Origin of the sequence: Vagococcus sp. WN89Y, from assembly GCF_052220145.1 — a bacterium.
Classification (GTDB): Bacteria; Pseudomonadota; Gammaproteobacteria; order Enterobacterales; family Enterobacteriaceae; genus Kosakonia.
Genome location: NZ_JBQPOM010000026.1, coordinates 1 through 43,946, shown reverse-complemented (window position 1 = coordinate 43,946; position 43,946 = coordinate 1). Strand labels below are relative to the sequence as shown.

Below are 43,946 nucleotides of genomic sequence, written 5' to 3'. Positions count from 1 at the left end.
CTGAACGAATATAATTGTGAGCGCCCACACGAATCCCTGAACCATCTGACACCGGAAGAGTACCGGATAGTAAATACTGATGCCGGAACCTCAAAAAGTGCATGGAATTAAAACGGGTGTCTTTACAGCACTACAAGCGGCTTTAGTCGATAAGCCTGATTTGTCCACGTTCGTAGAACGTCTGCAGGCTGTAGGCATTGAGCCGGCCTTTAACGTTGCAAGCTCTGGCAACGTCGCCGGAGTGTCGTTTTGTATCAAAAATAATGAAAAAAATATTTATTTCAAAGGCTCACAGTTGGGGAAAAATTTAGCTGGAACACTATTAAAACGAAGGTGAAATATGACAAAAATAGAGATGATGAACTCGTTAGAAGATTCGCAGCAAGAAAAACAGATGACGAAAATAGTATTGGACGATCACTTATTGAATCAGATTTCGATGACAGTAGAACCTCTGACGGAATCAATGATGATATTATCGGAGTCGGTCAGTACGGCATTAAACCAGACACAACAGACACTAACCAGAGTGAACAACTCATTAGAGGCAACAACAACCGCTTTAAACTCAGCGAAAAATATAATAGACCAACAGGCCCAAAAGTTAGAAGAACAACACAAAAAGCTGCACAAGTACTCAACAGAATTAAAAAACAATACAATAAAGAACCAATCAAGCCTTATAATCAAGGTAGCTTCAATAGTGGGAGTTCTAAATTTAGCAGCGGTTCTATTGGTAGGATACTTGATCATGCAGAAACAGCCAACGCAGCCACAAATAAATTTAGACTCAAGAGCGGTAGCCGTTTCAATAGTAGAGCAACTAAGATCGAAGAAATAAGAGAACGTTTGGGTATTAAAAAACCAGTTATTCAGCCAAAGAATAAAGAAAAAATAGTTAAAGAAGAAATAAAGAAAAAGCCATCTCATTTAGCTGAAAATGAAAATAGATTTAAATCAAAATTCAAAGCAAGAGTGAAAAGTGAAATATTAAAATCAATACAACAAGATGATGATCAAAATTTGAAACATAGAACGTTAAAGATAAAATAAAAGAGGCGTGAGGCCTCTTTTATATATTATCATCTCTAAGCTATATAATCTCTAAGGGTAGTTGATGCGTACTATCATTTTCTTGATGGTTTGTTTTTTTCGATAGTTTGCTTTTGACTACTTCAGCAACGATTTGAGCTAATTTACAAGGTACCGCATTGCCTATTTGGCTGAATACTTTTGATTGAGGACCAACGAAAATATAATCATCTGGGAATGTTTGTAGTATGATTGCTTCATCAATCGTTAATCTTCTTAATCTTTTGGGAGCATCTCCATATTCCGCTTTTTTTGTACCTTCCATTAAAGCCTTGTGATGTTCTTCAACCCAGCTTGGCATATCGTCATATAAATGCCCTTCATCAATTATGGGCGTTCTGTTTCCACCCATACTTGCAGGCAGTGTGCTTGACCATGCATCAGGATTAAGAGGTCTGCCCTGACCATTAAAAAGCATACCAGCATATGGAGACTTTCTCAGCACAGGTTTTTCGGCAAGAGTAATTTTCGCCTTGGTAATTCTTGAGTTTTTTTCACTGCCTGCGGGGCCAAGATGTATTATAGCTTCACGTAAAGATATGGCTTTCTCTTTTTTGTGTTCGAAGTCAGTGTATGTTATTTGTTTATTTTTACCAAATATACCTATAATAAAAACACGTTCTCTGGATTGAGGGACACCAAAATCTTTTGCGTTAAGGATTACCATTGAAAGTGTATATCCTAATGCTGACATTCTTCTAAATATCTCTTCTCTAATCCCCTTGAATTTTTCTAATGCTCCTAAAGCTTTGACATTTTCCATTATAAAAGCTTTAGGCATGACTCGTTCAATAACGTCACAATATGAGAACACCAGTTTTGAGCGTGGATCATTCGGATCCATTCTACCAGCAACTGAAAAACCTTGGCACGGTGGCCCTCCGATTACTAAATCGATACCTTTATGTGTGCCTATCGCATCAAGATTTTTTTCTATATCTCCTTCATATAGAATGGTTTCTTTATGATTTTCTCTATAAGTTTTGCAAGCGTAGGGGTCTAGTTCATTAGCCGCAACAATTTCAAAACCTGCGTTTTGGACGCCAACATCCATACCACCCGCACCACAAAAGAGAGATACTGCCTTCATAAAACCTCTTCAAAATATGTGAATTTCGAATATTTTATCCTTTATAGCATAATTTATTGATTATGAATACTAAAAAATCTATCCACAGCCCGGTTTATAGCGAGTTAATAGACAGACTTGCTGAAGAACGTAAGCGCCTCGGTCTATCTCAATTGGAGGTAGCGACCGCGCTTAATCTTACTCAAGCTGATATATCCAAAGTAGAGCATAAAGAGCGCCGCTTAGACGTTTTAGAATTAAAGAAAATGTTGGAAGTTTATAGAATATCTGAAAATAAAAAACTCCGTGAAACAATAATCAAATTTTTCGTTATGGATAAAAAATGAATGTTCAAACAAGAAATGATAAAGCTAAGCAGTTCATTTTAGATCAACTATCAACTGTAGCTCAACTAAACGAAAGTGATTTTGAAGATTTACCTGATTTCCAAAGGCTTAAATCTATCACTCAAGATTTAATTTATGTTAAGGCTATGGGGTTCAGAGGAATTGTTGCCACGGCTTTAACGGGCAAGTTTCTTGATGATAGCTATGATTATTTGAATGATTTCTACAAATGTAATCCGCGATCTATCTTTGAAAATGGAATATTTTACGCATTTCAGGAAATGAAAATACCCTGTGGAAAATCAGATCCATTAAATGTAGCAAAAAATAATAATGTTTTAGACGAAAATTGGGCTAAAGGGAGAAGGCCTCAGAAAACTGCTATCGCTGCAGTTTATTTATTAAGAATCATTAGCAGCGAAGGTGATGATACTATTCGGCAAAAAATTGTAAATTATTTCTTTTTCCGGTTGTTATCTTATTCACAGGAATGTGGTTCAGTAGTTATTCACACTCTTAATGAAACTTTCCTTTCAAATCAGATCGTTGCTTCAAAGTTAATTAGCTTCACCCTTAATTATCCTGAGTCTGGAACAATACCGCAGTTTGTTATTTCAAAAATATTGTCTTCTCTATATAGCCAATCATCAATTGATGTTATCGGCGGAGATGAAAGTGTTTTTGGAACTAATACTACCTCGAAAAAACCTGCTGATGTATGGCTCGAAAATGAAGGTGTAATATTAAATCTCTATGAAATAACTGTTAAAAAAATCGATTACAAAAGATTGGACGACAGTATTCAGTCCCTTGCTGATACCGACTCTCTGGAAAAAACAATTATATTCATATGTCGACTGCCGGATGATATAAATACTTTGAACGGGTATCAAGACGGTGTTCTAACGTATAAAAATAAATCATTTAATTTTGTGGATATATCAGAGTTTATTAAAAACACTATAGCTTTATTATCTCCCCATCAAATTGAACTTCTTCTGTCCGAAATAGAGGAGTTTGTCGGTTCATATTTAAGGCCCGTTAAGACTAAAAATGGATGGAATGAAATATTCGCCATTTGATAACAATCATAAAGAGCAGAAACTCTGCTCTTATTTAATTTAGCCCGTTATTATTAAGAAATCATAGAGTTATGCTTTTGGGCTTGAATATAGCTTCCCCACCACTGCATCAGCTCTGTTCTTTCAGCAAGATACTCAGCACGATTGTAAGCGGCTATGATTTCATTGTTCTTAGTATGAGCTAAGGCTGATTCAAGCACCTCGGTCCTGAATTTACCACTTTCTTCAGCGGCCGTTCTTGCTATAGAGCGCATTCCGTGAGCAACCAGTTCACCACCGAATCCCATACGGATAATTGCAGCATTGGCTGTTTGTTCATGCATGTGGTTAAGGGGGGCCTTAATACTTGGGAAAACCCACTCTCTATGACCACTGATCGGTTTAATTGACTCAAGGATGCGCATAGCTTCTTTGCTCAGCGGAATCTTGTGAGGGCGCTTCATCTTCATAAACTCACCGGGGATATTCCAGAACCGATTTTCTTCGTCTATATCACTCCAACGAGCACAGACAGCTTCTCCCGGACGAACCCACGTAAGGAGCTGCCACTCAATTAGAAGACGTGTTTCGAGCCGTATGGAAGCGTTAGATATGGCGAGCATGAACCGGGGGAGTTCATTCGGTGGTAAAGCAGGCATATTTTGCTTCTTGGGCTTACTGAATCGCTGACCGAGGTTATCAGCAGGATTAAACTCAATAAGTTCTTCTGTCGCAGCCCAACGGAAAATTTCATTTAAACGTGAAATGATACGGCGTAGGGTTTCCAATACGCCTCGTTGTTCTATGGGGTCAAGGTGTTGTTTTAAGAGCTTGGGACGGATCTCTTTGATAGGAACGTTGCCTAAACCGGGGAAAATATTTCGTTCAAGGCTTCGCCAGATGTCTTCTGCGTGGTCTGGAGAGATACCAGAGGTCTTAACCTTTTCATCTAACCATTTCCTAGCAACCGCTTGTAGCGTGTGCTCAGTGGCATCCTTAAGGGCATTGGCTTTATCGTTGTTGTGAATCTGCGGATCGATACCATTTGCAAGCAACGATAAGTATTCATCACGTAAAGCCCGAGCTTTGGCAAGTGTGAGATGAGGGTAGGTTCCTAAGCTCATCTTTGTTCGCTTCTTACTTACTGGCACTGCATACCTGAAATACCAATTTTTCTTACCACCCTTTGATAGGGGAGCGATTCGTAGCATCAGGCCGTCACCATCAAAAAGGTTGATCTCCTTTTCTGCTGGCTTGGTATTTTTGATTTCAGTGTCAGTGAGTTTCTTAGCGATCTTTGCCATTTTTAGGACCCTCGATTTTGGGACCCTTTGCGTTGGGTCCCAAAAAGGGTGCCATAAGGAGTGGCTTCTAGCAAATTTCAGTAGACTTCTGTAGACGTAAAAAAGCCCGCAAGGCTGGCTCCATGCGGGCTTAGTAGACTTCAGTATACTTCAAACAACTAAAAAGTGGTGGAGCTGGCGGGAGTTGAACCCGCGTCCGAAATTCCTACATCCTCGGTACTACATGCTTAGTCCGGTCTTTACATTCGCTTGCCAGCTGCGGACGGACACGCCACTAACAAACTAGCCTGATTAGTTTTAACGCTTCAACCCCAGGCAGGGCATCCACGCGATCTCTTTTAGGTTTGACCTCTCTTGATCCCCGTCCTAAGAGCGGAGGCTAGGGAGAGAGGGCTCTGAGCAGGTTATTAAGCTGCTAAAGCGTAGTTTTCGTCGTTTGCGACTATTTTTTTGCGGTTTGTTAACGAGGCCTACCGCACCTCGGCATGCACCTTGGGTTTCGCGAATCCCGTCGAATCCAGAATCAGCCCCAAAAGTGTTGAAAAGAGTATAACAGATTTATGACGCAGCGCGCTAGTCCATATCGCTACCGCATTTGCTACAGGTCCGGTGATGGAAAAATACGCAGCTATTACCGGGGTGAGATAATTACGCGCAGGAATATTTTAATTTTATAACCATGCTTATTTAATGGTTATTAATTTGCATTAAATATATCATACAGTCGACAATAAAAAGAGATAATTGTTGAAGGTGAGATTAGCTGCGCATATATAATCTTAAGCATTGCTTAATCAGCGAGGAGTATTTATTCAATATATTCTGTATCGCTATGTTTAATAAAAAATTGTGAGGTGGGTATTTGCCTAAATACAGAACGTTGTATATATATCATGATAACCCTGCGCTTTTATTTAATTATTAAAATTATGAAAACCAACTAAAACAACACTTTATATAATTTATTGTTCGCTTATAGCACAGCTATCAAATATCGCCAGTTTTTTTACTGGCTGGTTTTTTCTGCGCGTAAATAAATGCTGGTACGGCGTTTAAAACTATACTAGTTTCCGAGGTAAAATATGGCCCCGCAAAATCATCTTCCTGGATCAGTTAACGTAATAAATCAAAAAACAGGTGACGTCGTTATCGAATACGCAAAGAGCGCTGACCGCGTCGTTAATCTTACTGAAACCAGCATTGTACGTATTAACGCTTCCCCGGATTCTGTTAATTTTTATGAGCGCGAAGGTAATGATCTTATTGTCCATATGAAAGATGGAACAACGGTGCGTTACCAAAGCTTTTTTACCCTTGATAGCGACGGGCTGCACAGTGAGCTTATCTTTGAAGATCAGCTTGGAACGCATCATGCGGTCTTCCCTTACGCTACTGAAGCCGGGCCAGCCGCCGCTGAAACCATTGTTCCTGCATATAGTGATGCGGCCCTGGGTACTCTGGTGGGCACGGGTGGAATCTCTGCCTTAGGTGTGCTGGGTGGCATCGCGGCTGTGGCTGGCATTGCCGGTGTGGCAGCAGCAGCGGGCGGTGGCGGTGGGGGCGGGCATCATAATGATGGCGGCAATAACGGCGGCAGCGACAATGGCGGTGGAAACAATGGTGGAGGAAACAACGGGGGTGGTGATAACGGCGGGCAAACGCCTGATACACCGGCACTCAACATTGCTTCCTTCGCGACCGATAACATCGTCAACCTAGCCGAAAGCGACACCGCCCAACTTCTGAGCGGTACGACGCAGGCTGAATTTGCGGGCAGTACCATCACCATCACACATAATGGTGAAACCTGGACCACTACGGTAAATAGCGACGGAAGTTGGGGCATGTGGCTTCAACCCAACACGCTGCAAAGCTTCTCTCAGGGCCTGCACGTGATGCGTTTTGCGATCACCACTAACCAGGGCGTCACGGTCAGTAAAGACTACGGCATCACCTTCAAAACGATTCCGCCTGAGCTTGAACTTACCGAATTTGCGCCAGGCAATATTGTTGATAAAGAACAGCACGATGCCGATAAAATTGTCCGTGGTTATGTGCAAAAAGAGGAAGCGGGCAGCACGATATTCGTCACCCTCAATGACAAAACCTATACTGCGCTGGCGAATGAGAACGGCTACTGGCAGCTCATCATTCCGGCTGCGGATATGGCCCTGTTGCAGGACGGGCAAACGTACACCATTACTTACCGCGCGGTTGACCCTGCCGGTAACATCACCGAAGAACAGAGAACCTTCAGCACTAACTTCTCGCAAACCGATATCAATATCGATCCGGTCGCCAGCGACAACGTTATTAACAGCGCCGAAGTGCTGGTGAACCAGACCCTTTCCGGGCAGACCTACAACGTTGCGGCGGGCCAGCTTGTCACCATTACGCTAAACGGAAAGACCTATCACGCCGAAGTGCTGGGCGATGGCACGTGGAAAGTCGTGCTTCCGGCTGGTGATTTGCAGTCGCTGGGCCAGGGAGCAAACACGTTAACGGTTTCTGTCGTTGGTAGCGATGGTCAAACCGTGGTGAAAAATGTGGATATTGATGTCGATACCACGCAGCCAGGCATCGCCATCGCGATTCTCTCCACCGATGATTACATCAACGCCAACGAAGCGCAGAGCTCGCTGGAAGTCCGTGGTGTCACTACCGTCACCGGCGAAGGCGTGCAAGTTATCGTCACGGTGAATGGTAAAAATTACGTCGCGACGGTAGATGCGGGCGGTCGCTGGAGCGCGCTTATTCCTTCCGAAGATTTACTGGCGCTGGCCGATGGGCCGAACGTCATCACCGCAACCGTCACCGATGGCAACCAAACGGCGCAGGATGAGCACACGGTGAACGTGCAGGTTCATCATCTGCCGGAGCCGGTTATCAACCCGCCGTTTGGCGACGGTTATCTGAATGCGGCGGAAAAAAGCCAGGACCAGGTGCTGAGCGGTAACACAGGCCTTACCAGCATCGGGCAAAAAGTGACGGTGCAGGTTGGCGGTAAAACTTACCAGACGACCGTGGATAACGACGGTACCTGGAGCGTGACTATCCCGGCCGGTGATTTGCAAAATATCCCGGATGGTTTGTTGAGCGTGACGGTAAACGCCAGCGATGCCTCCGGAAACAGCGGCTCGGTGACGCAAAGTGTCACCGTTGATACCGTGCCGCCAGCGCTGACTGTGCTGCCGCTGACCAGCGACGGCAAACTCAATGCGGCAGAGCTGGGCCAGGACCAGACGCTGGTTGGCATCAGCACCGTCAGCGAACAAGGGCAGACCGTCACCCTGACGCTAAACGGTAAAACTTACACCACCACCGTTGGCAGCGACGGCAACTGGCAGCTTGCTCTGCCCGCAGGCGATCTTGCATTGCTGCAAACCGGTAATTATCCGCTCACCGTGACCCTCACGGACGCCGCGGGCAACAGCCAACAAGTCACCCAAACGATCAGCGTAAAAACCACACCGCTGGAGATTGGTGTGCAGGCGCTTACCGATGGCAACACGCTGGATGCGGCAGAAGTCAAAGTCGATCAAATCCTGCACGGTACCTCGAACGCAGAAGCGGGCAGTATCGTGCTGGTTACGCTTGGCAATACTACGTATAAAGGCGTGACGGATGTACAGGGCAACTGGCAGATCACGCTGCCCGCCGTAGATTTGCAAAAACTGGGCGACGGTAGCCAGAGCCTGACGGTCAGCATTACCGATGCGTACGGGCAGACGCAAACTATTGAGTCCGGGTTTGCGGTGGATAAAACCGCCGATGCGGTGGCGATAAGCATTGTGTCGGGTGATGATTACCTTAACTATGACGAATCGCAAAATGTATTAACCGTTCAGGGTAACAGTGCGGGGCTGCCGGAAGGCACGGTAGTGACCATTTCGTTAAATGGCAAAACCTACACCGCCACTATTCAGGCGGGCGGCAGCTGGCAGACGACGATTTCTCCTGCCGATTTGGGCGCGTTGAATGACGGCACGCACACCATTACGGCGACGGCAACTAGCGGTGGCAACACCGTGGTGGATAGCCACAACTTTACTTCCGCCATCCAGACCCTGCCGAACGTAACGGTCAATCCTGCCTTTGGCGACGGCATCGTCAGCGAAGCGGAATCCACCCAAAGCCAGACCATCACCGGCAGCACCGGTGTGCAAGGGGCCGGACAGACCGTGGTTGCCACCCTTGATGGCCAGCAGTACACCGGCACGGTCGATAGCAACGGCAACTGGTCGGTCACGCTACCGCAGGGCGCAATGGAAGGGCTTAACAACGGTGGCAATACCATCAGCGTAGTTGTCAAAGACGTCGCCGGAAACAGCGCCACCAACGATATCAATTTTAGCGTCGATAAAACGCCGCCGGAACTCTCCGTCACGCCGATTAACGGCAACGATGTACTGAACGGCAACAATGTCAGCACGGGCGTAACGTTGAGCGGCACGACTTCAGCCGACACCACCACGGTCGTTGTCACCATCAACGGGCAAAATTACAACGCGACCGTATCGAACGGGAGCTGGAGCGTTGCCCTGGGCGCTGGCGTACTGGGCGCGCTGCCAAACGGAGCAAGCTCTTACACCGTTACAGCGTCAGATGACGCAGGCAACACCACCACGACTATCCGTACCGTAACGCTCGATACCAGCGCGCCGAATGTGATGATGAACCCGGTCACCGCCGACAATATCGTTGACGTTGCTGAACTCAACGCAGGCTTTAGCCTGAGCGGTAAAACCGTGCCCGCAGAACCAGGCGCGGCAGTCTCGGTGGTAATTAATGGCACCACTTTAACGGGTGAGGTAGGCGCAGACGGCAGCTGGAGCGTGCCGGTCGAGCCGGGCGTTCTTGCCGGACTGGCCAATGGGACGTATTCGGTAACAGTGACCGTGACCGACAGCGCAGGCAATGTGTCAGCGCCGGTAAGCAACAGCTTTACGGTCGATACGACCGCCAGCGCGATAGCCATTAACCCGATAGAGTCCGATGACAAAATCAGCGCGGCGGACATCGCCGACGGCCTGATCATCAACGGTACCTCGGCGCGTATCCCGGAAGGCAGCCAGATAACAATCACCCTTAACGGCGTGCAATACACCACCACGGTTAACGCGGGCGGTTTCTGGCAACTGACGCTGACCCGCGAGGATGCGGCAAACATCGCTGATGGCACCGCAACACTTACCGTCTCGGCAATTGATGTCGATGGTAAGCCGGTCACCGGCGAGCACGATTTTACCATCATCACCCACACGCTACCGGCGCCAACGCTTAACGCACCTTTTAGCGATGGTGTGATTAACGCCGCGGAAGCGGCGGCAGGCGGTAACCTGAGCGGTAATACCGGCGTGCAGGGAGCGGGGCAGAGCGTTACCGTGAGGCTGGACAACGGCGCAACCCTGACCGCAACCGTGGATGCTAACGGCAACTGGACATTACCGCTGACGCCTGCGCAACTTGGCGCGCTCGGTGAAGGCAGTCATACGGTCAACGTAACGGCGAGCGATGCGGCGGGCAACCAGAGCACCACTTCCGCGCCGTTGACCGTCGATACCACCGCGCCGACCTTCACCATCGATTCGGTCACCGCAGATAACATTATCAATACGGCAGAAGTATCAACGGCGCTGACGATTTCCGGGACCGGTACTTATGATGCGAATTCGCCGCAGACCATCACTGTGCTGGTGAATGGGCAGAACTATGACGCCCTGATCCAGCCCGACGGTAGCTGGAGCATTACGATGCCATCCGGTGCGCTGGCGGGCGTGCCGGATGGCCCGGTTGCGGTAAAAGTGACCGTTACCGACGCGGCAGGTAACAGCACCACCCAGACCACCAGCTTTACGCTTGATGCATCTGCGGCCAATGCCCCGCAAATTCAGGTGGACAAGATTTCCGGCGATGATTTTGTCAACGCCCAGGAAGCGAATGCCCCGCTGACGGTGAGCGGCACAACCACCAACGTTGAGAGCGGGCAGCAGGTCACCGTGACCTTAAACGGTAAAAATTACACCGCGACCGTTGGTGCGGGTGGCAGCTGGAGCGTTGATATTCCTGCGACCGAACTTGCCGCAGTGCCGGATGGTTCGCAGACGATTTCAGTCAGTGTAAGCGATGTGGCCGGAAACCCGGCAACCGGTTTGCATAACGTCACCTTTGTTGCCCAGCAGGGTTCTCAGCCAACGCTCAACATCAACACTATCGCGCAGGATGATGTTATCAATGCGATAGAGCATAACCAGGCGCTGGAAATTAGCGGTTCATCGCTGCGTCTTGCCTCGGGCGTGGTAGTGACGGTGCTGTTTAATAACAAGACCTACACAGCCAGCGTTGATTCGAGCGGTAACTGGAAAATTACCGTTCCTCGCGAAGACGTACAGGCTCTGGCGGATTCGCCAGCAAACGCCCCGTATGAAGTCACCGCAACCGCCAGCGATGCGGCGCAAAACCCGGCCAGCGCCACGCATAATGTGACGGTGGACACCAGCGCCCCGACGCTTGTCGTCGATCTTGCCGATTCGTTCCTTAACGACTCGCGGGTCAACATCGGCGAAGCGGCAGTCGATCAACAGCTCAGCGGTACGGCGCAGGCCGGCGCCACCATCGTGCTGGAGATTAACGGCAACACGATAACGGCGGTGGCTGATGAGAATGGCGAATGGACGATGACCATTCCGTCTGCCGATTTGCAAGACTTGCCGCAAGGTAGCTCGCAAATCACGCTCAGTACGACCGATGCGCAAGGTAACAGCAACGAACAGACGCTGGATATTAATGTAAAAACCAGCAACGGCCCGACGCTTACGCTTAACCCAATGTTTGGCGACAATATCGTTAGCAGCGCAGAAGCCGCAGCGGGCACGACGCTCACCGGTACCGCCAACGGGCTGGCCAATGGCTCAGTGGTCACTGTGGACATCAACGGTGACAAATATACCGGCACCGTGAGCGGCAACAGCTGGTCGGTTGATATCCCTCCTGGCGCGCTGACCACCAGCGGGCAGTTTAACGTAACCGTGACCGCACAGGATGCGTGGGGGAACCCGGCTGATGCGAACGGCGGGCTGGATCTGGTGCTCACGCCGCCGGTCGCAGCGCTGACCGAACCGCTGTTTGGTACGGATAACACCTTAAACCAGGCCGAGGCGAATGCCGGGGCGCAGTTGACCGGTTCCACCGGCCAGGCAGGACCGGGGCAAACGGTCAAAATCACGCTGGATAATTCTCAGGAATTTACCGGTGTCGTTGATGTGAACGGTAACTGGACGGTCTCCTTAACCCCTGGGCAGCTCAACGCTATCACCGACGGTTCGCACACGGTTAGCGTCTCTGTAACTGACCGCGCGGGTAACACCACGGTCTCCGGGGATACCACCATCACGGTCAGCACCGATCCGCTGCCGGTACCGCAGCTCTCGACGCCGTTTGGCGACGGTATTCTGAGCGTGGACGAAGCCGCCAGCACACAAACCATCGGCGGGCAGACCGGCTTGCCAGCCGGGCAGATTGGTTCCGTCGTGGTCAGTCTTAATAACGGTACGGCTGTCGCCGCAACGGTGAACCCGGACGGTAGCTGGTCGTTAGCGCTCGACAGCGCCACCTTGCAGGCGCTGCCGGACGGCGTGTTGCCAGTTAAAGTGACGGTTACCGATACCGCCGGAAACCAGGTCACCGGCACCAGCAGCGTTGAAGTCATCACCCACACGCTTCCACAGGCGAATGTGAATACGCCGTTTGGCGACGGAGTGATTAACTTTACCGAAACTCAAAGCGATCAGTTGCTAACCGGTAACACCGGGGTACGCGGCAGCGGGCAGACGGTCACGGTGACGCTGGGTACGCAGACCTATACCGGCACGGTGGCGGAAAACGGCGACTGGACGGTCACTGTGCCAAAAGGGGATTTGGCTGCGCTGGCGGATAACTCCACCGTTGACTTTAGCGTGACGGTGACTGACCGTGCGGGCAATACCGCCACTTCCGACCCGGCGACCACGCCGGATATCGACGTGCACACCAGCCTGCCAACACCGACGGTAACGAACCCGTTTGGCGATGGTATCGTCAGCAGTATCGAGGCCGCCAACGAAGTCACGCTCAGCGGGACGACCGGGGTAACAGGGGCGAGCCAGTATGTGACGGTGAAAATTGATATCGACGGTACCACCTACACGGCGAACGTTGATGCTGGCGGTAACTGGTCGGTAACGCTTCCGGCCGGAACATTGCAATCTCTCACGCCAGGTAAGCATGAAATCACCATTTATGCCGAAGATCAGTACGGTAACAGCGAGACCAGCACGCAAGAGTATGTGGTGGCGCTCACGCCGCCTGCGGTGACCATTACCTCGCCGGTGTTTGGCGATGGCGTCGTGGGCATCAGTGAAGCGGCAAACGGCACCGAGCTAAGAGGCACCTTCTCGTCGGGTTATGTCGATGGCGCAACCGTGAAAGTTACCATTGGTGATAAAACGTTTGATGCCACGGTGAACGGTACGCAGTGGACGCTTGCGATGAGCGACAGCGACTGGGCAAGCATCAGCGCGCGCGGGCAGCAAAGCATTGTGGTGACGGTGCAGGACGGTGCGGGGAACATCAATACCGCGAGCACGCCGGTCACGCTATTGCTGGATGCGCCGACCGTCAGCGTGACCATACCGTTTGCCAACGATAACACCCTGAGCTACGCAGAAAGTCTCACCAACCAGACCATTTCCGGGACGTCGACGAATTTGCAGGCTGGCGATACCATTCGCGTCAGTTTTAATGGCGGCACGCCGTATACCACCACGGTGCAGGCAGACGGTTCCTGGTCTTTGCAACTAACGCCGGGTCAGCTGGCATCACTGCAAAGCGGGCCGATTACTGTGACCGGCGAAGATCGGGCGGGCAACACCGGTACCGCCAGCAATGCCGGCAGTTTGACCGTTGATCTGACGCCGGCGCCGCAATCGGTGAACATGGATCTCGTCGCCACAGATAACTACGTCAACAGCGGCGAGTTTACCGATGGCAACCTGCGCCTGACCGGTCATGCTTATAACCTCAACGGTTCCACGCTCACCATTCTTAATGGCAGCACGGTCATCGGCACGGCGACCGTCAACGCAGATGGCAGCTGGTCTGTTGATATTCCGCTTGCTGCTCTGCCGGATGGTCAATACACCTTTACCGTCGAGGCAGCGCCTGGCGTCAGCGCCTCGCAAACGGTGGTGGTGGACACCACCGCGCCGAGCCTGACCCTTAATCAATTTACCAACGACAATCTGGTAAACGGTGCGGAAAAAGGCACCGCGCAGACTATCAGCGGCACCTCGGATGCCATCGGCAGCCAGGTGAGCGTCGAACTGAACGGTAAAACCTACTACGCGCTGGTACAGGCGGGCGGGGCCTGGTCGGTCACGGTGCCGCAAACGGATATGGCGGCGCTCGGTAACAGTAACTACACCATCACCGCCACCATCCGCGATGCGGCGGGTAATCAGAGCAATGCGTCAGAAAATATTACCGTTGATGCTTCCGATCCGCTGTTGCAGGTCGATACCCTGAGCCTGCCCGCTGTGCTGACTACCGTCAGCGCGGTGGATGGCTTACTGGTGCAAGGGCAAGGGGAGCCAGGCAACACGTTTACCATCAACATTGGGCCGCTCTCCTGGACCGGTACCGTGGATGCCAATGGCCGGTGGAGCTACAAATTCCCGCAGTTGGATCTGTCAACGCTGGTTGATGGCCCGCAGGTTATCAGTATCTCCTCGACGGACGCCGCCGGTAACGTCTCGACCAACAGCGTGTCGCTCAATGTAGCGCTGAATAAAGGACTTGGGGTCGTTATCGATCAGGTCTTTAACGATGGCATCCTCAACGTGGCGGAGTCGCTGGTCACGCAGGTGCTCACCGGGCATGTCAGCGGTGATTACCGTGGCGCGAAAGTCTCGCTCACCGTTATCGGCGCAAACTTCACCATTAACGATCTGGCGATTGGCGCAGACGGGTCTTACTCCTTCTCGCTGCCGCCTTCTATCTGGGCCGGGCTGGTCACCAATACCCTGCAACTGCGCGTTGACGTGGTGGATGCCAACGGTAACACCACCTATAAAACGATAGATGTCGGGGTTGCGCTCAGTAACCTGCCGGTCATCGGTGATGTGCTGGTCGCCGGGGATAACGTCGTCAACCTGGTCGAAAGTACGCTCAACCAGACTATTTCCGGGACGGTCAGCAACGCCGCCGATGTAACGTCGGTGATTGTGAACTTTGGCGGGCAGGCAATCCGGGCGACGGTGGATGCATTAGGTAACTGGACGGCCAGCTTGCCGGGTGCCGTACTCGGTACTCTGCCGGATGGTTCAGTAAACGTTGGCATTGCAGTAACGGATAAATACGGCAACGTCGTAAACTCGAACGCCAGTTTTAACGTCGTCAGCCATAACCTGCCGCTTATCTCGCTCGATCCGCTGTTTGGCGATGGCGTACTGAGCATCCCGGAACTGGCGAACGCACTGCTGAGCGGCACGGCAACTAACCTTGCCGGGCGCACGCTGACTATTCAGATTGGTAATGCGACGGCCTTTACCACGAACGTGGACAATACCGGGCGTTGGTCGGTCAATCTGCCGGATGCGGTAAAAGCCCTGCTGCAAGGCCTGGGCAGCGGCAGTGAATCGGTGACGATCACCGCAACCGATCAGTACGGTAACGTGGCGACGCAGACCGGTTCGATCAAAGTCGATTTGCTGGCGCCTGTCGTCAGTAATGTGGTGGCCTTTGGCGATGGCTTACTGAACCTTGCGGAGTCGCTGGTCAGCCAGACCATCACCGGCGTGACGACGAATGCGCCGCTGGGCTCGACGGTGCAGGTGTCGCTCGGCGGCAAAGTGTTCAACGGCGTGGTGGCAGCAGATGGCACCTTTACTATCGGCCTGACGCCTGCGCTGCTGGCGACGCTTGTCGACGGTACCTTTACGCCGCAAGTTACCATCACCACCCCGGACGGTAACACCAGCACCAGCGCGGGGGCAGCGGTTACTATCGGCCTGAAAAACCTGCCGACCGTGGCGATCACCTCGCTGTTCGGTAACGATGGTTATCTCAACCACGCCGAAGCGCTGGCGGCACAAACCATCACCGGCACCGTCACCGGCCTGACTTCCGGTAAGGTTTCGGTAACCATTGGTACGCAAACCTACCAGGCGGATATCGTCAACGGTAGCTGGTCGCTGCCGCTCTCAGCGGGAACGCTGGGGCAGATTGCGGATGGCGCGCTGAGCGTGACGGCATCGGTCACGGATGCGGTGGGCAACGTGGTCAGCGGCAACAAAGTGGTGAACGCGATTGTGCAGGCGGTGCCGTCCATTGGCTTTAACACCCTGTTTGGCAACGGCATCCTCGATCTTAATGATCTGTTAACTAATCCAATTCTCTCCGGTACCAGCAGCAATCTGGCGGTCGGTACGCAAATTGTGGTCAAAGTCGGGGCGCTCTCTTTCAACACCACGGTCGGCGCGAACGGAGCGTGGCAGATTGCCATCCCGGCGCTTTCTCTGCAAGGTTTGCAGGATGGCACTAACATCCTGCAAGTTTCGGCGAGCGCGACGGATGTTGCGGGTAACGTCGCCAATATTTCGCAAAACGCCAGCGTGGCGATCCAGGCGGCGCCGTCAGTGCTTATCACTTCACTATTTGGTGATGGCGGCTTAAACCTGGCGGATATTGCCAGCGTGCAAACCATCTCCGGCACCAGCCAGAACGCTGCCGGTTCGTTGCTGACGGTTTCGCTTGGCGGGAAAAATTACACCACCACCATTGGCGCTAACGGCGGCTGGAGCCTGGCGTTACAACCGGCGGATCTCGCGGCGCTGGCGGACGGTACGCAGGCCATCACCGTGGCGGTGAAAAACGCCGCCGGTAACGTGGCCAACATCACCAGCTCCGTCCCGGTGATTACCCATAACCTGCCGACGGTTTCCCTGACTTCGCTGTTTGGTAACGATGGTTATCTGAACATTAGCGAAGCGCTTAACGGGCAGATTATTGGCGGCAAAATCGGTGGCGTGATCAGCGGTGCGAAAGTCGTTGTAACCGTCGGCGGCACGCAGATTAACGCGACGGTCGATGCCAACGGTAACTGGACGGCAGCACTGGATAAAAATCTGTTGCAGGGTCTGACCACCGGTTCGACAAAAATTGGCGTCTCCGTCACCGACCAGGTGGGTAACACCACCGCCACCTCCACCGATGTGCTGGTGAAATTCGCGCAGCCAACGCTCAGCACCACGCCTATCACTAACTTGCTGAGCATTATCGGCGGCGTGCTGACCGGGCTGCTGGGCTCGGCAAAACTGACCATCAGTGGTTCCTCGACCAACCTTGAACAGGGTTCTATCGTCCACCTTAACTTGCTGAACCTGGCCGGAGCGACGGCGATTGTCGGCGCGGACGGCAAATGGTCGGCGGATCTCACGGTTGGTCTTGATTTGGCGAAGATCCTCTCTCTGAGCACGGTGATTAACCTCTATGCCGCCGACACGGCAGGCAACCTTGCCTACCTGAACGTGGGGCTGAACGGCAGCAACCCGAACACGAACCCACCAGCAACGGCGACAATGATGTCGGCAGAAGCGGAGAGCTTCTCGGTGCTGGCAGCCAGTGCGTCGGAAGGTTCAGACAGCTCAGACACCACACATACGGCGGCAGCGACGAACGGGAACACCACGCAAAGCACAGAAACCACCGATGCGGCTTACACCATCGGCGGGCTGAGTATCAACCTTGCAGATGGTACGCAGCAAAGCGGGGAGAGTGTGCAGGGCAGCGCGGGCAACGACACAGTCCATCTGTCAACGCTCGGCTTTACCAACATTGATGGCGGGGCAGGTACCGATACGCTGGTGCTTGATGGCGTGAACCTGGTGCTGAACCTGATAGATAAAGCAAGCCAGGTACACAACATCGAGATTATCGATCTGGGGCAGTCGGGCACCAACAGCGTCACGCTGGATGTGAAAAGTGCGCTCTCCATCACCGACCGGCCAGAAGATGACCTGCTTATCAAAGGGGGCAGCGGCGATCAGGTCAACCTCAAGCAAGGCAGCACCGACATCTGGTCTGTCACCGGTCAGCGCGAAGTGAATGGCGTGCAGTTTGACGTCTACCACAACAGCGGGCAGAACGACACGCTGGCCGATGTGCTTATCCAGCACGGCCTGCACGTCAACCTTGTTTAATAAGGAGCACGCCTCAGGGAGGAGGCAGACGGGCAATCCAAAGGTGGACACATGAAAAAAGTGGTATGTGCGTTGTTATTGGTGATGCCCGTTACATACGCAGTGGCTGCCGCCAGCGAGAAAGCAGAGTATCGCTGGCAGGCAGCGCCCAGCGAACAGCTACAGGCACAGCTGACGATTAAAGAAGCGATATTGCGCGCCTTTGCCCGCAACCCAAAAATCGCCCAGGCAGCGGCGCAAATTCGCGTCGGCAAAGCCAACCTTGACGAAGCGCAGAGCGCCTGGTTTCCGCAGGTTTCTCTGCAAGGGAACCTCGGGCGTTCGCACCGTACTGATTCCGCCGGATCGTTAAACAATAACGGCTCCGGCGGCGTCACGTTAAAGCAGTTGCTTTATGACTTTGGCAAAACCGGCGGCAGCATTGACGAGCAGCACAATCTTTCCGATGCCTGGCGCTATGAGCTTTACACCGCGCTGAACGATGTCGGGATGCAAACGCTGCAGGCCTATTTACAGGTTAAACGTTACCAGACGCTGGCTCAGGCTGCGCGCGCTAATATCAACTCGCTAAATAGCGTCTCGGAGATGGCGGACCTGCGCGCCGATGCCGGACTTAGCTCCCAGTCGGATGGCCTGCAGGCGCAGTCGCGTATAGCCGGGATGAATGCTTCGCTTGCCCAGTTCGAAGCGCAGATGCACTCCGCCCAGGCCGCGCTCAGCGTGCTGACTGGCGTGGTGTCAGACACGCTACCGGATCTGCCGGAAGATTTGATGAGACAGAAAATCACGCTGGATGCGCTGCCTTACGAAAGCAATAACCTGGTGCGCAGCGCGCAGGCAAAGCAGCTGGCGGCAGAGCAACGCATCCGTCAGGCGCAGGCGCAGCACTGGCCAACGCTCTCAGTGCAGGCGGGGCGGACACGCTACGAAAACGATCAGAGCAGCTACTGGGATGATCAGGTGCAGCTGGTGGTGGATGCGCCGCTCTATCAGGGCGGGGCGGTCAGTGCGCGTGTTGATGCAGCCGAAGGCGACAGAGCCAGCGCACAGGCGCAGGTTGAAGCCAACAAGCTGGATATCAATCAACGTGCGGCCACGGCATGGGCCGATTTGACGGGTGCGCAGCAGCGCCAGCGGGCAGGTGAAGCGCAGGCGGTCAGCGCCGGGCGCGCCAGAGGAGTCTATCGTGACGAATACCGGCTGGGTAAACGCAGCCTTAACGATCTTCTTAGCATCGAACAGGATGTTTTCCAGGCAGACAGCGCATCGATAACCGCCCGTTACGATGCCTGGGATGCGGCCGTACGCTATGCCGCGGCGGCAGACAACTTGCTGGATATGCTGGGTATTGAACGCAGTCGTACCGTGGGCGATGACTTGCCCACGCTGTAGGCGTAAACGATGCAGGAGTAGTAATGCAACAGGCTGATACCGAAAGCTGGATTAATGTAATGGTGCGCGCGGCGGGGCGTTTTGGCCTGCCAGCGGATGCGCCTGCCGTGCGCCAACAAATGCGCTGGTTTGAGTCGCTGGCGCAGAGCGCAAAACTGGAGCGACTCAGCGGTTTAATGGGTCTACAGGTGCGCAGTGTGCCACTGGCCAACATGCGCTGGAGCGCGCAAAACCTGCCGGCCATTGTGCAGCTTGAGAGCGGCGAACTGATACTGCTGGAATCACTGGATGCCGACGGCACCGTCACCTACTGGCTCGATAACGGTGGTGATTTGGTGCGCGAAGAGGCGCTGGAAACGCTGCTCACGCGCGTGCAGCCAGAGGTGGTGATGCTCGGCATTGCGGCCCGTGGCCGTGATTCACGCATTGATGATTTTACCCGCCCCTGGGAAGCGCACTGGTTCTGGAAGCATTTTCGCCATAGCGGTCGCAAGCTGACCGAAATAGCGATGGCGTCCGTGGTCGGTAACGTGCTGGCGCTGGCGGGCATTCTTTTCTCTATGCAGGTGTATGACCGGGTCATTCCGGCACAATCTTTCCCCACATTGTGGGTGCTGTTTTTCGGCGTACTGCTGGCGGCAGGGCTGGAGTACTTTATCCGCCTGGCGCGTACCCATGTGTCGGACATTATGGGTAAGCATATCGATCTGAAAGTCTCCTCGCTCTTTTTCGCCCGCGCGATGGCGATTAAAAACGATGCGCGCCCCAAATCCACCGGATCGTTTATCTCCCAGTTGCGTGAAATCGATCAGGTGCGTGAACTGTTAACCTCCACGACCGTCGGCGCCGCGATGGATATTCCTTTCGTGTTGCTGTTTCTCGGCATCATGGCGCTGGTCGGCGGCCCGCTGGTGATTATCCCGTTGATTGCCATTCCGCTTATCGTGATCCCGGGTTTGCTGGTGCAGTGGCCGATGGCGCGACTGGCGAAAGAGGGCATGCGTGAAAGCGCGATTCGCAACGCGGTGCTGGTGGAGTCCATCGAAGGGGTGGAAGACATCAAGGCGCTGCAAGCGGAGCCCTATTTTCAGCGCCAGTGGGAGCACACGCACGCGGTCGGCGCGAACATTGGTATGAAGCAGCGTGTCTGGGGCGCGCGTCTCAGCGGCTGGGCATCGACAGTGCAGCAGGTCACCTACGCCGGGATGCTGGTGTTTGGCACCTTCCTGGTGCTGGACAGCGCCATCACCACCGGTACGCTGGTGGCCTGTAGCTTGCTCTCCTCGCGCACCATCGCGCCGTTGATGCAGCTGACGATGGTCTTTTCCCGCTGGCAGCATGCGAAATCCGCCATGACTGGGCTTAATGAACTGCTGAAAAAGCCGCTTGATAAAGAAGCCGACAAAAAGATGGCCCATTGCCCGGTACTGGCAGGGCACTTTCAGGCGCAGCAAGTGCAGTACAGCTACGATCCGGAAAAAGGCGATCAGGCGTTGAATATCAGCGAACTGGAAATAAAACCCGGTGAACGTGTCGCTATCCTGGGCAAAACCGGCGCGGGGAAATCCACGCTGCTGAAGCTGCTCTCCGGCCAGGCGCAGGCCAGTAAAGGCAAAATTATTATTGATGGTGTTGATATGTCACATATCGATCCTGACGATGTGCGGCGGCAAATCGGCTATTTGTCTCAGGATTCACGCCTCTTTTTCGGCACCCTGCGCCAGAACCTGATGCTCGGTCATCCGCACGCAACCGAGGCGGAGCTGATTCAGGCGCTGCGTATCAGCGGGGCGATTAACCTCGTGCAACAAGATGCTGCCAGTCTGGATCGCCTGATAAACGAAGGCGGGCGCGGGCTGTCCGGTGGGCAGCGGCAGATGGTGTTGCTAAGCCGCCTGATTGTGCGTAATCCACAAATTGTGCTGCTGGATGAGCCTACCGCCTCGATGGACGAGCAGCTCGAAGCCTGGGTTATTCGCCAGCTTTCTCAATGGCTGACCGGGCGCACGTTAGTGCTGGTGACGCACCGCCCGGCATTGCTCAATCTGGTGGACAGAATTGTGGTGATGGAAAACGGCAAAATCGTCGCCGATGGTCCGCGCGATACGCTGCTTACTCAGGCGGCGCGTAACAGTAATGTGGCGTCTGTCGCCTGAGGATGTGAAATGAGTCAACTCTCAATGCAGGATGATTTAGCGCGCCAGGGGCGCTTTTACTCCTCGGTCATCTGGCTGACGCTGCTTGGCCTGGTGGTGTTTGTGCTCTGGTCGGCCTGGGCGATACTCGATGAAGTCACGGTCGGCACCGGCAAAATCACGCCTTCGACCCATGCGCAGGTGATTGAAAGTCTTGATGGCGGGATAGTCAGCGCGCTGATGGTCAAAGAGGGGGATATTGTTGAGCGTGGGCAGATGCTGGCGCGCCTGGACCCGAAACGTTTTCAGTCGAATTACGGCGAAGCGGCTGCCCGGGTGCGTGCGCTGCGCGCTTCCAGTGAGCGCTTACGTTCTGAGCTGACCGGCGAGCCGTTGCAGTTTAGCGCGGAATCTCTGCGCGAACCGGACCTGGTCGCGCGCGAGCGCCAGCTCTATGAGTCGCGGCGTCGCAACCTGAATGAAACCGTGGCGAACCTGCAAAAATCCTACCGTCTGGTGATGTCTGAGCTTCGTATGACGCAGCCGCTGGTGGCGAAAGGCGCAGCGAGTGATGTCGAAGTGATCCGTTTGCAGCGCCAGGCGGCGGAGCTGCAAGGTAAAATCGACGAGGCGCGAAACCAGTTTGCGGTGCGCGCCCGCGAAGAGCAGGTGAAAAATAATGCCGATCTTGATGCGCAGTTGCAGGTGATGGCCGGGAAAGAGGATCAGCTCGATCGCGCGACGCTCTATTCGCCGGTGCGCGGTATCGTGAAAGATATCCAGGTCACCACCGTCGGCGGGGTATTACAACCTGGCGGCAAGCTGATGGAGATTGTGCCGCTTGAGGATCAGTTGCTGGTGGAAACCCGCATCAACCCGCGCGACATTGCCTATATTCGCCCTGGATTGCCCGCTACTGTGAAACTGACCGCTTATGATTCGTCGATTTACGGCGATTTAAAAGGCGAGGTAGAAGTGGTGTCACCGGATACCTTGCAGGATGAGGTACGCCGCGACCAGTTCTATTACCGGGTGTATGTGCGCACGCAGAGTGCTGAACTGAAAAACCGTAACGGTCAATCGTTCCCCATAATGCCAGGGATGATTGCCAACGTTGAGATCAAAACCGGGCAGAAGTCGGTGATGGATTATCTGATAAAACCGCTGAATAAACTCAATGAGGCGCTGCGGGAAAGGTAACGGGAAGCTTATGCCCTCTCCCGGTGTGAGAGGGCGGCGCGAACCTTAACGGCCTGCGTTTTTCATAATGCGGGCTTTATCGAGCTGCCATTCGCGCTCTTTCAGATCCGAACGTTTGTCGTGCTGTTTCTTCCCTTTCGCCACGCCAATTTTTACTTTGCACCAGGCGTTTTTCCAGTACAGGGAGAGCGCGACGACGGTGTAACCTTCGCGGTTGACGCGGCCATACAGTGAATCCAGCTCGCGCTGGTTAAGCAGCAGTTTGCGGGTACGCGTCGGATCGCAGACATAATGGCTGGAGGCAACTGACAGGGGCGTGAAATTCGCGCCGAACAGATAAGCTTCGCCCTCTTTAAGGATCACATAGCTGTCGCCAATATTTGCTTTGCCCGCGCGCAGGGATTTCACTTCCCAGCCCTGCAGTGCCAGCCCGGCCTCAAACTCTTCTTCGATAAAGTATTCGTGGCGCGCGCGCTTATTCAGCGCAATGGTGGCTGAACCTGGTTTATGTGCTTTTTTCTTCGTCATAAGTGTCGTGAAGCCATCCGGTAATCTGTTATCTGAAACTTACCTCATTGCATCCTGTGAGGTTTAACGCGTTATCTTAGCATGAGTTCAGGCTTTGCGTTTTCCTTTCCGCCAGGGGAGATGGTATTATTTGGTGAATGTGTGAACATGGAAAACCCTAATGCCTCAGATTAGCCGTACTGCGCTGGTGCCTTATAGCGCAGAACAGATGTATCAGTTAGTGAACGATGTAAAATCCTATCCGCAGTTTCTGCCTGGCTGTACCGGTAGCCGGGTTCTGGAGTCCGGGCCGACGCAGATGACCGCAGCGGTGGATGTTTCCAAAGCCGGGATCAGCAAAACGTTTACCACCCGTAACACCCTGACGTCTAACCAAAGCATTATGATGCACCTGGTCGATGGCCCGTTTAAGTCGCTTATCGGCGGATGGAAATTCACGCCGCTCAGTAGCGATGCGTGCCGTATTGAGTTCCAGCTTGATTTTGAATTTACCAATAAGCTGATTGAGCTTGCCTTTGGCCGCATTTTTAAAGAGTTGGCCTCCAATATGGTGCAGGCTTTTACCCTTCGTGCGAAAGAGGTTTATCGTGTCGGGTAAGATTGCAGTGCAAGTTGCCTATGCGCTACCAGAAAAACAGTATTTGCTTACGGTAATGCTGAATGAGGGGGCGACGCTCGAAGAGGCGATTCGCGCCTCTGGCCTGCTTGAATTACGCGATGATATCGATCTCAAGGTTAACAAAGTAGGGATTTATAGCCGCCCGGCGAAACTGCATGATGTGCTGCGCGATGGCGACAGAGTTGAGATTTACCGGCCGCTGATTGCTGACCCGAAAGAGTTGCGCCGCCAGCGTGCGGAGAAGTCGGCAAACGCGAAGAAGTAGCGTTTTGCTTATCATGCTGGCTGAGTGTGGTTTTGCTGCGAAGTCAGAGAATGTGATAACTGATAAAACAGATTAGTTGCCACACCGCTGTGCAGGGCGCGAAAGCGAAGAAGCTGTTTCGCACAAAAAAGCGCTGTTGTGCCGTTGATAGTCTGTACGCGTGAAAACGTCGCGTTGATAACACAGTCTATTCAGACGTAAAAAAGGTGCCGAAGAGCACCTTTTTTGTTGTCAGTCTTAAGCCACTTTTACCGGCGGTAGCGGCTTAATGAACGGATTATTTGTTCAGCGCAGGCTTGTTATCAATATTGGTCAGCACACCGCTGCTGTTGAAGGTCAGCGTCAGCGTTTGCTGCGTAGGGTTTTCATGGCCTGGCTGCTGACGGAACACGTAGAACCAGGTATTGCTGCCAAACGGGTCGGTCATCATCGGCGTACCGAGTGCATAAGCAACCTGCTGTTGCGTCATACCCACGCGGATTTTAGAAACATCGGTTGGCGTCAGGTAGTTCCCCTGATTGATATCAGGACGGTAAACCACGCGTTCCACGGTAGAGCAACCAGCGGTCAACATCAGAAGAACCGCTGCGGCAGCAGTCAGCATTTTACAGCGCATAGTGATTTGATTCCTTTTCGGGCCTGAACAGTACGTGGCTCATATGTAATATGCCGATAATAATAGACCTTTCGCCAGTTTAAAACCTTTGCGGCCTGGTCTGTTTACGTTTTTGTCGGGAATTCAGACCCTGTGATTGCCAAAAAGTTTACGCTGCCAGCAGCTCTTTAGCATTCGCCAGCGCATTACGCGTCACTTCGCTGCCGCCGAGAAGACGCGCCAGTTCCTGCAAACGCGCCTTTTTATCCAGCGGTTGCATATGGGTTTCGGTCATCGCGCCGTCAGTTTCTTTGCTGACAAAGAAGTGATGATGCCCACAGCCTGCCACTTGCGGTAAATGGGTGACGCACATTACCTGCGTAGATTCACCCAGCTGGCGCAGCAGTTTGCCAACCACAGCGGCCGTCGGCCCGCTGATGCCGACGTCTACTTCGTCGAAAATCAGTGCCGGGGTTTCCATTTTACGTGCGGTGATCACCTGGATTGCCAGCGCAATACGCGACAGTTCGCCGCCGGAAGCGACTTTAGCAATGGCTTGAAGCGGCTGGCCTGGGTTTGTGGTCACGCGAAATTCGATGCGATCTGCGCCATCAGCGGTTAAAGAGTGCGCGTCAAAAGCGACGTCAATATGGAATACACCGTGCGGCATAGAGAGCGCATGCATACTTTCGGTGATTAGCTGGCTAAGCTCCTGCGCATATTTTGCGCGCTGAGCATGCAGCTTCTGTGCGCTTTCCAGCGCCTGTTGATGATGCTTTTCAACGGCCAGCGCCAGCGTTTCCTGGGAGTCCGCCTGGTCGTCGAGCAGCTGTTGTTCGTCAAGCAGGGACTGGTGGAACTGCGGAAGCTCTTCCGGGCTGATATGGTGTTTACGTGCCAGCGATATCTGGCGGGAAATACGCTGTTCCAGCTCAAACAATCGATTTGGGTCCAGATCCAGGCGGTCACAGTAGTGGCGCAGCTCGTCGCTGGCTTCGCTTATCTGGATAGCGGCTTCTTCCAGCATATCAAGTACGCCGGAAAGGCGCGGATCCATCCCTGCCAGTTCGCCCAGCATCTGGCGCGCGGTATACAGCTGGCTTTGCAGATTCACCTCTTCGCCATCAGCCAGGACATTCAGCGCCTGCTGACTGGTTGAGAGCAGCTGCCCGCTGTTAGCCAGGCGCTTATACTCTTCATCGATTTGTTCGAATTCGCCCGGCTGCGGATTAAATTCGTTCAGCTCTTTTAACTGATAGTGCAGCAGCTCCGCGCGGGCAGCGCGCTCCTGGCTTTGTTGCTGATGCTGCGCCAGCGCGCGGCAGCTCTGGTGCCAGGTACGATAGTGTTCAGCCATTTGCTGAGTAAGTGCGTACTCACCCGCATAGCCATCCAGAAGCGTTTTTTGATGTTCGGGTTTTGTCAGCAATTGATGCGCATGCTGGCCGTGGATCTGAATGAGCAACTGACCCAGTTCACGCAGTTGGGAAAGCGGCACCGCTGTACCATTGATAAACCCACGGGAACGCCCGTCGCTGCTAATCACCCGGCGAAGTAAACACTCACGCCCGTCTTCCAGCTGGTTCTCTTCCAGCCAGCGCAGGGCCGCAGGGGTATCTTTTAAGGAGAAGCGGGCGCACAGATCGGCGCGAGGCGCACCGGCACGCACCATGTCAGCTTCAGCCCGACCGCCCAGGCACAGCCCGAGCGCGTCAATGGCAATGGATTTACCCGCCCCGGTTTCGCCGGTAATAGCCGTCATCCCGCTGTGAAAATCAATCTCAAGCTCACGAACGATAGCGAAATTACTGATGGTCAGTTGTGCCAGCATGGTTGCTTTCCTGTATGAAAACGCTGTCCGACATGCTTCAGGTGTGCGCTTTATTAACGCGAGTACTGCCTGAAGGATGAATGGTTTATTACTGTGTTTTCGTACAGTATAAACTGGTTTTATATACAGTAAAGCCCTGTATGTTGATTTTTAGAACAATTTTTTCGACCAGCCGAGCTTCGAGCTTAACGTATTGAAATAGCTGTAATCTTTTGGATGGATAAGAATGAGATGATAGTCGCAGCGGCGGATAAGCACATCTTCACCTTCCTGAATCGGTAGCGCGATTTGGCTGTCGCAGCTCACTTCCAGATCGCTACGGCGATGGGAGAAACGCAGGCGGATGGTGCTGCTGCTGTTAATCACCAGCGGGCGCGCCGAGAGCGTGTGCGGGAACATCGGCACCAGCGTGATGGCATCCAGCGAGGGGGTTAAAATCGGCCCACCGGCGGAGAGCGAATAGGCGGTCGAGCCGGTCGGGGTAGAGATAATCAGCCCGTCTGAGCGCTGCGAGAAAGCAAAAATTTCATCGATATAGACTTCGAATTCAATCATATGCGCCACTTTGCCAGGATGCAGCACCACCTCGTTAATCGCTGTGCTTATCCGTTTCTGGCAGTTCTGCTGGCACACCTGCACTTCCAGTAAAAAGCGTTTTTCAGCAATAAAGTGACCTTCCAGCACGTCGGCCAGCTGCTGCTGCGCATTATCCGGGTCAAGGTCGGTAAGAAAGCCGAGATTGCCGCGGTTGATGCCAATAACGTTGATGTCATAGCGCGCCAGCGTACGTGCCGCTCCGAGCATATTGCCGTCGCCGCCGACGACCACCGCAAGATCGGCATACTGACCGATTTCCGCGAGTGTGCCCGTCTTCACATTTTTGAGTTGTAATTCCTGGGCAATCTGTTGCTCAACAATGACCTCATAACCTTTGGCGCACAGCCAGCGATAGAGCATTTCATGTGTGGTCAGCGCGGTGGGGTGCCGTGGATGCCCGACAATACCAATACACTTGAAATGATGAGTCATTTTCTGGTGGTCCTTGTGCGAATGAATGGTGACAATCTGTCTCGCTCCCTTGAATCCACGAAACTGATCCCCATAATAATGCAGGTTAGCGAGATGAATGCAAAAAAACGCGGAGAAATTCATGAGTAGTAAAGAACAGAAAACGCCTGACGGGCAAGTCCCGGAAGAAAATATCACGGAACAGCATGACGAAGTTGAGGCCGTTGTTGAGTCTGACGATTCTGCTGAGCAGGTGGATCCGCGCGATGAGAAAATTGCGAATCTTGAAACGCAGTTAGCCGAAGCGCAAAATCGCGAGCGCGAAACCGTTTTACGCATTAAAGCGGAAATGGAAAATCTGCGCCGCCGTACTGAGCAGGATATTGAAAAGGCGCATAAATTTGCGCTGGAAAAATTTGTCAACGAACTGCTGCCGGTGATCGATAGCCTCGATCGCGCGCTGGAAGTCGCTGATAAAGAGAACGCTGATATGGCCGCAATGCTTGAAGGCATCGAACTGACGCTGAAATCCATGCTGGATGTGGTGAAAAAATTCGGCGTCGAAGTGATTGCGCAAACCAACGTGCCGCTGGATCCAAACGTACATCAGGCTATTGCGATGGTCGAGTCTGAAGACGTTGAAGCCGGCAAGGTGCTGGGCGTGATGCAAAAAGGTTACACCCTCAACGGCCGCACCATTCGCGCAGCGATGGTGACGGTAGCGAAAGCGAAGGCGTAATCTTCAGCCGAAACCCTCTCCACCCGAGAGGGTTTCTTTATTCTGCCACGCTCTCGCGCAGCGTTTTGACCGGTATCACTCTGACTTGCTTAATCATATTCTCCTGCACGTCGAGAATATCGATATCGTAATGCCCGATACGCACGCGCGTGCCGGTTGCCGGGATCTCCTCCAGTGCTTCCAGCAGCATACCGTTGACCGTGCGCGCTTCGTCTTCCGGAAGCCGCCAGTTGAACGCTTTATTCAGTTCCCGCACGCTGGCGCTGCCGTCAATAATGACCGAACCATCATTCTGCGGCGTTGCTTCATCTGCCAGCGCCGGAGACATTGAGGTGGTGAAATCCCCGACGATCTCCTCAAGAATATCCTCAACGGTGACCAGCCCCTGGATATCGCCGTATTCATCCACAACCAGACCGACTTTCTTTTTATTACGCTGAAATTTCACCAGCTGCACGCTCAGCGGCGTGCCTTCCGGGATATAGTAAATTTCGTCCGCCGCGCGCAGCATCACCTCTTTGGTGAACTCATTTTTCTCCGTCATCAGGCGGTAGGCTTCCCGCACGCGCAGCATGCTGATGGCGTCATCCAGCGAGTCGCGATAGAGCACGATTCGCCCGTGCGGAGAGTGGGTGAGCTGGCGAACGATCGCCTTCCAGTCATCATTGATATCAATACCGACGATATCGTTGCGCGGCACCATAATGTCGTCAACGCTGACCTTTTCAAGATCCAGCACGGAAAGCAGCATGTCCTGATTGCGCCGGGATATTTGCGAGCGTGATTCATGAACAATGGTACGCAGCTCATCTTTGCTCAGCGCGCTGCTAATCACTACATCCGCTTTGATCCCCATCATGCGCATTAGCAGGCGCGTCACACTATTGAGCAGCCACACCAGCGGCATCATGGCAATCTGCAGGGGCGCTAACAGAAAACTGCTCGGGAAGGCGACTTTTTCCGGATAGAGGGCGGCGACGGTTTTGGGCAGCACTTCGGCAAACACCAGCACCACGAAGGTCAGCACGCCGGTGGCGATGGCCACGCCCGCATTGCCATACAGGCGCATCCCGACGATCGTCGCAATCGATGATGCGAGGATATTGACAAGGTTGTTGCCAATCAGCACCAGGCTTATCAGGCGGTCAGGTTTTCGCAGCAGCTTTTCGACGCGCCGTGCGGCCCGGTTGCCCTGCTTCGCCAGATGGCGAAGACGATAGCGGTTGAGCGTCATCATCCCGGTTTCGGAACCGGAAAAATACGCCGAAACCACCACCATGATGATCAGGGTGACGATCAGCGTTGTGGTGGAGATGTGTTCCAGAAGGGACTCCTTTGTTTTAGCTCACAAACTGTTGCAGAACGCGGCTGCCAAAATAGGCCAGCGTTAAGATTCCCGCGCCTGCGACGTTAAACCAGACGACCCGGCGCCCGCGCCAGCCTTCATGGTAGTGGCCCCACAGCAGGACGATATAAACAAACCATGCAAGGATGGAAAGCACCGCCTTGTCGATATTCTCCATACTGAACAGGTTCTTCATATAGAAGAGGCCAGTACAGAGCGTCAGCGTCAGCAGCACCACGCCCACCTGAGTAATGTGGAACATTTTGCGCTCGATAACCATCAGCGGCGGCATTTCGCTACTGAATGCCAGGCGTTTGTTTTTGAGCTGATAATCGATCCAGGCCAGCTGCAGGGCATACATCGCTGCAATAATCAGTGTGGCATAAGAGAAGAGCGACAGCCCAATATGCACCATCATGCCGGGCGTGGCTTCCAGATGCGTGATGTACTCATTGGGCACGAAAATGGCAAAGGCGAGATTGATAAGCGCGAACGTATAAACGATGGGGAGCAGCAGCCAGCCGCGATTCTTCGAGGCGACGATAGTCATTACCGTGCAGATCATCAGGCTAACCAGCGATCCGACATTCAGCAGGCTGAGATTTTGCCCGCCATCATCAGGGAAAATCCGCTCTTTTAAGCCGAAGCCATGGAAAATCAGCGCAATCACCGCTGAAAGAATGGCCATCCTGCGCCAGCCGCTATTTTTTTGCAGCAAGCCAGGGACGATCAGCGCAATGCTGATTGAATAGGCAACAAGAGCGATCAGTGCGAAAACAGGCATATAGATTGTCGGCAGTTGACGGAGGAAGAAAGAAAGGCAGTATAACGTTACGTGACCCTGCCTCCAACCGTTGCATCACATACAGGAGCAATGTCTTCATGTTATACTGCAGAAAATTTCTTTTTGCGCCGCCCAGGTGGCCAAACGTATTACCTCAGGCGAGAGACAATGTTTGATAATTTAACCGACCGTTTGTCGCGGACGCTGCGCAATATCAGCGGCCGTGGACGCCTCACTGAAGACAATATTAAAGAGACCCTGCGCGAAGTGCGTATGGCGCTGCTGGAGGCTGATGTTGCGCTGCCGGTGGTGCGTGATTTTATCAACCGCGTAAAAGAAAAAGCGGTGGGTCATGAAGTCAATAAGAGCCTGACGCCGGGTCAGGAGTTCGTCAAAATCGTGCGTAACGAGCTGGTTGCGGCGATGGGCGAAGAAAACCAGAGTCTGAATCTGGCTGCGCAGCCGCCCGCCGTTGTGCTGATGGCTGGCCTGCAAGGTGCGGGTAAAACCACCAGCGTCGGTAAGCTGGGTAAGTTCCTGCGCGAAAAGCACAAGAAAAAAGTGATGGTGGTTTCCGCTGACGTGTATCGCCCGGCGGCGATCAAACAGCTGGAGACGCTGGCGCAGCAGGTTGAAGTGGATTTCTTCCCGTCAGATGTGGCGCAAAAACCGGTCGATATCGTGAATGCGGCGCTGAAAGAGGCGAAGCTGAAGTTCTATGACGTGCTGCTGGTGGATACCGCCGGTCGTCTGCACGTTGATGAAGCGATGATGGACGAGATAAAGCAGGTTCACGCCGCGATTAATCCGGTGGAAACGCTGTTTGTGGTTGACGCGATGACCGGTCAGGATGCGGCAAATACTGCGAAGGCATTCAATGAAGCGCTGCCGCTGACCGGCGTGGTGCTGACCAAAGTCGATGGCGACGCCCGTGGCGGTGCGGCGCTCTCCATTCGCCATATTACCGGCAAACCGATTAAATTCCTCGGCGTTGGCGAGAAGACAGAAGCGCTGGAGCCTTTCCATCCGGATCGTATTGCATCACGTATTCTTGGTATGGGCGATGTGCTGTCGCTTATCGAAGATATCGAAAGCAAAGTTGACCGCGCGCAGGCTGAAAAGCTGGCGACCAAACTGAAAAAGGGTGATGGCTTCGATCTGACCGACTTCCTTGAGCAGCTGCGCCAGATGAAAAATATGGGCGGTATGGCGAGCCTGATGGGGAAATTGCCCGGTATGGGGCAGATCCCGGATAACGTCAAATCCCAGATGGACGACAAGGTGTTGGTGCGGATGGAAGCGATTATTAACTCCATGACGCTGAAAGAGCGCGCCAAACCGGAAATTATCAAAGGTTCCCGTAAGCGCCGTATCGCTGCAGGATGCGGGTTGCAGGTGCAGGATGTTAACCGTTTGCTGAAGCAGTTCGACGACATGCAGCGCATGATGAAGAAGATGAAGAAGGGCGGTATGGCGAAGATGATGCGCGGGATGAAGGGAATGATGCCGCCAGGTTTCCCCGGCAGATAATATCGGGCCGTCTTATTTGCCTTTTTGACGCCGGAGCATAAGCTCCGGTGTTTTCGCACCCGCCAATGGCCTCACTTCTCACAGTTGCGTAACTGTCGATTGCTTTTTAGCAGAAAATGAGTAAAATTTTCGGGCTTTTAATATGACACCGGGCTCCGTTCCTCGATGGGGCCCGGTTGTTTTATTCACACAAGAGGATGTTATGGTAACTATTCGTTTAGCACGTCACGGCGCTAAAAAGCGTCCGTTCTACCAGGTTGTTGTTACTGACAGCCGTAATGCACGCAACGGTCGTTTCATTGAGCGCGTTGGTTTCTTCAACCCGCTGGCTTCCGAGAAAGAAGAAGGCACTCGCCTGGATCTGGATCGCATCGAGCACTGGGTTGGCCAGGGCGCTACCGTTTCCGATCGCGTTTCCGCGCTGATCAAAGAAGCAAAAAAAGCAGCTTAATCTGTCACGGTGGTCATGATGAGCAAGCAACAAGCCGCACAGATCCCTGTTGAGCCAATAGTTGTCGGCAAGCTGGGTTCTTCCTACGGTATCCGTGGTTGGCTCAGAGTGTTTTCCTCCACCGAAGACGCCGAAAGCATTTTTGACTATCAGCCCTGGTTTATCCAGAAGGCGGGTCAGTGGCAGAGCATCGAGCTGGAAAGCTGGCGCTACCACAATCAGGATATCGTCATCAAACTGAAAGGTGTTGACGATCGCGATGCCGCGAATCTACTGACAAATTGCGAAATTATCGTAGATTCGGCGCAGTTGCCGGAACTGGAAGAGGGTGACTATTACTGGAAAGACCTTATTGGTTGCCAGGTAGTGACCACTGAAGGTTATAACCTTGGTAAAGTCACCGATATGATGGAAACCGGGTCGAATGACGTTCTCGTCATTAAGGCAAACCTGAAAGATGCATTTGGTATCAAGGAGCGGTTGGTTCCGTTCCTCGATGGGCAGGTTATCAAGAAAGTCGATCTCACTACTCAAACTATTGAAGTAGATTGGGATCCTGGTTTTTAAACCTCCGGATATACGGTAAAAGACGGCGCTATGTGGATTGGCATAATTAGCCTGTTTCCTGAAATGTTCCGCGCGATTACCGACTACGGGGTAACTGGCCGGGCAGTAAAGAATGGCCTGCTGAGCATCCAGAGCTGGAGTCCTCGTGACTTCGCGCATGACCGGCACCGTACCGTGGACGATCGTCCTTACGGCGGCGGACCGGGGATGTTAATGATGGTGCAACCCTTGCGGGATGCGATTCATACAGCAAAAGCCGCGGCGGGTGAAGGCGCTAAAGTGATTTATCTGTCGCCTCAGGGGCGCAAGCTTGATCAAGCGGGCGTAAGCGAGCTGGCTACTAATCAGAAACTGATTCTGGTGTGTGGCCGCTACGAAGGGATAGATGAGCGCGTGATTCAGACCGAGATTGACGAAGAATGGTCTATCGGCGATTACGTTCTCAGTGGTGGTGAGTTACCGGCAATGGCGCTGATTGACTCCGTTTCCCGGTTTATTCCGGGGGTTCTGGGACATGAAGCTTCGGCAACAGAAGATTCTTTTGCCGATGGATTGCTGGACTGTCCGCACTATACCCGACCTGAAGTGTTAGAAGGGATGGAAGTACCGCCGGTATTACTGTCGGGGAACCATGCCGAGATACGTCGCTGGCGTTTGAAGCAGTCGCTGGGCCGCACCTGGCTTAGAAGACCTGAACTTCTGGAAAACCTGGCTCTGACTGAAGAGCAAGCAAGGTTGCTGGCGGAGTTCAAAAGTGAACACGCGCAACAGCAACATATACATGATGGGATGGCTTAAACGCTGTCCAAATATCAGTTTACCCAGGATAAGAGATTAAATTATGAGCAACATTATTAAGCAACTTGAACAAGAGCAGATGAAGCAGGACGTACCTTCCTTCCGTCCGGGCGATACCGTGGAAGTGAAAGTATGGGTTGTTGAAGGTTCCAAAAAACGTCTGCAGGCATTCGAGGGCGTGGTTATCGCTATTCGTAACCGCGGTCTGCACTCTGCATTCACTGTTCGTAAGATTTCCAACGGCGAAGGCGTTGAGCGTGTCTTCCAGACTCACTCTCCGGTAGTTGACAGTATTTCTGTTAAACGTCGTGGTGCTGTTCGTAAAGCTAAACTGTACTACCTGCGTGAACGTACCGGTAAGTCTGCTCGTATTAAAGAGCGTCTTAACTAAGGATCGCGTGGGCGACATCCGAAAAATTAGTGTAAAACAAGGGGTTGGCGATTTGCCAGCCCCTTTTTTATTGTCGGTGGCGGCGGTTTGGCGACAGAGGATCGCACGCATCGGGGATAAAAAAGTTTTATCGCACTTTGGTGCAGCAAAAAAAAGCCTGCTTGCGCAGGCTTCAGATTTAATAATGCTGGTTAGCTGGTTAGCTGGTTAGCTGGTTAGCTGGTTAGCTGGTTAGCTGGTTAGCTGGGCCTGGTTTATAAACCAGGTTTATCGGTTCCGGCGTTACAGGCCGGGTATTTGCACCAGCACCACTCCCCGGCGGGTCATTTCCGGGTTCTGCGCCCGGTTTATCACTCCCGGAGCTATACGCCCCGATTATCTGTTACCGGAGTCACGCCCCGGTTATCTGTTCCCGAAGTGAATGCTTCGGGTATTTATCGCCGGATTCTGCGTCCCGGTCATCATGCTTCGCTGTTCTGGCCTGGATTAGCGCGCGGTTTGCGTCGCGGCGGTTTCCGGGGCGGGCGGGCGAACAATGTAGCGTGCCAGCGACTCATGCGTGACAAATGTGCAGCCACAATTAATATTCTGGCACTGGTGATAGCGCTCTTTGGTTTCGGTACTCAGGTAGCGGCTGGAGCGCGCGTGGGCTGCTTCCTGGCATACTGGGCAGTGCATCATGGTCGTTTCTCCCTGCTGATATTCATAGCAATAATAGACGCAAAACTTGCAAATGCAAACTTTAAAATGTATTTGCTAACTTTGTTGCACATCATATTGCCCTTCATAGATTTTGATCTCCATATCCAGCTTGCTGACAAAACCGCTGTTATTAATCGTGTGCGTCACCTTCGTCAGCACCCATGGCGTCTGACTGATCTCCGTTTTGAAACCTGACACGAAGATTGGCGTTTCCGGCGTGATGTCCGTGCGCCCCTGCGCCAGAGTGAGGCTAAACGTCGCCGCCCTGGCCTGAATATCTTTCCACACCCCCTCCGCCGCGTTCTTCGCCTCCTCAAGGCCTGGAAAAATAGTCGAGATCACGTAGACATTCTCCTTATTACCTTCGACATACGCGGGCGCGTTGGACTTCGCCGGCTCGCCGTTCGCTTGCTGCGCAGGTTTTCGCTGCAACTGCACCTGCTGCGTCTGCTTTTTCGGCTGCTTCGTATCCTGCCAGCGGGCAACCACGCCGGTGTAACTGATGCGATCGGCAATATTGAAACTGTGTTTGTCGCCATCGCGGCGCGCAATTATCACCACCGAGAGCGGCTGACCATCGATGCCTGTGCCGCTCCCCGGCCTCATAAACCACAAAATGCCTCGCTTAATCGCCAGCCCGCCGCCGTTTTGCACCGCCAGACGGTGCAGGAAACTGGCATCGGACTCCAGCGTCTGGTCGATATGCGCAATCTTTATCTGCGCCAGCGACTCATCGATGTGGGTTTTGAGTTTATTACGCGCCGCAATAGTCCGAACGATATTGCCAAGCGTCGTATCATGCCAGGAAACCTCCTGCTCAACGTTGAGCGTCCCGCTGAAATCCGCGCTACGCCCGACAACCGTCACCGTATCCGGCGCGCCCTGATGGCTGATCTGGTCGATATTGAACTCGCCAAGATCAGTCAGCGCTTGCCCCGCGTAGCCGAGATAAACGTGGATAGTGGCATTGCGATGCGGCAACTTGATAAGCCCGTCGCTATCGTCCAGCGTCAGCGTCAGGTCATCCGCCTCCAGGCCGCGCTTGTCCGTCACCGTCATGCTAATCAGGCGCGACGCGATAGTGCCGGTGATATCTTTGTCAGCAATTTTCAGCATATACGCCGGGGCCAGAGGCGAGTCTGGCGGCGCCAGCTGATTAACCAGTGTGTCGATCATGCGCTTATCCCCAGCATATTCTGCGCTTTTTCCAGCAAATCGCGGCCCTTGTTGATTGCTTTGTTATAGGCCGAGGATTGCAACAGGTCCATCTGCGTCAGTTTCAGCGTGAAGCTGATTTTGCGCGGCGCGCCGTTGCTGTAGAACTGGGCACCGTTTTCAGTCACGCTGTTGATGATATACATACCGTAAATTTTCCCGGTGCCGTCAATCAGCGGCCACGGGATACCGCGATCGGCCATCGCACGGACCACTTCCAGCGATATCTGGCCGCCGGTCAGCTCCGGGTATAATTCACCCGCGATATCAATCGTGCTGTCGCCGGGGCCGAGATATTGATACGCCGCGCGTTTTCCCACGCGGTTATTCGACTGCCAGTTAAACCCGGTGGTGCGATTCAGGGTCTGATACGGCAGCGTGCGTTGCTGAAAAATAAAAAATCCCAGCGCCAGCATCATGATGCAAAACCTCCGACTGAGTTGAATTGGGAGAGCGCGTTATTACGCCGTTGGGTCTCGTGCTGCTCCAGCAGCGCCTGGAGATGGCGGCTGTTGTCGCTGCCCGGCGTGACATCGCCTTGCAGCGTAATGTTGATGTCCGTTTTGCTCTGGTCAACGTACGAGCCGCCGGACGCCGGTTTCACCGCCTGGTAGTTCTGGATATTGCCCGGTGAAATCGCGCCAAACATCGCGCCGCCTGCGCCCGGTTCCACCTGCGGTTTTGGCAAATCGATAGCGGATTGCTTATTAATGATGCCAAGTTTTTCCAGCACCCAACTGACGCCATCGCGCAGCAGTTGCAGGCCTTTAAGCGGCGCCATCAGTGCGGTCGCCAATACCTGGCCGAAAAATTTCCCGGCTTCCCCGCAGGTTGCCAGCGTTTCCTGGGTATAAGTGATAGGGCCAATCAGCCCGATGAAGAACTCTTTTACCCGGCTTAACGCCTGCCCGATGCTGTCAAAAACCGGCTGGAAAGGCGCGAAAAGTTCCGCAATCGGTGCAAAAGCGATGTTTATCCCTTCCACAACGCCTGCGAAAAACGCTTTTATCGGCTCCCACAGGGCGTAAATAGCCACTGCCGCCGCCGCAAAACCCGCGACCGCCGCGACAATCGGCAGGGTTAATCCGCCTATTACTCCCACGATCGCGCCGCCAACGGTGGTAAACACGCCGCCAAATGTTGTGACCAGGGTGATAAGCGTGCTGATGCCGGTGAAGACGGGCGCAATGACGCCAGCAACGGTGCCAATCGCGCCAGCCACAACGGTGACGACCGTGGCGATAAGCCCGAAGGTTTGCACCAGGCCCTGGTTGTTTTGCACCCATTGCTGCACTTTGCCGAGATATTCTGTGGCGATTTGCACAAGTTTGCGCAGGGATGACTCCTGCTGGCTGAAGAGGTCGACGCTGAGCGACTGGTAAGCCGCTTGCAGCGCGGCCAGGTCGCTGCCGAGGTTCCCGGCCTGCGCGCTGACGCCGCTGGTCGAAACGCTGGCAACAGCGGTGGAGGCGCTCCCCGCGGGTGCTGCGCTGACCGGCGCGTCGTTTTTCAGCGACTGCTCATAGCCGGGGCCGAGCAGTTTTTTGCCTAAATCGACGCCGCTTCTGGCAATCGACATGCTGAAATTGCCGACCGCAGAGACTTTTTCGCCCAGCGCCACGACCGATTCTTTCGTTTGCTGGATTTTCGCGACTCGTGCCTGGCGGTTTTCCAGGCGTAACGCCTCGCGCTGCCCGGTGAGCTGCGCGCTGCTCTCGCTGATACGGCTTTGCAGGCGGTTTCTCGCCGTGGCCGGGGCGCGCGTGCTGATGCCCGCCTGGCTGAGGCTCTGGCGCTGGTTTTTCACCGACTGGCGCAGGGCGTCGTGCTGCTGCGTCAGTTTGCTCACGCTTTCACGCGCGCGCGCCAGCGCGTTTGCCTGTGCCCGCGTTGGCGCGTCGGCGTTGCGCATCTCATTTGCCAGCGAGCGGGTGTGCGTTTTCGCCGCTTTAAGCTGCTCGCTGACATCGCTCAGGGCGTGCTGTGCTTTGGTAAAGCTGTCGATTTGCGCGACCTGGCTGTAGAGGCCGCGCAGGGTTTTTTCCGTCTCTTTGATCCCGTCAGACAGCGAAACATTCGCCGCCTGAAGGGTTCGAAACGGTCGCGTCGCCTGATCAACAGCTGTGAGCAATTCATCAATATTTACGCTGTTACTCATAAGTGTTTCCGCTTCGCTGTAGCGCTTTTTCGCGCCAGGTGATGAGTTCGCTCAGACTCAGGGGGTAAAGTTCAGACGGCGGCCAGTGGAAAATCACCGCGACATCCGCCATCAGGTCATCAACCGACAGGCTGGCCGGGAAGCTTACTGCGCCGAAGTCGGCGACAAAAAACCAACCACCTTGCCTGCCAGCGCGATCATATCCGGCAGTTCCAGCGCGGCGACTTCCTGCTCCGTCAGCGACGGGGAGGTGATGCGCGGCAGCACTTTAATTAGCGCGTCCACTTCGGCATTTGCCACCGCCGCCAGGCTCACGCCGCGCAGCGTTCCGGCGTTGGGTTTCATCAGGCTCAGGGTGCTAATCACCTGCTCGCCGCGTTTGATGGGGCTTTCCAGGGTGATGACGTTGTCAGTTGCAATCATGTGTTACTCCGGGTTCTGAGAAGGCCCGGCCAGGTGAGTGGCCGGGTTGGGCGTTACAGGCCGATGTTGCGGCGGTGTTGTTCGAGGCGGTCGGTACCATTGATTTTTTCAATCATATTGACGGTATCGATTTCCACCAGTTCCTTGCCGTCCATCGTCAGTTTGAAGTAGGTACAAACGACGGAGATTTTGGCTTCGGTGTCTTCGCCCGGTTTGTTTTCGCCGGTGTCGATCTCTTTCTGGCGGCCACGCATGACCACTTCGACGGCGACGATTTCGCCGGTGTCATCGCGCTGGTAAGAGCCAGCAAAGCGGATGGGGACAGCGTCAGCGCTGGTTGCGCCGTACAGTTCCCAGATGGCGGCATCCGGGAAGCCGCCCAGCGACCACTCCATCGCCAGCGCGTCGTCGTCAAGGCCCATATCGATGGGCGCGACGCCGTTCATGNCAGTTTCGGCAGCGTGATGGATTTGGCGATCCCCTGATAGCTGTAGCCATTGAGGAACACATTCATATATTTAAGTTTTCGTGGCATTGCCATTTATCAGGCTCCTTAATTGCTGTTGACCGAGGAGACCAGATTCGCCAGATACTTGTCGGTGATGCGCTGGCGTAAGGTCAGGTTTTCCAGTGGCGGCACCGGCGTATAGTCGTAGTCGATATACAGTTTCCCGGCTTTCAGGGTTGCGGCGTCGTTGGCTTCCTCGTCGAACCAGCAGGTTGCATCCACGATGTAACCGTTGGTTTTCAGCTCGCGGAACTTCGCATTGATGCCATCAATAATGTCGCGGATAAGCGTCGCGGTGATCGGTTTGTCGACCGCCCACATATGCGCGTCGGCCATGGTATCGGCGATAACCTGCGCGGTGCGGGTGTAGTTTTCAAACAGGAACAGCGGGTCATCAGCACAGGTACGGTTGCCCCAGAAGCGGAAGCCATCTTTGCGAATCAGCGTCGTGATGCCTGCTTCGTTGAGCAGATCGGCGTCGGTGCCGGATTCCTGTAAGTCCCAGAAAACCGGGGTGGTGATGCCGGTGACGCCGTTGACGCCAACGTTAGACAGGGTTTTATGCCAGCCTTGTTCCTGGTCGATTTTGGCACGCAGGCCCAGCGCGCGAGCGGTGGCGTGTGCGGTTTGCGACGCGTTGGCGACGGTGTCCCAGGCGAGGAAATCAGGCCAGATGACCATCAGTTCGCGCTGGCTGAAGTTTTCGCGGTATTTGATAGCGTCAGAGATTGTTTTGCATCCCCAGGCGCTGACGTAGCCGAAGGCGCGCAGTTTCTGGCAAACAGGCGCCAGAGCGGTGGCGACCTCGAGGCTGTCGAGGCCCGGTACGCCGAGAATACGCGGTTTGACGCCGGTGACGGCTTCTGCGGTCAGCAGCGCTTTCAGGCCGGTGTATTTCCCGTTTTCATCAGTGGTACCGATAATATTCGAAATAGTTTGTGCCTGAGCATCCTCGCCAGTGCCTTCGGCAACACGCACGACAACAATAACCGGTTTTGCCTGGTCCGCGATGGCTTGCAGGGACGCAGCAAGCGTGCCTTGTTTGCCCGCTTTACCGATGGCGGTTTGAACACTGGTGATCAACACCGGTTCGTTTAAGGGGAACATCTCAGCGTCTGCATCGCTGGCGGTACATACCATGCCGACAATGGCCGTTGAGACAGTTGAAATGACGCGCGTGCCGTCGTTGATTTCGACGACCTGGACGCCGTGATGATAGTCACTCATCCGTTTAACTCCGTGGTTTTGGGGTGAGGGCTATTCTCCAGGGCGCACCGGCAGCGCGCTATACATCGGAGTTGGGCGGGATCTGGTACAACAGCGTTGCGAATAAAAATCGTTGTTTATAGAAAGGCTGTGAATGACGTGGCGGTTTTTAGAGATGTGATAGTTATGGATATGTATTTTATAGAAAGGAGGGGAATGTCTGGCCCGGTTTTATATCATCAGCAGCGATGAATATGTGTTTTATAGTGAGAGTTTTTATAAAATCAGCGGTGATAAAAGCGTGTTTTATAGATATGAAGTGAATGGCGCGCGTCTGCTTAATAAACGCGGTGGTAATGAAGACGCGCGCTGGCAATTTCAACCAGCCCGGCAACTTTATCGCTTAATAATGCCTGCTTAAACGGCAGGCGTTCATTTTCAGCAATATATTCAAGTGTGCGATGAAGCGCTTCGGACGGTGTGATGCCGATTTTCTCCAGCGCAGCGAAAGAGCGGGCTTTCAGTTCGTCGTCAATGCGCAAGTTAATACTCCCCATTTTGCACATCTTTTGTCATTACAAATATCAATACACCTGCTGACTCATGAGCGGAGAAGGAAGGCCAGGGACGCAGGGAAAATAACAAAAAACGGGCCGCAGCCCGTTGATGGCGGAGCGTTATTGCGCTGGTTGCGCGGGCCAGGCAAGGTCTGGCGCGTTGGCCGGGTCGATGGCCTGCAACGCCTGAATATAATTCATCCAGTCAATCAGCGACTTTTTATCGCTATCGCTGAGCATACCGAGCTGCAACTGCGTCTGCCACAGGTTGATGTGCTCTTTCGCTTCACGCAGGCGCTGTGCTTTCTCGTTTTCTGCCGCCGCGTGCTGCGCGCTTTTTTGCGCGAGGTCATCCAGCACCCACCCGCTGCCGTCCCAGGTATCAAACTCGCTTGCAGGCTTCTCCCGCGTGGTGTTTGGCGGGTAATCGCCCGGTGCCGTAATGTGCATCGGCAGGCCGCTTGCCGTGTCGTAAACCGTTTCATTGCGGTGATCGGCAACCGGCTGCCAGCCGCTATTATCGCTGTTGCGACACATCACAAAACCTGCTTTTTCCGCCGGTGGCGCGTCGGTGCAGGCGTTCGCCGGAATGCCGACGCCTGCGGCGAGGTACTCAACCGTGCGCGAGAGGAATTCGCGGGTGCTGGCCGCAAAATTATACACCACGATGTCGCCCGCTTCGGTGGCCAGCAGGTTTGTGTTCAGTATTGCCTTCGTCATTATGCAGCCCTCACGATGTAGTTAAATGCTACGTTGCGCGGGCGCGTACTGCCATAGCCGCCGCCGAAGCCGTTCGCATCCATATCAATGGCTGCATTGGGTGTGACAAAATTAGCGTTCAGAACATTGGCATAATCGCTTTTTACGACACCATCCAGGCCGAAATCTGCTTTGGCTGTGGTTAAGTCATTAGTTGCGTGAATGGGACTGGCGACATTGACGGAACCGAATGAAGGGTCGTTGGTGTTAATGGTGCCCTTTTGCCAGCTCAAGACTGCACGCGCCGGATCAATTCCCCGCGCATCATCCCAGCCGCGAATAAATTCACCGCGTAAATCAGGCAATACGCCGGAAGGGTAAGCGGCGGCCAGCATCGGGTAGGCGGTTTTATCGAAAGCGGCACCGTTCACTTTCAGCCAGCCTGCCGGCGGCGTGGCGGAAGGCCAGGGAACCGGTACGCCAACAGGGATGACGCTGCCCGCGTTCAGCACGGTGTTATTGACCAGGTCACGAACAAATTTTGTATTAGCGATTTGCTGGCCATAGTTGCCGGTATGGGTGTCCGGCACGGAAGGCGTGCCGGTAAACGTCGGGCTGGCGAGCAGGGCATATTGCGTGTGCGGGTTCACCGCCGCCATATGTTTTTTTAATAAATCATCAGCGTATGCTTTCACCTCTATCGCTTTGTCATCAACGTATTTGCGCGTTGCCAGCACCACAGACGGGTCGATTTTCAGCGTCACGGCGGCAGTATTAGAAACAATCAGCACCATTCGAATGGTCTGGGTGCGTCCGCTGCCCTCCTGCATCTGTGGTTTATAGGTTTCCGGGCAGTTCGCCACGGCCATCAGCACTCCGTTTTCATCAAACAAGCCAATCTCACGGATCCAGAAACCGCCTTCCGTTTCAGGGATAACCTGCTCGGCAATAATCTGGCTGGTATTGTTCGGGTCAATAGAAAGCATATTCAGTGGAGCAATACGTTTCTGATTAATCAGCTTCGTCTGCGTCGGATCGGGAGCAGGCAGCGTGCCATTGGCATCGCCCACCGCCATATGGGTCAAATTCAGCGTCGTTCCGAGCGCAGTTGCGTTCGCCAGACTCGCCGCACCCTGATTCGTCAGAATGGCATAATATTTTGCGGTCATGCGTTAACTCTCAGTTAAGTGGATGAAGTGAAAACCCGTGAGGGTCTGACTTTATTTTCCGTTCAGCCACTAACAAACGCTATCAGCGGACGTTTGTTACATGATGAAACAACGTGATGGGGGTCTGTAGCGTTTTATGTAAGAGAATAAGGGTTTTTATATAATATTATAATATATAAATTTAATTATTGAGGTTGATATGTAAATGCTTTCGGGTTCAAGCAGTATTCCCGGTCGACTGGATCTGGTCAGGACGCCGACGGAAGTTTTCCTGGAAAGGGATTGCTTTTGTTTTATGCAGCGTAATATTAACGGCGTAATTAACACCACCGGAAAAATAAAATCAAAAAATCATTCCCCGGATGTGCCTGACGGCTGTATGAAAAAAAATACGGCGTCAGCGAAAACGACAGGCACGGGTTTTATTAAGCCAGAACATCGCCATGTGCATGAAGACTCGCCAGGCATATTCACGAATTTTAAAAATCAAAGCAAAATATGTTTTTATAAATGCACCGAAACCGTGGTAAAGCAGCCGGAAAAAATGATAGATCAAGATGATGCAAAATTATATGCGTCATCGCAGGAGTTCACGCCGCACGAAATAGTTGATGATAAAGACGACGTTGAACCTGTTGAGGACTCTGAAGATGCAGTAGAGGAGATGGGGGAGGGCTCCGACGATGGGTCGGGCTTTTTTCTCGGTTATCAAAATCGCGTCTGCAATGAAAAAGATGAGAGGGTCGGTCAAAAAACGCAGCGGCATGATCCGCCACGGCAAGGTGGCAAAGTTGCAGTTCCGGCAGAATGCCGTAGCGAACTGGCTGCGCCAGCAGTGGGAAGCGCTGAAAATAAACCCCAATATCAAGAAAAGTTAAAATTTAAAGCCCTGTATTTGGACTGCACCCCAAAAGTTGGACACCCAACTGACTGAGGTGCAGTTTTTTATGAGTAGTCGTAAATTTTCACTTGAGCTACGGCTTGCTGCCGTACAACATTATCTTTCCGGTAAAGATGGTTTTC

At 53.4% G+C, this 43,946-nt stretch carries 36 protein-coding genes, 1 other RNA gene and 1 pseudogene; 18 read left to right on the top strand and 20 right to left on the bottom strand.

The annotated features are described in order from the left end of the window. Nucleotides 1-79: 79 nt before the first annotated feature. Together ACTU3N_RS08550 and ACTU3N_RS08545 are read left to right on the top strand one after the other, a co-directional pair. Complete coding sequence (locus tag ACTU3N_RS08550) at nt 80-337, top strand: hypothetical protein (protein ID WP_443085700.1); 258 nt, start codon at nt 80-82, stop codon at nt 335-337. After that, the gene (locus tag ACTU3N_RS08545; protein ID WP_443085699.1) at nt 334-1,053 is read left to right on the top strand and encodes a hypothetical protein; all 720 of its coding nucleotides are present in this window, start codon (nt 334-336) and stop codon (nt 1,051-1,053) included. Before ACTU3N_RS08550 ends, ACTU3N_RS08545 begins: the two co-directional genes overlap by 4 nt. A gap of 40 nt (nt 1,054-1,093) precedes the next feature. Here ACTU3N_RS08545 and ACTU3N_RS08540 read toward each other — a convergent pair whose 3' ends face one another. Beyond that, entirely contained in the window at nt 1,094-2,182 is a 1,089-nt protein-coding gene (locus ACTU3N_RS08540) for a DNA cytosine methyltransferase (protein ID WP_443085698.1), read from the bottom strand. Nucleotides 2,183-2,244: 62 nt separating this feature from the next. On the opposite strand from ACTU3N_RS08540, the gene ACTU3N_RS08535 reads away from it, so the two are divergent. Continuing rightward, nucleotides 2,245-2,508, top strand: coding sequence for a helix-turn-helix domain-containing protein (locus tag ACTU3N_RS08535; protein ID WP_032432191.1), 264 nt, complete (start codon nt 2,245-2,247; stop codon nt 2,506-2,508). Beyond that, entirely contained in the window at nt 2,505-3,590 is a 1,086-nt protein-coding gene (locus ACTU3N_RS08530) for a hypothetical protein (RefSeq protein ID WP_032432189.1), read from the top strand. Before ACTU3N_RS08535 ends, ACTU3N_RS08530 begins: the two co-directional genes overlap by 4 nt. Before the next feature lie 53 nt (nt 3,591-3,643). Here the strand turns inward: ACTU3N_RS08530 and ACTU3N_RS08525 are convergent, their stop codons facing one another. Further along, the gene (locus tag ACTU3N_RS08525; protein ID WP_443085697.1) at nt 3,644-4,873 is read right to left on the bottom strand and encodes an integrase domain-containing protein; all 1,230 of its coding nucleotides are present in this window, start codon (nt 4,871-4,873) and stop codon (nt 3,644-3,646) included. 166 nt (nt 4,874-5,039) lie between these two features. Next, nucleotides 5,040-5,404: a transfer-messenger RNA gene (gene ssrA, locus ACTU3N_RS08520) on the bottom strand. 551 nt (nt 5,405-5,955) lie between these two features. Between ssrA and ACTU3N_RS08515 the strand changes: the two genes are divergently transcribed. Genes ACTU3N_RS08515 through ACTU3N_RS08500 form a run of 4 tightly spaced genes read left to right on the top strand, consistent with a single transcriptional unit; the run spans nt 5,956 to nt 22,835 of the window. Beyond that, a complete protein-coding gene (locus ACTU3N_RS08515; protein ID WP_443085696.1) occupies nt 5,956-18,108 on the top strand; it encodes an Ig-like domain-containing protein in 12,153 nt (4,050 codons plus the stop codon). 51 nt (nt 18,109-18,159) lie between these two features. Then, complete coding sequence (locus ACTU3N_RS08510; protein ID WP_443085695.1) at nt 18,160-19,500, top strand: TolC family outer membrane protein; 1,341 nt, start codon at nt 18,160-18,162, stop codon at nt 19,498-19,500. 23 nt (nt 19,501-19,523) lie between these two features. Beyond that, nucleotides 19,524-21,656 carry a type I secretion system permease/ATPase gene (locus tag ACTU3N_RS08505; protein ID WP_443085694.1) on the top strand — a complete coding sequence of 711 codons (2,133 nt, stop codon included), beginning with the start codon at nt 19,524-19,526 and terminating at the stop codon, nt 21,654-21,656. Nucleotides 21,657-21,665: 9 nt separating this feature from the next. Beyond that, nucleotides 21,666-22,835 carry an HlyD family efflux transporter periplasmic adaptor subunit gene (locus tag ACTU3N_RS08500; RefSeq protein WP_443085693.1) on the top strand — a complete coding sequence of 390 codons (1,170 nt, stop codon included), beginning with the start codon at nt 21,666-21,668 and terminating at the stop codon, nt 22,833-22,835. A 45-nt stretch (nt 22,836-22,880) separates the two neighbouring features. Here ACTU3N_RS08500 and smpB read toward each other — a convergent pair whose 3' ends face one another. Then, the gene (smpB, locus tag ACTU3N_RS08495) at nt 22,881-23,363 is read right to left on the bottom strand and encodes an SsrA-binding protein SmpB (RefSeq protein WP_443085692.1); all 483 of its coding nucleotides are present in this window, start codon (nt 23,361-23,363) and stop codon (nt 22,881-22,883) included. A 160-nt stretch (nt 23,364-23,523) separates the two neighbouring features. Here smpB and ACTU3N_RS08490 point away from each other — a divergent pair, with 160 nt between their 5' ends. Next, a complete protein-coding gene (locus tag ACTU3N_RS08490) occupies nt 23,524-23,961 on the top strand; it encodes a type II toxin-antitoxin system RatA family toxin (protein ID WP_443085691.1) in 438 nt (145 codons plus the stop codon). Next, complete coding sequence (locus tag ACTU3N_RS08485) at nt 23,951-24,247, top strand: RnfH family protein (RefSeq protein WP_443085690.1); 297 nt, start codon at nt 23,951-23,953, stop codon at nt 24,245-24,247. The genes ACTU3N_RS08490 and ACTU3N_RS08485 overlap by 11 nt, the downstream gene beginning before the upstream one ends. Before the next feature lie 277 nt (nt 24,248-24,524). Here ACTU3N_RS08485 and bamE read toward each other — a convergent pair whose 3' ends face one another. The 3 genes from bamE to nadK all read right to left on the bottom strand — a co-directional run bounded on the left by bamE (nt 24,525) and on the right by nadK (nt 27,702). Then, the gene (gene bamE, locus ACTU3N_RS08480; protein ID WP_443085689.1) at nt 24,525-24,863 is read right to left on the bottom strand and encodes an outer membrane protein assembly factor BamE; all 339 of its coding nucleotides are present in this window, start codon (nt 24,861-24,863) and stop codon (nt 24,525-24,527) included. 148 nt (nt 24,864-25,011) lie between these two features. Beyond that, nucleotides 25,012-26,673 carry a DNA repair protein RecN gene (recN, locus tag ACTU3N_RS08475; RefSeq protein ID WP_443085688.1) on the bottom strand — a complete coding sequence of 554 codons (1,662 nt, stop codon included), beginning with the start codon at nt 26,671-26,673 and terminating at the stop codon, nt 25,012-25,014. Between the two features lie 150 nt (nt 26,674-26,823). Continuing rightward, nucleotides 26,824-27,702, bottom strand: coding sequence for an NAD(+) kinase (nadK, locus tag ACTU3N_RS08470; RefSeq protein ID WP_443085687.1), 879 nt, complete (start codon nt 27,700-27,702; stop codon nt 26,824-26,826). Nucleotides 27,703-27,823: 121 nt separating this feature from the next. Between nadK and grpE the strand changes: the two genes are divergently transcribed. Beyond that, a complete protein-coding gene (grpE, locus tag ACTU3N_RS08465) occupies nt 27,824-28,420 on the top strand; it encodes a nucleotide exchange factor GrpE (RefSeq protein ID WP_443085686.1) in 597 nt (198 codons plus the stop codon). A gap of 37 nt (nt 28,421-28,457) precedes the next feature. On the opposite strand, the gene ACTU3N_RS08460 is transcribed toward grpE, so the two are convergent. Next, nucleotides 28,458-29,735 (bottom strand): HlyC/CorC family transporter, encoded by a 1,278-nt coding sequence (locus ACTU3N_RS08460; RefSeq protein ID WP_443085701.1) that lies wholly within the window; start codon nt 29,733-29,735, stop codon nt 28,458-28,460. 25 nt (nt 29,736-29,760) lie between these two features. Continuing rightward, complete coding sequence (locus ACTU3N_RS08455) at nt 29,761-30,549, bottom strand: cytochrome C assembly family protein (protein WP_443085685.1); 789 nt, start codon at nt 30,547-30,549, stop codon at nt 29,761-29,763. A gap of 168 nt (nt 30,550-30,717) precedes the next feature. On the opposite strand from ACTU3N_RS08455, the gene ffh reads away from it, so the two are divergent. From ffh to ACTU3N_RS08425, 6 genes are all read left to right on the top strand, one after another. After that, the gene (ffh, locus tag ACTU3N_RS08450) at nt 30,718-32,079 is read left to right on the top strand and encodes a signal recognition particle protein (RefSeq protein WP_443085684.1); all 1,362 of its coding nucleotides are present in this window, start codon (nt 30,718-30,720) and stop codon (nt 32,077-32,079) included. A gap of 202 nt (nt 32,080-32,281) precedes the next feature. After that, nucleotides 32,282-32,530, top strand: a complete 249-nt coding sequence (gene rpsP / locus ACTU3N_RS08445; RefSeq protein ID WP_443085683.1) for a small ribosomal subunit protein bS16 — start codon at nt 32,282-32,284, stop codon at nt 32,528-32,530. 18 nt (nt 32,531-32,548) lie between these two features. Next, nucleotides 32,549-33,097, top strand: a complete 549-nt coding sequence (gene rimM / locus ACTU3N_RS08440; protein ID WP_443085682.1) for a ribosome maturation factor RimM — start codon at nt 32,549-32,551, stop codon at nt 33,095-33,097. Between the two features lie 30 nt (nt 33,098-33,127). Continuing rightward, a complete protein-coding gene (trmD, locus tag ACTU3N_RS08435; RefSeq protein ID WP_443085681.1) occupies nt 33,128-33,895 on the top strand; it encodes a tRNA (guanosine(37)-N1)-methyltransferase TrmD in 768 nt (255 codons plus the stop codon). A 43-nt stretch (nt 33,896-33,938) separates the two neighbouring features. After that, on the top strand, nt 33,939-34,286 hold the full coding sequence (rplS, locus tag ACTU3N_RS08430) for a 50S ribosomal protein L19 (RefSeq protein ID WP_004104634.1): 348 nt from the start codon (nt 33,939-33,941) through the stop codon (nt 34,284-34,286). 7 nt (nt 34,287-34,293) lie between these two features. Beyond that, nucleotides 34,294-34,497: a hypothetical protein gene (locus ACTU3N_RS08425; protein ID WP_443085680.1), complete on the top strand. Its 204-nt coding sequence runs from the start codon at nt 34,294-34,296 to the stop codon at nt 34,495-34,497. A gap of 275 nt (nt 34,498-34,772) precedes the next feature. On the opposite strand, the gene ACTU3N_RS08420 is transcribed toward ACTU3N_RS08425, so the two are convergent. From ACTU3N_RS08420 to ACTU3N_RS08370, 11 genes and pseudogenes are all read right to left on the bottom strand, one after another. Further along, on the bottom strand, nt 34,773-34,967 hold the full coding sequence (locus tag ACTU3N_RS08420; protein WP_443085679.1) for an ogr/Delta-like zinc finger family protein: 195 nt from the start codon (nt 34,965-34,967) through the stop codon (nt 34,773-34,775). Nucleotides 34,968-35,042: 75 nt separating this feature from the next. Next, the gene (locus tag ACTU3N_RS08415; RefSeq protein ID WP_443085678.1) at nt 35,043-36,164 is read right to left on the bottom strand and encodes a contractile injection system protein, VgrG/Pvc8 family; all 1,122 of its coding nucleotides are present in this window, start codon (nt 36,162-36,164) and stop codon (nt 35,043-35,045) included. After that, entirely contained in the window at nt 36,161-36,622 is a 462-nt protein-coding gene (locus ACTU3N_RS08410; RefSeq protein ID WP_443085677.1) for a phage tail protein, read from the bottom strand. The genes ACTU3N_RS08415 and ACTU3N_RS08410 overlap by 4 nt, the downstream gene beginning before the upstream one ends. Further along, a complete protein-coding gene (locus ACTU3N_RS08405; RefSeq protein ID WP_443085676.1) occupies nt 36,619-38,361 on the bottom strand; it encodes a hypothetical protein in 1,743 nt (580 codons plus the stop codon). The genes ACTU3N_RS08410 and ACTU3N_RS08405 overlap by 4 nt, the downstream gene beginning before the upstream one ends. Continuing rightward, complete coding sequence (locus tag ACTU3N_RS08400) at nt 38,354-38,473, bottom strand: GpE family phage tail protein (protein ID WP_443085675.1); 120 nt, start codon at nt 38,471-38,473, stop codon at nt 38,354-38,356. The genes ACTU3N_RS08405 and ACTU3N_RS08400 overlap by 8 nt, the downstream gene beginning before the upstream one ends. 32 nt (nt 38,474-38,505) lie before the next feature. Further along, a complete protein-coding gene (locus tag ACTU3N_RS08395) occupies nt 38,506-38,784 on the bottom strand; it encodes a phage tail assembly protein (RefSeq protein ID WP_443085674.1) in 279 nt (92 codons plus the stop codon). 53 nt (nt 38,785-38,837) lie between these two features. Continuing rightward, nucleotides 38,838-39,298 (bottom strand): annotated as a pseudogene (locus ACTU3N_RS08390) (phage major tail tube protein). Nucleotides 39,299-39,337: 39 nt separating this feature from the next. Then, on the bottom strand, nt 39,338-40,519 hold the full coding sequence (locus tag ACTU3N_RS08385) for a phage tail sheath protein (RefSeq protein ID WP_443085673.1): 1,182 nt from the start codon (nt 40,517-40,519) through the stop codon (nt 39,338-39,340). A gap of 317 nt (nt 40,520-40,836) precedes the next feature. Next, nucleotides 40,837-41,055, bottom strand: a complete 219-nt coding sequence (locus ACTU3N_RS08380) for a type II toxin-antitoxin system RelB/DinJ family antitoxin (protein ID WP_443085672.1) — start codon at nt 41,053-41,055, stop codon at nt 40,837-40,839. Nucleotides 41,056-41,175: 120 nt separating this feature from the next. Beyond that, a complete protein-coding gene (locus ACTU3N_RS08375) occupies nt 41,176-41,775 on the bottom strand; it encodes a tail fiber assembly protein (protein ID WP_443085671.1) in 600 nt (199 codons plus the stop codon). Further along, entirely contained in the window at nt 41,775-42,923 is a 1,149-nt protein-coding gene (locus tag ACTU3N_RS08370; protein WP_443085670.1) for a phage tail protein, read from the bottom strand. The genes ACTU3N_RS08375 and ACTU3N_RS08370 overlap by 1 nt, the downstream gene beginning before the upstream one ends. A 295-nt stretch (nt 42,924-43,218) precedes the next feature. Between ACTU3N_RS08370 and ACTU3N_RS08365 the strand changes: the two genes are divergently transcribed. Then, the gene (locus ACTU3N_RS08365) at nt 43,219-43,857 is read left to right on the top strand and encodes a hypothetical protein (RefSeq protein ID WP_443085669.1); all 639 of its coding nucleotides are present in this window, start codon (nt 43,219-43,221) and stop codon (nt 43,855-43,857) included. Nucleotides 43,858-43,946: the final 89 nt, after the last annotated feature.

Bases quoted from the DNA above. Each gene is read 5' to 3' on its own strand.
- ACTU3N_RS08550 (WP_443085700.1), top strand. From the start codon at position 80: ATGCCGGAACCTCAAAAAGTGCATGGAATTAAAACGGGTGTCTTTACA.
- ACTU3N_RS08540 (WP_443085698.1), bottom strand. From the start codon at position 2,182: ATGAAGGCAGTATCTCTCTTTTGTGGTGCGGGTGGTATGGATGTTGGC.
- ACTU3N_RS08535 (WP_032432191.1), top strand. From the start codon at position 2,245: ATGAATACTAAAAAATCTATCCACAGCCCGGTTTATAGCGAGTTAATA.
- ACTU3N_RS08530 (WP_032432189.1), top strand. From the start codon at position 2,505: ATGAATGTTCAAACAAGAAATGATAAAGCTAAGCAGTTCATTTTAGAT.
- ACTU3N_RS08525 (WP_443085697.1), bottom strand. From the start codon at position 4,873: ATGGCAAAGATCGCTAAGAAACTCACTGACACTGAAATCAAAAATACC.
- ACTU3N_RS08515 (WP_443085696.1), top strand. From the start codon at position 5,956: ATGGCCCCGCAAAATCATCTTCCTGGATCAGTTAACGTAATAAATCAA.
- ACTU3N_RS08510 (WP_443085695.1), top strand. From the start codon at position 18,160: ATGAAAAAAGTGGTATGTGCGTTGTTATTGGTGATGCCCGTTACATAC.
- ACTU3N_RS08505 (WP_443085694.1), top strand. From the start codon at position 19,524: ATGCAACAGGCTGATACCGAAAGCTGGATTAATGTAATGGTGCGCGCG.
- ACTU3N_RS08500 (WP_443085693.1), top strand. From the start codon at position 21,666: ATGAGTCAACTCTCAATGCAGGATGATTTAGCGCGCCAGGGGCGCTTT.
- smpB (WP_443085692.1), bottom strand. From the start codon at position 23,363: ATGACGAAGAAAAAAGCACATAAACCAGGTTCAGCCACCATTGCGCTG.
- ACTU3N_RS08490 (WP_443085691.1), top strand. From the start codon at position 23,524: ATGCCTCAGATTAGCCGTACTGCGCTGGTGCCTTATAGCGCAGAACAG.
- bamE (WP_443085689.1), bottom strand. From the start codon at position 24,863: ATGCGCTGTAAAATGCTGACTGCTGCCGCAGCGGTTCTTCTGATGTTG.
- recN (WP_443085688.1), bottom strand. From the start codon at position 26,673: ATGCTGGCACAACTGACCATCAGTAATTTCGCTATCGTTCGTGAGCTT.
- nadK (WP_443085687.1), bottom strand. From the start codon at position 27,702: ATGACTCATCATTTCAAGTGTATTGGTATTGTCGGGCATCCACGGCAC.
- grpE (WP_443085686.1), top strand. From the start codon at position 27,824: ATGAGTAGTAAAGAACAGAAAACGCCTGACGGGCAAGTCCCGGAAGAA.
- ACTU3N_RS08455 (WP_443085685.1), bottom strand. From the start codon at position 30,549: ATGCCTGTTTTCGCACTGATCGCTCTTGTTGCCTATTCAATCAGCATT.
- ffh (WP_443085684.1), top strand. From the start codon at position 30,718: ATGTTTGATAATTTAACCGACCGTTTGTCGCGGACGCTGCGCAATATC.
- rpsP (WP_443085683.1), top strand. From the start codon at position 32,282: ATGGTAACTATTCGTTTAGCACGTCACGGCGCTAAAAAGCGTCCGTTC.
- rimM (WP_443085682.1), top strand. From the start codon at position 32,549: ATGAGCAAGCAACAAGCCGCACAGATCCCTGTTGAGCCAATAGTTGTC.
- trmD (WP_443085681.1), top strand. From the start codon at position 33,128: ATGTGGATTGGCATAATTAGCCTGTTTCCTGAAATGTTCCGCGCGATT.
- rplS (WP_004104634.1), top strand. From the start codon at position 33,939: ATGAGCAACATTATTAAGCAACTTGAACAAGAGCAGATGAAGCAGGAC.
- ACTU3N_RS08420 (WP_443085679.1), bottom strand. From the start codon at position 34,967: ATGATGCACTGCCCAGTATGCCAGGAAGCAGCCCACGCGCGCTCCAGC.
- ACTU3N_RS08415 (WP_443085678.1), bottom strand. From the start codon at position 36,164: ATGATCGACACACTGGTTAATCAGCTGGCGCCGCCAGACTCGCCTCTG.
- ACTU3N_RS08410 (WP_443085677.1), bottom strand. From the start codon at position 36,622: ATGATGCTGGCGCTGGGATTTTTTATTTTTCAGCAACGCACGCTGCCG.
- ACTU3N_RS08405 (WP_443085676.1), bottom strand. From the start codon at position 38,361: ATGAGTAACAGCGTAAATATTGATGAATTGCTCACAGCTGTTGATCAG.
- ACTU3N_RS08400 (WP_443085675.1), bottom strand. From the start codon at position 38,473: ATGGCGGATGTCGCGGTGATTTTCCACTGGCCGCCGTCTGAACTTTAC.
- ACTU3N_RS08395 (WP_443085674.1), bottom strand. From the start codon at position 38,784: ATGATTGCAACTGACAACGTCATCACCCTGGAAAGCCCCATCAAACGC.
- ACTU3N_RS08385 (WP_443085673.1), bottom strand. From the start codon at position 40,519: ATGAGTGACTATCATCACGGCGTCCAGGTCGTCGAAATCAACGACGGC.
- ACTU3N_RS08380 (WP_443085672.1), bottom strand. From the start codon at position 41,055: ATGGGGAGTATTAACTTGCGCATTGACGACGAACTGAAAGCCCGCTCT.
- ACTU3N_RS08375 (WP_443085671.1), bottom strand. From the start codon at position 41,775: ATGACGAAGGCAATACTGAACACAAACCTGCTGGCCACCGAAGCGGGC.
- ACTU3N_RS08370 (WP_443085670.1), bottom strand. From the start codon at position 42,923: ATGACCGCAAAATATTATGCCATTCTGACGAATCAGGGTGCGGCGAGT.
- ACTU3N_RS08365 (WP_443085669.1), top strand. From the start codon at position 43,219: ATGCAGCGTAATATTAACGGCGTAATTAACACCACCGGAAAAATAAAA.